The organism is Paraburkholderia sp. FT54, from assembly GCF_031585635.1.
In the GTDB taxonomy this organism is placed as follows: Bacteria; Pseudomonadota; Gammaproteobacteria; order Burkholderiales; family Burkholderiaceae; genus Paraburkholderia.
On sequence record NZ_CP134198.1, the window covers coordinates 346,029 to 402,957 of the forward strand.

Below are 56,929 nucleotides of genomic sequence, written 5' to 3' on the forward strand. Positions count from 1 at the left end.
TGATCGACGGCACCGGTATTGCCTGCAATCATCTTCTCGAGATCGGAGCCTCGGTCGGCCAAAAGGTGTTTGCTCTGCGGAAAGGAACAACACCGCTTTCCTTTGACTGGCAGACAAAAGTGGCCGGCAGATCAGGCGCTGAATTGGCGAGGATGCCGGCATTCCCTATTCGGCGTGGACGCTGCTTTGCGATGCGGCTGGGCTTGGGCGAATATCGCGGATGCGTAACCACATCTGTCGCGAAAGAAAATGGAAGACCGGCTCGGCACCTCAGAGTTGGGTACCTTCCAAGACGGACTTTTTTCTTTATCGAACTACCTCGACCAGCGCTCCCCCGTCGTTTACGCGGAGCACATTGCCTTCGGGCGTCATTATTCGGGGAAGGTCTGCCGCGCGCGGCACCGCAACCTTCTTAAGGCCATTCCCCGCGTGCTTGTTCGCTAAGGATTTCACTACCGGGTCTGCGCCCCGGCGCGGTGTAGCGTTGGATGTGTGACGTGAGAGAACCGCAACCTTGCCTAGTTTAGGCTTGCCGTTTCCGGACGGCTGCATCCGCGCCTCAGGCGGGTTCCAGATTTCAACGTAGTGTTCGCCTGCGACTCCAGTCGATGCAACAGCAAGCAGCATTACACCCGCGCTCAAAAATCGAAACATGTTCTCTCCGTATGTTCTGGTGCCGTTCACGCCCGGCACGATTTCGCGGTGCCCACACATGAACCGTCGCAGCCAGCACAGTAATGACGGTTACGCACCGCCCCGTCAACACTCCAGACGTTGGTTTGCGTCGGCGTAGGGGTGCCAACAGTACGGCCATTTTCGCACGCGTAGAACGTCGGTTCCCCCGACTTGCTGCGGCGGATGGCTTCATCGATTTCCTGCTCGCCGAACACTGCTTTCATGTCTGCAACAAACGCCGCGATTTCCGGCATCGGATGGCTGGCGGCCTTGCGAACGCCTGTATCCATCTAGCCGCTCCCCAAAAAAGTGTCCGTTCGTCGCCACGAATTTCCGTGTAGGATACTGTACATTCATACAGGTATTTGCGCAATTCAATGACTGTCCCGTCCCCCATTCCGGATGCAATCCACCCGTCGCTGTGGACCTATACCCTAACGATGCATAGTTTGTGACTTGCGAGCATGCATGCGTTGCGCGACATGGCTTTCGCGTAACTCCTCATTCGATGTATGACTACATCGAAATACATCGTTTTGAGCGGGCCCCGGTAGCTTCGTGAACGATCCGGTTTTTGGGAAAAGGATGGCTGGGTACGGCCACAGGAACAGACGGTCAACCGCGCTGCCCAGATCGTCAACAATCGCTCACCGCCCCCTCGCCGACACGGACCCGCAATGCTGGTTCGCCTCCTCACCGCATCCGACGCACTGTCGTTCGAGCTTCTGCGGCTATCAAAGACCTGCGCGATCCGATGCTCGATTGTCGCCTAACAGCAAAAACTCTCGAGCATCGGCTTACTCCGCGAGACTAGCCAGCGCGGCAGCACGAATGAGCCGTGTCTCCTGTGCTGTGATCAGATGGCCCGATGCCTTGAGATAGGCCGGGAAATCCCGATGCGTATCGCGTGCGAGGCACCGTCGTTCGTAGTCCGCCAAATCGTCATACCCCCACAGGTGGGTGAATTGGTTCTGCGGTCCGACCAGACTTGTCCAGAAGCCGAGCGGATGTCCAAGCGTCTCGAGCAGGATTGGCATGGCGAGTCTGTCAAACACCTCTAGAAACTCAGGCATCTTGCGCAGCGAGATGGTGTAGACCCGCAAATCTAAGAGGGGCTTTGCCAGAAACATCGGTTGGGTATTCATGCGTACACCTTCTCTTTGCGGGCCATGGCTTTGGTGGCGATGGCGTTACCGGTGACATAGCCGAAAGTCATGTTGGGCCCATGGGTGATACCCGCGCCCGGATAGTTACCGCCCATCACGCTGCGCCGGTCATTGCCCACCGCGTAAAGGCCCTCGATCTGGCTGCCATCGGCCCGCAGCACCTCGCCGGTGACGCTAGTCCTAAGACCGTCAAACGTGCCCAGATCGCCCATCACCACCTTCACTGCATAGAAGGGGCCGGTCGTGATAGGCGCAATGCAAGGATTGGGCTGGTTGTCCGGATCGGCAAGATAACGGTTGAACGACGTGCGTCCGCGCTGGAACGCCGGGTCTTCGCCGCGCACGGCGTCGAGATTGTAGGTAGAGACCGTCGTCTCGAGCGCATCAGGAACAATCCCGCAATTACGCGCCAGTTCGCCGAGCGTCTCGCCCTTGACGAGGTAGCCTTTGCGTAGCAACGGGCCCACCGGCATCGGCGCGGGCTTGGCATAGCCGAGTCCATACTTGCCGAGCGCCACCTTATCGCAGATCAGCCACATCGCCGTCTCCCGTTCACCGTCACAGGCTCGCATCAGCGCCGCGCCAACATCGTGGTAGGAGTTCGATTCGTTGGTGAAGCGCCGACCGTTCCGCAGCACGCCGATCACGCCCGGCTTGTAGCGGTCGAGCAGGTGCGGGAATACGCCTGTGCGGCCCTTGCCGAAGGGCACTTTCGATACCGGCATCCACGCCGACGCATCGGCGAAGCCGAGCGCCACGGCACCCCCTATCTTCTCCGCCATGCTCAGACCGTCACCCGTATTGCCGACGGGAGTGGGCGAGAGATGCTCACCTCCACGCTTCACATGCGGATAGACCTGAGCGATGCGCTTGAGATCGTGCGGGAAACCGCCGCAAGCCAGCACGACGCCGTGCCGCGCGGTAATCCGAAGGTCACCGCCCGCTGCGCTCGCGCGCACACCGACCACCTTGCCGTGCTCGCTCAGCAGTTCCTTCACGGGCGTCGAAGTGAGGATCGGGATGTCGATCGCCAGCGCCGACTTCGCGAGCCTCGCGGCGAGCGCGTTGCCGCTCGTTACGTTGATCCCCCGCCTGTAAAGCACCAGCTCCTTGATGTGCGTAGCCAGACGCCGGGTCACGTAGAGGAACGAAACAATGGACTTGGTCGCGCGGAAGAAGTGCTTGAGGTCCGCATTCGAGGAATTGAACATCATTCCCATGAACGTGATCGTCTCGAGCGGCGGCTTGAGGCGGAGCATGTCCTTGCCCAGCGCGCGAATGTCATAGGGCGCGGCGAGGATCGAACGACCAATGTCGACGCCGCCGGACGCATCCGGGTGATAGTCCGGATAGAGCGTCGGCACGAACTTCATCTCGGTCTCGCGCTCGAAGAACTCGACCATTCTCGGCCCGTTCTCGATAAAGCACTGGACGGCGGCGGCATCGTAGTTGGTGCCCGTCTCGCTCATCATGTATTCGCGCACGCGCTCGACGCTGTCAGCCGGGTTCTGCTGTCGGCCGTATTTGCTCAGCGGAATCCACAAGACCCCGCCCGACAGCGCGGTCGTACCACCGAACACGGGCTCCTTTTCGAGCACGATGACATCGAGGCCGCGCTTGCGTGCAGTGATCGCGGTAGCGAGGCCCGCGGCACCTGATCCGATCACGACCAGATCGCAAGTGATCTCCTTGGCCATATCCACTCTCCTTGTTATGGTGTGATGGTGCTCAAGCGGCCGGCGTGGCGTTGAAGCCGGGGCGCGGGACCATGTCCATCAGCATGCAATCGAGCCCGCCGTCGACGAGTACCTCCGCGCCATTGACGTACGCAGCCAGGTCGGAGGCAAGGAACAGGGCGGGGCCGGCGAGGTCTTCCGGCTCGCCGATGCGACGGCTCGCGGTGGCGGCGGCGCGGCGAGCTTCGAAGCCAGGTTCCTCGTAGAACCTTGCGGACAGCGCCGTGCGAATCATGCCGGGCAGCACGCAGTTGCTGCGCACCCCGCGCGGGCCCCACTCCGCCGCTAACTGCCGTGACAGCAGCAGCACGCCCGCCTTGCTCGGGCTATAGGAACCGCTATTGGTCTGCGGACTGAGCGCCGCAATCGAGGCGACGTGGACGATACTGCCCTTGCCCGCCGCCAGCATGTCGCGGCCGAAAGATCGGGCACACAGAAGATAGCCGGTCAGGTTAACGGCGATGGCCTGATTCCAGTGCTCGATCGATACCGTCTCGAGAGGTCCGGCCCGCAGAAGCCCGGCATTGTTGACGAGCACGCTGACCGGCCCGAGCGTTGAGCGAACCTCGTCAGCAGCTGCGGCAACCGAAGCTTCGTCCGACACGTCGCAGCGGATCGCCTGCGCCACCGCACCGGCGCTCCGAAGTTCGGCGGCGACAGCTTCCGCGCCAGCAAGATTCCAATCCACCAGCGCCACATGTGCTCCGACATTGGCGAACGCGCGCGCGATGCCGGCACCAATGCCACTGCCAGCACCCGTGACCACGCAGACCTTTCCGTCAAGGTTCAGAGCGTAGGGGGGCGACCCAACAGCGCGATTTTCAAGTTCCTGTCTCATGTAGTTATCCTTTCTGAAATCTCAATGCGATTTTGCTTGCTGAAACCCGTACCGCCATTGAACGCCCTAAGCGCCTGTGGAACAATGGACAGAGATCATATACAGCAGGACATAACGTGCATCATGGCCAATGACCAACAGCGCCGCCGGACCGTTCTGCATTTCGCACTCTATGGCGCGGAAACCGACCAATCCTGGGTCGACATGGTTCATTACGAACGCATTCCCTTGCGTGCCGGCCGATTCGACTTCGACATCAAGCCGCACATTCATGACGCGCTGATCCAGGTGCTCTACGTCACCGCCGGGGGCGGCGAGACCTTCATCGACGGCAAGAACTGGGCAGTCCAAGCGCCATGCCTGATCGTCGTGCCAGCGCGCTCGGTTCACGGTTTTCACTTCCGCAGCGACATCGACGGTCACGTCATCACTGCCGCGCAGTCCGCGCTGGAATCGCTGGCGATGACGGCCGCGCCAGAGCTGCTGGAATTCATCCGCACGCCGACGGTGCTGTCGATCGATCCCGACGTCGAGCGCGGCACACCTCTAAACACCCTGTTCGAGTCGATCAGCCGCGAGGCGGAGAGTCACGAGCGTTGGCAGTTCACCGCAGGCGCTGCACTGGCGATCAACTTGTTCGTCAAGATCGGGCGTCTCAGCGAGAGCGCCCGGCTTTCGGTCAGTTCCGAACAGCGGACCATGACCGGACGGATAGAGCGGTTCCGCGCGTTGCTCGACCGCCATTGCCGTGAGCGGTGCCCGGTCGCCAGTTATGCCGACGAGATGGGCGTGAGCACCGGCCAGCTCTCGCGCATCTGCCGCGCCACATTCGGGGTGTCGGCAATCGAGGCAATCGATGCGCGCTCGATCCATGAGGCCAAGCGGTTACTCGGCTATTCGACGCTCAGCGTGAAGCAGATCGCCAGTGAACTGGGCTTTCAGGACGAGGCCTATTTCGGTCGTTTCTTCCGCAAGCAGACGGGGCTGCGGCCAACCGAATACCGCTCCGCGGCCCACGATCGATCCTTGCGGCCTGAAAAGGGGAGCGCGGGCTGACGCGACCGCGCCCCCCGTCATCTGCTTTAGGCCGATCGTCCACGGAACTTGACGAACAGGTGTTCCGGCCCGGAGTTGGTGAGGTTGTTGCCCCGCACATACTGGATCGGCCGTGCCGGATCGAGTGCGATATCGCCAACCTTCCTGGCCAGAGCCTTCGTCGCGATCAGCGTCTCCAGCTTGGCGAGGGGCGCGCCGAGGCATTTGTGCATACCGTTGCCGAAACCCAGGTGGCCGCTGGAATCGCGGTCGATGTCGAACGTCTCACCCTCGGCAAACTTGCGGCTGTCGCGGTTCGCAGCCGACAGCAGCAAGCGCACCACCGCGCCTTTGGGCAGATCAATGCCGGCGACTGTGGTCGCCTCGGTGGTCATGCGGCTCACGCGCTGAACGGTGCCACGATAGCGCGCCACCTCCTCGACGAAACGGTCAGCGTCGGAGGGGGTTTCGCGGATACGTCCCAGCAGGTTCGGCTGTTCGGCGAACATGCGAAAAGTGTTGGCGACAAGGATAGTCGTCGTGTCGTGCCCGGCGATGAAGACGAAGGCGCACAGCTCCTTCGCTTCCTTCTCCGAAAGCAGCCCGTCCTTCCACATGCGCGCGATATGCCCGCCAATCGACTGACTGTCGGTACGAACGAGCCGCTCCATTGCTTCCTTCAGGTAGGCGAAGAAAGCCTGCGCGCTCTGCTCGTCGGTGCCGGTTCCCGGCGCATTGCGTGCGAGGCGCCCGAAGTAACTGAAAGTCTCGTCCGACCAGAACTTCATTTTCTCTTCATCCTCGTTCGGCACGTCGATCATCGCGGAGATGGTCGAGATGCTGAGCGGGATAGCGAAATCGTTGACCACATCGCCGCCGCCTTTCGCAATCATCGCGTCGAGCAGGTCCTCCGCTCTCTGCCCGATCTGCTCGATAAAGGGATCGAGCGCCAGCGGCAGGAAGGACGGTTGGACGACCTTGCGCAAGCGCGAATGGTCGGGCGCATCGAACAGCGTCAGGAACGTCAACGGTGGCGGGCTGACGACCTCGGAGGAAAACAGCTTGGGATTGCGAATCGCCTGGTAGACATCGTCATAGCGCGACAGGAACCACACGTCCGAAGTCGCCGACTGGCAACGCAGCACCGGCGCATGCTCCCGCATCCAGCGGTAGTGCTCGTAAGGGTCGCCTTGCGAGCCGTCATCGACCACCTTGAACGGCTCTAGCCCCTCGGGCCAGTCCAGTTCGTGAGAATAGGCCGGAAGGCTCTTGGCCGTGAATGGGCAAATCTGCGGCGCGCTCTGCGGTGCGGCGGCCGGGGGAGCAGGTGGCGCTGCGACCATGGGTGCCGTCTTGCCTATCGCCATACGCCCTAGCGCCCGGCTCATCGTGGCCTTGGAATGGAGCGCATGCCGCGCAATCATGTCCCGCGCCGCGTTCAGGTCGCCCAGTTCGAAGGCGGCGACAATGTCCCGGTGCTGCTGGACGATATCGCCGACGATCTCGATCTGGTCGGTCAGCGCGCGAGCGATGTAGTCCTGCACGGCCAGTTGCCGGTAGAGCGCGATCAGTTGGTCGTTGCCGGAAGCTTCAATGGTGAACAGGTGGAAGGCATGGTTTGCCTCGATGTAGCGCGCAACGTCGGTAAAGCGCCGCCCGGACACAACCGGTGCCGTTGCCTCGGCGAGCTGGCGGAACGTGATCAATTGCTCGCTCGACAGCCGGCCCATGGTCAGCTGGGCCGCCCCGAGTTCGAGCGCCATGCGCAAATCGAAGGCTTCATCCACATCGACAGGAGCGATGCGCTCCTCGCCGGTCTGAACGACCAGGCCGGTGCCGGCAAACTTCTCGTAATAAAAGTTGCGCGGCGTCAGCCCTTCGGACGAGAGAAAGTTGCGCACCGCATCGACCATCGGCGGCGGCCCGCAGAGGTACACATCCGCATCGCCATCGTTAAGCTGAGAAGCGCTGATGTGGTGGGTCACATAGCCTTTGTTGGGGTGGGCACTGTCGGGGCTGGAGACGGTGCAGGCATAGGTGAAGTTCGGCAGCCGCTGCGCACAGGTTTCGAGCCGGTCGATGCCAACCAGATCCTCGTCGCTGTTCACACCAAGAATCATGTGGATCGGATACGGACTGCCGCCTTCCGCGACGATTTTGTCCAGCATCGACAGGAACGGCGCGAGGCCAGTGCCACCCGCCAGAAACAGCACCGGCCGCTCGATGGGGCGCAGGTAGAAGCTTCCCAGCGGGCCACGAAACTCGATTGAATCTCCTACTTTGGCGGATTCGCAAAGCCAGGTCGACATCGCCCCTTGACGCACATTGCGCACAAGGAAGGACAAACGCGGCTCGGACGGCCCCGAACTGAAGGAGTAGGAGCGGGTCTGATCGGTGCCGGGTACCCGGATGTTGACATACTGCCCCGCAAGGAAGCCGAGATCCGCGCGGTTCTCCAACTCGACCGAGAAGGCGATCGTGGTGTCCGACGCGCGTTGGCAGGCGACGATCCGTCCTTGGTGCGAGGACGGTCCGGTCCCCGAGACATCGGAATTCGTGGCGAGCTGGATCACGCAGTCGGAACGTGGGCTCATCTGGCAGGTGAGAACCTTGCGTGCGCTCGCCTCTTCCGGGCTGAGCGCATCTTCCACGTAGTCGCCCAGAGCGTAGTCGCCGGACTCGCAGACCGCCTTGCAGGTGCCACACACACCATCACGGCAATCGAGTGGAATATTGATCTTTGCGCGAATGGCGGCATCGGTAACACGCTCGCCCTCCTTGCACTCGATGAAGCGGGTCACTCCGTCCTCAAAACGGAGGGTTATCTGATGTGCCATGGCGGTGTCTCCTCTAGAGCCGCCCGACCATTCCGCTGCGCTGGCGGTTTGCTCGGGCGGGGCGGCGCGCGAGATAACCTCTTTCTCGCAAGCGCCCGGTGGGTTCAATGCCGCCAATTTAGAGCCTGAGCCGCGTCCTCCTCAACGGACAGAGTCGACGTTCACCCGGACAAAACGTGCATCGTGATGGAAGCCGGATGACCGGACTAATCCGGACCTCATTTGCCGGCTGAGTCCGGAAAATACCCATTGATCGCATTAATTCCGCCGCGCTTCGGAGCGGGATGATCGCCACTGCTTGTTCGCTGCGTGCGCCTATTGGCCGGGTCGGTCTACGTCACAGCGTGTTGCATTTCGAACGTCCCTTCTGGACCTAACGCGTATAACAATCGGGAGGCACTTCCCGAAGGACTGCCACGCCGGGTTGCACACGAAGAAGGCAGTTTGTCAGCTTATGTCGAGTGCCCTAGCGGTTGAAACAAATGTCAACCATTCGAACCTTCAGTACAACCCATGAATGTCCGGTTTGGGAAAAGGTAGAGGACCGCTCCGGGTCGCATGCTGCCGCTCGTAGCACGCACGGGTCGATCGCACGACGATGTGCAAGGTACGGCCCATCTCCAGCCGTTCGCGTGATACCGTGCGCGTTCCTCGGAAACCCAAGAGGAATCAGTTGCGCACACGGAATCGCGTTGTTCATCCTGTTCGGTACGCAACCGACCACGACCGATGACACCGGAGGTACGACGTAGTCGTGCGGGAAATGCCCCGAGATATGCTTCCTGCATGGAACTCGACCCCCGTGACCTCGATAAAATCAGTGCCGTCACGTTGCAGCACTACGACGCGCATGCGGAAGATTTCCGCGACGGCACGTACGACCACGACGTCACGCAGAACATCGCGGCGCTGCTGCACCATATCGAAGTCGAGCCCCCTCTTACGATCCTGGATTTCGGCTGCGGGCCGGGGCGAGATCTCAAGGCCTTCACCGCACTCGGCCATTGCGCGGTCGGCCTCGATGGCGCCGAGCGCTTCGTTGCAATGGCGCGTGACGCGACTGGCTGCGACGTCTGGCAGCAGGATTTCCTGCATCTCGATTTGCCGGCCGCGCACTTTGACGGCATTTTCGCCAACGCCGCGCTGTTCCACGTCCCGAGTCAGGCGTTGCCGCGCGTGTTGCGGCAATTGCACGCGACACTGAAGCTCGGCGGCGTGCTGTTCAGCTCCAACCCGCGCGGCACGAATCAGGAAGGCTGGAGCGACGGCCGCTACGGCGTCTACCATGATCTCGAAGCATGGCGACGATATATGGCGGGCGCGGGATTCGTCGAAATTGAGCATTATTACCGGCCCGCCGGCTTGCCGCGTGAACGGCAGCCGTGGCTAGCCAGCGTGTGGCGCAAGCCGGTCGCCTGAGACGCCAGGGGCTGTCATCGTATGCCCGCGTTGAGCTTGGCAGATGCTTGCGTTCAAACCGCTTTGATGCAGCGCAAAGCAGCCGATTTGCAGCACTGTCCACCGCGCAGAGCAACGGCCAGTCGTGGATCTCGCACAATCGGCAGAAGCGGGGACGCCTGCCGTCGGCCGCGACAGGCAGCGCGCGGCCGATGCTGTTGAAAAAGTCGCTGCTCGCTGCTTTCGATCCGCCGGCGAAGAATTCGACCTCTGAGATTGGCCTACAAACCGCTCGTGAACATCGGTTAAGGGTAAGAGACCCCTGAAAACCTTGCGGGAAAGACGGCGACCGACTTTTTCAAATGTGAGGGACTTCCCCAACCTGAGGCGACGTTGAAGTCGCACGGCATCGAGTGCCAGGATTGAGGTGTCAGCCATCAATCTGAACAGGAGGGGAAGTCATGGACCAGCTTACTACCGTCGGAATCGACCTGGCAAAGGATGTGTTCGCGATCTGCGTGCTCGACGTCACGGGCGCGGTGCTGCAGCGACGCGTGCTGCGACGCGAGGCGTTCATCCGATGGGCTGAACAGCTATCCCCGTGCCGCGTCGCGATGGAGGCCTGTGGTTCATCCCATCACTGGGGGCGCTGGTTCGCCGCGCGTGGTCACACGGCCCGGCTTATTCCAGCCGAGTTCGTCAAGCCGTTCAGGCCCGGTGGCAAGAATGATGCGGCCGATGCTGAGGCCATCGCCGTTGCGGCGCGGCAGCCGACGATGCGTTTTGTAGCGATCAAATCCGTCGAGCAGCAGGCGATCCTGGCCTGGCATAGCGTGCGTAATGGCTGGCAGGAGGAACGGACAGCATTGCTGAACCGCACGCGCGGGCTGCTGGCAGAATTCGGTGTGGTAATTGCTCGTTCTGCGGACCGTTTTTTCAGCGCGTTGCCGATCCTGATCGAAGACACCAGGCTGCCTGACCCGGTGCGTGCGATGCTGCTGGAGGTGCGCGAACAGCTGGCCGCGCTAAACCTGCGGCTCGCCCGCTGCGACCAGCAGATCGCCGCTCACGCCAGAAGCAGTGACGTTGCAAGACGCGCCAGCGAACTGCTCGGCGTCGGTCCGGTGACCTCAAGCGCGCTGGCCGCCACGGTGCCCGACGCGAAGGTCTTCAGAAATGGCAGACAGTTCGGTGCCTGGCTTGGCCTGACGCCTCGCCAGCACAGCTCGGGCGGCAGGACACGGCTCGGACATATCAGCCTGCGCGGCAATGTCTATCTGCGCACTCTGCTCGTTCAGGGTGCCCGAAGTACGTTGCAGTCGGCGCTGCGTGCCGATCCCACGCACGCAAGCCGCCTGCAACGATGGATCAGGCAACTCCATGAACGCAAGGGCTATCACAAAACGCTGATTGCGATTGCAAACAAGCATGCCCGAATGCTATGGGCGATGCTCGCCAGGGACGAACGCTACGATGCCGATGCCTGGCAACGCCACCCGATGCATCCGCCGTTACCGCCCGCTACCACCTGACCTGATTTCAGCATAACTCAACTACTGCTCGACGCGATAGCAAGACGAGGTCGGACCGAACAGGAGAAGAACCCGAGGATGCTGTTGGCGAGTCGCTACCGCATGAGGCTTACTGCCTCATGCCTGTTCGCCGGTTTTCAAATGGGGTTCTCCTGGGCGGCTCATATCATGGCCGCCCGATACGTTTCGGGCAACAAGGCCGTTTGCAAAGACGCAGTCTGTTCCTGGTATTGCTTCGACGCGACAGCAGCAGCCGATTTGAGGAAAATGAAATGACTACGCCAACCGGCCCACCTGCATGTGCGCGTCAAGTGTCTGCAAGCGTCAAAAAAATCGAACCCCGATCTTGACTCTCGGGCGAAGTCCTTGCAAACAGCATCGGCCATGAAGCGTCATTCGCCCGCATCGGCGCTCGGACATTCAGGCGTCGGATCCACCCATAGAAGCGGCCATTCGATTCACGATTGTAAATGTTGCCTTATCGGTCCCGTCATTCGAATATTGACGTTGGCCAGGCAGCTACGGCTCGCTTTTCTGACATTCGACGGTCGGCGGTCGGCGGTCGCGAATGACAGGTCCCGCAAAAGACGAATTCGTACTTTCGGCGCATAACCGGCATCCGAACCAGTTTCAGCACTGTCCTTGATTGCAGGGTCTGCAGTCATCCGACAGAGGAAATATTCTGATGCACCGCTACGATCTACCCAGGCAAGTCTACGGTCGAAGGGCACGCGACAACGGTGCAATCCCGGCTAGCTTCCATGAGTCTTCACCAACATCGGTCTGCGCCCGAAGAAAAAGGGAGGCATGCTCCATGGGCGCCGATCGCTCAAGAAACTTCCGCCGTTTCACTTGACTTCTATTTAGATGATGACTACCATCTAAATCAATAGATCGTCTTGGAGACGTCGCAGTCATGCGGAAATCGAGGATTGAAACTGCCGAGACCCGTCAGCGAATCATTGACGTCGCGGCACGCAAGTTTCGGCTCAACGGCATCACCGCGACGGGCCTCCACGACGTCATGTCCGACGCCGGGCTCACGCATGGCGGCTTTTATCGGCATTTCGAGTCAAAAGATCAACTGGTTGCCGAGGCGTGCGCAGTCGCGACGAAAAAGCTCGTTGTTACGCTGGAAGATGCCGCCAGCGAGAGCGACGGCGAAGATGGCTTTCGGGCCATCGTCGAACGCTATGTATCAACGATCCATCGCGACGACGTCGCGGATGGGTGTCCCCTTTCGGGAATGGGCAGTGAGTTGGCGCGCTGCGACGAAAACACCCGTGTTGCCGCCTCTCGAGGCTTTAGCAAGCTCATTGATCTGGTAGCAAAGCAGCTGGGTCGGCAGCGGTCGGACTCGACGGAGTCGAGGGCCGTCTTTGCAGTAGCGGCCATGATCGGCGCAGTCACTATGTCCCGAATCCTGACGGATAGCGATGCTTCGACATCGGTTCTGAATCACGTAAGGGAACATCTCGACGCAATTTAGGCGATACGGAGACTTCGCTATCGGTCGAACGCTTATCTTTTAGTGTGCATATGCACTTAAACAGAGGAAATGACACACATATCCTTGCGACGTCGGGCACCGGTATGAGCAGCGCCTTGCACCCGGGAAGAGTGCGCATACCTTCAGAACGGAGTATCAACATCATGCGACAACGCAAATATCTCGTTACGGCCGCCGCTGGCAAGACTGGCGTTCACACAGTTCGTCATCTTATCGAAGGCGGTCACAGTGTGCGGGCCCTTGTTCACAAGGAAGACGAAAGAAGCGAAGCACTTCGAAAGGCCGGCGCGGAGGTCGTGGTGGGCGATCTGCTTGAACATGACGACGTGATACGCGCCACGCAAGGTATATCGGGAGCCTACCTCTGCTATCCCGTGCGTCCAGGGTTCATCCAGGCAACCGCATACTTTGCGGACGCGGCGCGTCGCGCAGAGCTCGAAGTCGTTGTGAACATGTCGCAGATATCCGCCCGCGAAGACGCGAAGAGTCACGCGGCCCGTGATCATTGGATCGCGGAGCGTGTGCTGGATTGGTCAGGTGTGCCGACCGTCCACATCCGTCCGACGTTCTTCTCGGAGTGGCTGACTTTTCCGTGGGTGCGCGACCCCATCGTGAAGGAGGGGAAGATCACGCTTCCCTACGGCAACGGACGCCATGCACCGATCTCCGCCGAAGATCAGGCGCGCGCTATCGCCGCAATTCTCACTCAGCCGTCAACCCATATCGGTAAGACGTATCCGCTGTATGGTCCCGTCGATCTTAGCCAGCAAGAGATTGCCGACGCCGTCAGCCACGTGACGGGTCGCAAAGTCGTCTATAGCCCGACAAGCATTGAGGCGTATCGCAAGCATCTGGAAACATACGATTTGCCCGAATTCTTGATCCAGCACTTTATCGAAGTGGCAATCGATTACCAGAACGGCATCTTTGCAGGCACGAATGACTTAATCGAAAAGATCACGAGACAAGCGCCGCAGACCATCGAGGCGTTCGTTGCCGAAAACCGCTCGGCGTTCGAGGTGTAGTGCTCCCTTTGTTTTGTTCTTCATCGCCACCCGAGCTCACCACGAGGCAGCTTTTCTTGTATTCGATTGAGCTGCAACTACACAAAATAATGCGGTTTAGTGCCCTTCAATCGCCTGACTTGAACTACTGCGACGCAAGGGATGGCGGACTTGATGCTGTTTATCCAACTTGGAGAAGAATTATGTCAGCCAACAATGGTGGTCGTCACCCATTCCTTGACGACCTGACCGCGGATGCCGAATTAACAAGTACTGTCCTGCGCCGAGCCGTGTCGGGGCGTGAAAACATTAAGAAACTGATTGCTGCGGTCGACTCACTATACAAATCGCAAACGCCGACTTTCTTCGGTACCGTTGAGAATCGTAGCCTGCTTCAATACGCCGCGGAGCTTGGAAACGGAAAGACGCTCTGTGGAGTCGCCATTATCGAGCGGAACCCGGACGGCGGCGTTCCCCGCGTAAGCGTCACTTTCAGTCCCATCGACTCTGTCATGTCACTCGCTGCGCGGCTTGGGTCACTGCTTGAACAGGACCTTGGCCCAGACGTCTTCCTTTGATGCGAGCACACGTCTCGCGGGACATTCCCGGCAACGGCAAACAGTATTTGAGGATGTTCGTAACTCGTATCGCTATCCCACCATGACAGGAAAACTACCATGAAGCATTTCAGCAAGACGTCCAGCCTTCGTTTGAGTCTTATCGCGACTGGTTTCGCCGCGGCTTTCTACCTGATGCCCGCGAATGCAGCAAGCGTCAAGACCGCACCGGTGAACGGCATTTCGACCACATTCCAGACAGTACCAACCCAGTTCATCAATCTCGACGGCACGCGACTCGCTTATCGTCGATTCGGAAAACGCGGCGCTGTTCCGCTGGTGTTCTTCCAGCACTTCGTGGGCAACCTGGATAGCTGGGACCCCAAGGTCATCGATGGCTTCGCGCGTGACCGTGACGTAATCCTGTTCGACAACGCCGGAGTCGGCAGTTCAGGCGGTGAAGTGCCCACCACGATCGAAGCGATGGCAAAGGAGGCAATTGCCTTCATTCACGCGCTTGGCATCACAAAGACTGATTTGCTCGGTTTCTCGATGGGAAGTCTCGTCGCTCAGGAAGTAACCGCCGAACAGCCTGATCTGGTTCGCCGTGTCGTGCTGGTGGGGAGTGGGCCGCGAGGCGGCGCAGGCATGGCGACGCTGACTCCAGAGTTCCAGGGATTCCTGGCGAAGAAACGCACGCCGGAGCAGGACTTGTTGCTCGACGTATTCTTCACCCAGTCGGATGCATCGCAAGCTGCCGGACGCGCGTTTCTGACGCGAATCCACGCGCGAAAAGTGGATCGTGATGCTGCCGTCGACGCCAAGGTGGCTCCTGCCCAAGTTGCCGCTTTTGCAGCTTGGGGTGTCCCGAGTGCGGACTCCACCGCTTATCTCAAGGCGATCAAGCAACCGGTCCTTGTGGTCGCCGGCAGCAACGACATCGTCCACTACACGATTAACTCCTACACGCTGCAGCAGAACCTGCCGGATGCCCAGTTGATTATCTACCCGGACTCGAATCACGGAGCGCTCTATCAATACCCCGATCTGTTTCTGAAAGACGTGACTGTTTTCTTGAACCAGCCCGAGTAACAGCCGGCTCGCTCACCATCAGGTCACCAAGCCCGAGCTGTGCTGACGCGCAGTACGGGAACATCCGTCATTGCTCGCACTCCCAGGTAAGCGCCAATCCTGTCGCGGTTGCCAGGAACGAATCGATTCAAGATACGTTTCACACTTGCGCTGTCACCAATTCGCGACACGCATCATCCAAGGCTTCAGCTATTTCATTGCGCCCATAGCTGCTCGGGTTGCTTCCGGCTGAAGCCGTTGTCGGGCGAGGCTTACCCCCGCCGGTAAGCACCACCTTTTCACAGCGCACACTCAAACTCACGATTTCGTCTCCAAGGTAGGCGGGATGCCGCGCGGTGTCAGCCACACGAACACCACTACCATAGTATGGTCGGTGTGCGAAACCTTGGTTCGACTCGACCGTCCTCACGGGGCGTAACGTCGCTCGGCAGTGCCGCGTGCGTACCGGCCACCAGAAACGGGGCCGGATCGCACGCGAGCCTCGGCCATTGCGGCGCAGATTGCCGCGAAATTGAGGCAGTATCCGCGCACTGAGCGCTTTGCCAAAGGTTTGTGGCGGGTGGTGTTTCGCATACCAAAGATGCGAACGCAGTGCGATCACTGAAGCTGGGCGGCTTCGAAAGGGATGGGTTAGAATCACTGTATATTTATACAGTATCTACGTGAGCGATTCCGATGACCCCCGCTGCCGCCCTTTACACGCAGACACGTCCTCCTGACGAGCGCGCACGTTCGATAGACGCTCTACTCGACTCAACTATGTATCCCGCCTTGGGGGGAATAACGCTGTGGCGAGCTTCGCAGCTGGCCGCCGGCTTCGATCGCGTGGTGTCGTGCGGCCATGCCGCGCTGGCCGCCGAACTGCCGGGCGGTGGCTGGCCCGCGGGCGCGCTCACCGAACTGCTCACACCGCAGCCGGGCTGCGGTGAACTGCGTCTGCTGCGGCCCGCACTGGCGACCGTCGGATCCCGCCCCCTGCTCCTGCTGCAGCCGCCGCACCGGCTGCAACCGGCCGGTCTGGCGTGGCTGGGCATTCCCGCAGCGCAGGCCTGCGCGCTGCATACGCCGCGCACGGCTGACGCGCTGTGGGCCGCCGAGCAGATCCTGCGTGCCGGAACCTGCGGCGCCCTGCTCTTCTGGCAGGCCGAAGTCCGGCAGGAAGCGCTGCGGCGCCTGCATCTGGCCGCGCAGGCCTCCGACACCCTGCTGTTCCTGTTTCGCCCGCTCGCGGCCGCCCAAGCGACGTCGCCGGCGCCACTGCGACTTGCGCTGCGAGCCGCCAGGGGCGGTATTGAAGTGACCTTCGTCAAGCGCCGCGGACCGCAGCGCGACGAACCCGTTTTCGTTCCTCTCGTACCTTCACCTGCCCTGTTGAGCCGATATGCAACTCTGGATCGGCGTACATCTGCCGCACCTCGCCCTCGAGTCGTTTCTCCCGCGCTGGTCGATGCCACGCAATGAGGGCGGGTTTGTCGTGCTGGAGAAGGACCGCGTTGTCGCGCTCGACCGCGCGGCGCACTCGGGCGGGATCGTGCCCGGCATGCGCCGCGGTGGCGTGTTGACGCTCGTCCCCGACGCGGTCATCCGGGAACGTGATCTCACCCGTGAAGCGGAGCTTGTTCGTGGCATGGCTTTCGCCCTGCTGCAGTTCACCCCGCACGTGGTGCTGGCGGAGGAATCGGTCGTGCTGGCCGACGTCTCGGCGAGCCTGCGGCTCTTCGGCGGCATTCGACCACTGCGCCGGCGGGCGCGCGAAACGGCGACCGCGTTCGGCGTGACCGCGACACTCGCCGTTGCACCGACGGCGCAGGCCGCGTGGCTCTTCGCCCGAGCGTCGGGTGGCATTGCGCTCACATTGCGATCCGTCGATCGCGCCCTGCGTCGCGTGCCGTTACCTGCCCTGCCGCTTGCGCGCCCCTACGCCGAATGGTTCGACGGACTGGGATGCGAAACGGTCGACGACGTCCGGCGATTACCCCGCGCAGGCCTCAAGAAGCGCTGCGGCACGGCGCTGCTGGATGCGCTCGATCGCGCGACGGGCGCGGCACCGGAACTGTACGAATGGCTGGAGTTGCCCCCCGCCTTCAGCGCGCGGCTCGAGCTGCCCGACCGGATCGAGCATGCGGAAGCCGTGCTGTTCGCGGCGCGGCGGCTGATCCTGCAGATGACCGGTTGGCTGTCGGCGCGACAGCTGGCGATCGCGCGGTTTGTACTTGAGCTCGAGCATGAACGCGGGCGCGCGGCGGTGCCGCCGACGGCAATCGAAATCGCGCTTGGCGAGCCGACGTCACGCGAAGAACACCTCGTGCGCCTGCTGAAAGAACGGCTGGGCCGCGTCGAACTGGCCGCGCCGGTCATCGCCGTTCGCCTCGATGCAAAGGACGTCCGCGAAGCGGACACGCCGAGCGAATCGCTGTTCCCGGAGCCCGGCGGCTCGCCGCAGGATCACGCGCGCCTGATGGAGCTGCTCGTCGCCCGGCTCGGCGTGCAGAACGTGCTCAAGGCGGCTCCGGTTGCCGACCACCGCCCGGAAGTCGCCGCACGCTGGCTTCCCATCGGCGAGACCGCCAGACCCATGTTGCCGCCGCCAAATCTTCCGCGACCCACCTGGCTTCTCGACAACCCGGTGCAGCTCATCATGCGCGGCCACCGCCCGTTCTACGGCACGCCGCTGCGCATGGTCTCGCCGGGCGAACGGATCGAGGTCGGCTGGCAGGATGGGCATCCGGTAACGCGAGACTATTTTGTCGCGGAGTCCGAAGACGCGGTGCACTACTGGGTCTTCCGGGAGCGCGTAAGCGCCGTCGAGGAACGCGAACCGCGCTGGTTCCTGCATGGCCTGTTCGGGTGATCGCCCATGGCGCCGACCTACGGCGCACTGCCCGACTATGCGGAGCTGCAGTGCGCGTCCAACTTTTCCTTTCTGCACGGCGCATCGCACGCCGAGGATCTCGCCGCTCGCGCCGCGCAGCTCGGGTATGCCGCGCTGGCTGTCACGGACGAATGCTCGCTGGCCGGCGTCGTGCGCGCGCACGTCGAGGCGAAGAAGGCCGGGCTGCCTTTCATCGTCGGGTCGCACTTCCACCTGACCAACTCCGACGGCTCACCGGCCCTGTCATTCACCGCACTGGCGATGACGCGCGAAGGCTACGGCAACCTGTCCGAGCTAATCACGCTCGGGCGCATGCGTGCCCACAAGGGCAGCTACCGGCTCGCCCCGATGGATCTGGCGCACCCGGAAAAGCCCTTTGGTCACATGCGGGGACTGCCCGAGTGCGTGGCGATCCTGTCACCGGACTACCCCGCCGATGAAGACAGACTGGATACGCAGGTCGAGTGGTTCGTCCAGACCTTCGGCGATCGCGCATGGGTTGCACTGACATTGCACGCGCGTGCAATGGACGATATTCACCGCGGCACCGTCGAACACGTCGCGGCGCGTCACGGCGTTCCCGTCGTCGCGACCGGCGCGCCCGTCATGCATGTGCGCTCACGCAAGCCGCTGCAGGACGTGCTGACGGCGATCCGGGTCGGCAGACCGGTCGCCGAATGCGGCTATGATCTCGCGCCCAACGCTGAGCAGCACCTGCGATCGCGTCTGCGGCTCGCCAACCTATATTCACAGCGCACGCTCGGGGAGACGCTGCGAATCGCTCGCCTGTGCAAGTTTTCACTCGACGAGCTGCGCTATGAGTATCCCGACGAGCTGGTGCCGGCCGGTCATACGCCGACAAGCTACCTGAGACAGGAGACCTACATCGGCGCACATCGCCGCTGGCCGGCGGGTGCCCCCCATCAGGTGCAACTGCAGATCGAACACGAACTCGCGCTGATCGGGGATCTGCGATATGAACCGTACTTCCTCACGGTCTACGACATTGTCCGGTTCGCGCGCAGCGAGGGCATCCTGTGCCAGGGGCGTGGCTCTGCGGCCAACTCGGCCGTGTGCTTTGCTCTTGGCGTGACCGAGGTGGATCCTGCGCGCTCGTCGATGCTGTTCGAGCGGTTCATCTCGAAAGAGCGAGGTGAGCCGCCTGACATCGACGTCGATTTCGAGCATCAGCGCCGTGAAGAGGTCGTGCAGTACATCTACCGCAAGTACGGGCGCGATCGGGCAGCACTGACGGCCGCCGTGACGACGTACCGTCCACGAAGCGCACTGCGCGAAGCTGGCAAGGCGCTCGGCGTGGATCCGGCGATCGTCGATCGCGTCGCGAAGGCTTACCAGTGGTTCGACTCAAGCCGCGATCTGCTCAACCGCTTCGCCGAGGCCGGTCTCGACCCTGATGCACCGCTGATCGTGCAGTGGGCGAATTTCGCGGCGGTGCTGCTGGGCTTTCCACGACATCTGTCGCAGCACAGTGGTGGTTTCGTGATCAGCCGCGGTAAGCTGTCGAGGCTGGTGCCGATCGAGAACGCTGCGATGGCCGACCGCTCGATCATCCAGTGGGACAAGGACGATATCGAGGCGCTCGGCCTGCTCAAGATCGACGTGCTCGCACTTGGCATGCTGTCGGCCATACGCCGCGCACTCGACATCATTTCAGAAAAGCGTGGCGAGCCGTTCGAACTGCAGGACATTCCTGCCGAAGATCCCGACACCTATGGGATGATCTGTCGCGCCGATACAGTTGGCGTATTCCAGATCGAATCGCGCGCGCAGATGAGCATGCTGCCCCGCCTGCAGCCGCGCTGCTTCTACGATCTCGTGATCGAGGTGGCGATCGTACGCCCGGGCCCGGTGCAGGGCGGCATGGTGCATCCCTACCTGCGCCGGCGGCAGGGACTGGAGCCCGTCACCTATCCGAGTCCGCAGATGGAGCAGGCGCTATCGCGCACGCTCGGCGTGCCGATCTTTCAGGAGCAGGTGATGCAGGTCGCGATGCTCGCGGCAGGATTCACTGCTGGCGAGGCTGATCAGTTGCGTCGCGCGATGGCCGCATGGCGTCGCAAGGGCGGACTCGAAGCCTACTACGATCGCATCGTGAACGGGATGCTCGAGCGCGGTTACGACCGCGAGTTTGCCGAGGCCATCTTTGCGCAGATCCAGGGCTTCGGCGAATATGGCTTTCCGGAGAGTCACGCAGCGAGCTTCGCGCTGCTGGTCTACGCGAGTGCGTGGCTGAAGCATCATGAACCGGTCGCGTTTCTCGTCGCGATGCTCAACAGCCAGCCGATGGGTTTCTATTCACCGTCACAGCTCGTGCAGGACGCCAGGCGCCACGGTGTGAAGGTGCTGCCAGTCGATGTGACGCTCAGCAACTGGGATTCGATTGTCGAGGGCGACTCGACGCGCGCGCCGGTACGCCTCGGCATGTCGCTCGTTCGCGGCCTGAAGGAAGAAGCCGCTGCGCGCATCGAGCTCGCGCGCGCAGTGCGGCCCTTTACCGATGTCTCCGATCTTGCACGACGCGCGCAGCTCGATCGCAAGGACCTGCAGGCGCTCGCGGCGGCCGACGCGTTACGCTCGCTCGCCGGCGACCGGCGCGCAGCTCTGTGGCATGCGGTGGCTGCGGTACCGGATCGGGATCTGCTGCGCGGCGCGACTGATGACGACGCGACGCCGGTCCTCGCGCCGATGACGGAAGGCCAGCAGATCGCCAGCGATTACCGGACCTTCGGTCTGACACTCGGCCGGCACCCGCTGGAACTGCTGCGCCCTCGCCTGCTTGCACAGCGCCTGCTGCCGGCGTCGACGCTGGCCGGATTCCGGAACGGGCAGCTCGCACGTGCCTGCGGCATCGTGACGGTCCGGCAGCGGCCGGGCACGGCCAAGGGTGTGATGTTTGTCACGCTGGAGGATGAGACCGGGCAGGTCAACGTCATCATCTGGCCGTCCCTGCTCGAAAAGCAGCGACGCGAAGCGCTCGGCTCGTCACTACTTGCCGTGTACGGCGTCTGGCAGCGTGAGGGTGAAGTGCGCCACCTCGTCGCGCATCGACTGGTCGACGTGTCCCCGCTGCTCGGCTCGCTCGTCACGTCGACGCGAAACTTCCATTAAGAACCGGCGTACCATATTCGCGCACATTCCTTCAAGGAGAGCCACCATGTGCTATTCAGCCCAGATCCAGGCGGACTACCGCAAGTACGTCAGGATGTTTGGCGCACATATGAGCATCCGGGAATTCGCGCAGCTTTACTGGGAACGCGCCGAGGGCAGCAACGTCAAGATTCCGAAGGCGATGGACGCCGCGTTCTCGGTGCCCCAGACCGACGAGGAACGGCGGATCAAGGAAGCGATTGACCGGTTCGCCCGCGACCAGGTCCCAAAGCTGGAGCAGGAACTGTTCAAACAGCGCGCGCGACTCGCCGACGCGGAACGCACCCTGCAGAGCAAGACGACGAAGGCCGCCACCGAAAGCAAACGGATCGCAACCAGCAAGATCGATTCGACGTTGCGCGGGCTCGACGATCTCCGTCGCACCGAACTGAAAGACCGCGATTCGCGAATTTTCCCCGGCAACTATGCTCCGGTGATGGTCATGGAAGACGGCAAGCGCGTCATCAAGCCGATGCGATATCACTGTCGCCCGGCTGGCAAGCCTGCATTCTACGACAAGAAATATCCCGGGACCTACAATGCCAGGTTTGACAACCTGGAAGGCTTCTGGAAGGGACTTTTTGGATATTCGCACGGTCTTATCGTCGCGAATGCGTTCTATGAAAACGTGAAGCGACATCGACTGGAAGGGCGCGAGCTCGCTGAAGGCGAACTGGAGGAAAACGTGGTCCTGGAGTTCAAGCCACAGCCCGCTCAGGACATGCTCGTCGCCTGCCTGTGGTCGCACTGGCAAAGCCCTGGCGAGCCTGATCTGCTCTCCTTTGCTGCGATCACCGATGAGCCGCCGCCGGAGATTGCCGCTGCGGGTCATGATCGCTGCATCATCCCGATCAAGCCGGAGAATATCGACACCTGGCTTTGCCCCGAGCCCAACAATCTCGCGGCACAGTACGCGATTCTGGACGACCGCCATAGACCGTACTACGAACATCGAATGGCGGCCTGAGCTGGTCGGATCGTGACGACACTGAACTTGCGCATTGCTTGCTGCCAGTCGGGCGTTGCCGGCGCCCCGTCCAGGAGGTCTAACGGTCTACAATTTTGCCCACCCACTTCACACGTGATCGTCACCACGCGAATTCGTCAGGAAAGCCCCCTGCCCTTTCACACACCTCCGAAGGACGCATTTTTCCGGCAGGTCCGCAATCCATTACGCGCCAATTGCATTCGCGGTGCTCGGCGCCCATACTGTCTCGTAATGCAACCAATTTGAGGTGCGTTACGGGATGGCTAAGTCCCCTGTCATTGAACAACATCAGCTTCGTCATGCGGTAAAGGTGGCCTCCGTCACGGGGCAAAACGCGAAACGCGACGTTGCTTTGCTCCTTGTGTTCTATGGAACCGGTCTGACGCCAAACGAGGTAGCAAAACTTCAAGTGTCCGACTACCTCATGCCGGATGGGCGTTGTGTCGTAGAGGCAAGCTTGCGGTCCGAAATTGCGTTCAACGGCAAGCGGCGACCGCTGCTGTGGGCCAGTCAGAAAATCTGTGCTGCCATTGACGACTACCTGCAATCCAGATTGGATGCGCGACACGCCGTGACTACCTCGATAGCTGCATTCCGTGGGCTGGACCCCAATAGCCCGCTGTTCCTGACTGGGGACGGCGAGCCATTCAGCTTTACGCGTCGGACGACGCCCGCGGGCGCGGTTAGCTATTCGTGCGAGTCATTGACCGAAATTGTGCGGCGGCTTCATCAACAGGCCGGCATCGAGCACGGCAACGCCAGCGCCGCGCGCCGCACTTTTGTTGTCAGACTGCACCGTGACGGACGCTCGCTGAAGCTCATACAACAATTGATTGGAGTTTCCAGCCTATCTGCCGTTAAACGTTTGATAGACGGCGATCCGGTTAGGCTGGCGTCGGTGGTAAGTGGAGTGATTTGACCGTCACGATCGAACGGTCCATGTCGACGGCAAAGGAAAAGCGATATGAAATTCATCCCTATTGCGCTATCCCTGATCCTCACTGGCTGCGGCCAGACATCGCATGATGCTTCGCCCACGGCATCAGGCCACTACCAACTGGCTGTGGATAGCGGCGGCAATGCGTGGAGATTGGATACGAACACGGGCGAAATGAAGCGTTGTTGGCAAGGCACCCCACCAGCAAAAACGGCGCCGAGTTGCTATACCGCGACTCAGGAGTGACGCGATCCCCACGCGCCTAACGCTAGGAAACGCGAGGCAGAATCGTCGTCGTAGCAGCACAAGACCCATTATCGACAGGGAAAACATGAATCGATCGATCATCGTGGTCGCGCTGATGCTTGCCGGGTGTGCATCACCGGCGGTTTTTCGTGACCCCAAGACGGGGCAAGTGGCTCAATGCAATGCAACAACGCCGGGAATTTTCCCGATCATCGCGCAACACGAGATTGACGATTGCGCAGCAGCTTATGGGCGCATGGGCTGGCAGAAGCAGTAGAGACGACTGGTGCATGGAAAAGACGGAACTGCGGTATCACATACTAAAAATTGGAGCTTTCGCTATGGCGCGTCGAAGATATCAACGAAGAAGTCACTTAGCTGAAGCGATAAATCGGTCGAGCCCTGGCTGGCAGATATTTTGGGCTGTTGTGGTGGTACTAGCGTTTATGTTCTCTATGGTCATGTATTTCTCTCATTGAGACGATCGGGAAAAGCCATGCACCGCTTTCAATACCGAGCGTACTACGCGTACAACGGCCCCTCGAAAGTCGAGCCGTTCCGCAGCGAACTGTCCGCGGAGGAAGTCGAGGACGCGCTGTCATCGTTTTCTCGCCACCTCGAGCATTACCTCAAGCCGGGGGCGGTCGTTGAAGCTGATGAGTACGAGCCTGGGGCGCGCGACCGCGTGTTCAGCGTTGAGACGGACAGCGATCGCGCAGCGACGAACGAAGCTGTCGCAAGTTGCCTCACCAGCTTCGATTTGTACGCTGACGTCCTCTAGAGGGTGTTAGGCACTTTTGTTAAGGGTTGCAAAGTGAACAAGCATAAGCACGGAGAATACGACGAAGTGCAAACCGGCCAGGGTTTCGGGCAATCGCTCATAGTCTCTGGCCAATCGTCGGAAGCGGTTGAGCCAGCCGAAGCTGCGCTCGACCACCCAGCGGCGCGGCAACAGCACGAAGCCCTTTTTCGCCTCCGACAGCTTGATTACCTGAAGCTCGATTCCTTCATCGAGTGCTGCCTGCGCAGGCTCTTCGCCGGTGTATCCCTGGTCGGCGAACGCCACCTTGACCGTCTGGCCCGTGGCCTGTTGAACCTGACGCGCCAGTTCTCCGACCTGCGCGCGTTCCTGTTCGTTGGCCGGCGTAACATGCACAGCAAGCAATTGCCCCAAGGTATCAACCGCCATGTGGACTTTGCTGCCGCGTTTGCGTTTGTAGCCGTCGTAACCAGCCCGAGGTCCACTCTCGCAGGTCGACTGCAGCGTGCGCCCGTCGAGAATGACCGCGCTGGGCTGGCCCTGACGGCCCTGCGCAACCCGGATGATCGAACGCAGGTCATTCACCATGGCCTCGAAGCAGCCTGCCTGAATCCAGCGCTGCGTCTGCTGGTAGACCAGTTCCCACGGTGGAAAGTCATTGGGCAACAAACGCCACGGCGCACCTGCGCGTACGATCCACCGCAGCGCGTTGAACATCTCGCGCAGTTCGTAACGGCGTTGCGGTGCGTCCTTGTTCATCAAAGTCAGGTACGCAGCGGCGAAGTACCACTCTTCGTCCGACACATCCGTTGGGTAGGGCCTGCGTTTTTTCATCCTGCCAGGATACCAGGTCCGACCAAAAGTGCCTAACACGCTCTAACAAATTGGACCGGAAAAGGGCGCTTACCATGTCACTCGCATCGCTGGACCCTCTGTTCGTGCGTAGAGTTTGTTTGCTGTGCTGCCACTGTGCTCGCAACATTGCGTATTACCGTGTGGGCTTCGCGAACGAGGACGGAACTGGCGACCTAAAGCAGGGAACACAGTTCGGTGCAACGGTGAACGGGAATATGCTAGACATCGCAATCCTCGAATGGTGCAAGCTATTTGCCGATCGTAACGCTCGCCATCACTGGAAGCGTGTTATTCGGGGCGATGCCGAGCAGCGACGCTTCCTTGCCGATCTGCTTCGCGATGCTGGCTTAGATCTTCATGCGTGGACGCGTTACCTAGATGCTGTGCGGGTCTACCGGGACAAATTTGTTGCTCATCTAGACGACCAAAACGTCATGAATATCCCCACGCTGGAGGTCGCGTTGAAATGCGTGCAATTTCTTTATTCGCACATGCAAACAAATTACCCAGCATCGATCTTCACGATACCCCATCGTGCAAACCTGCCACATGATCTCGCGGCCTACTACACCGATTGCCGCGACGAAGCACGTACGGCTTACGCCTAGGAAAAGCCGGTGCGTCCGGCGTAAAGGAGCGATGCGTGATTATCAGGATTGAAGTTTCGGATGCAGAACTCGAAGAAATGGAATGCACCTCGCTCGAAGAGTTTGAGGAACAAATGCGCGACCAGCTCGATAACGGCGTTGTGACCAGCGACGGTGGTGCTGGATCTGACTGGATGGCGGAGTACGAACTCGAAGTCGTCAAAGTCGACTGACCACAGTCTGGAAAAGCTAGACTTTGAGCACGGTAGGTCTGCGCGCCCCGGGGGATTCTAATGAAAGAATCGAAAGAGACGGTTATCTTCAACGAAGGCAACGTGACTGTGACGGACGTTCGGTTCATTACGCCGCATGAAACTTTTGCAATGAGCGGCGTGACGTCGGTGCGCAAGTTGCGCGAGGAACCGAAGCGCGCGGGGATGCTCTGTCTCTGCCTCGTCGGTGTCATCTTCGCTGCCTTCGGGACTAATCTGGCAATGCATGTCATTGGCGCCTTTGTCGCGATCGCCGCGTTCACGGCAGCCGCCACCCGAAAGCCGACGCTCTTCATCGTCATCAAGACCGCATCGGGTGAATCACGCGCGCTCATAAGCACGAGCAACGAATTTATCGACCGCGTAGTTGGAGCGGTCAACGACGCCATCGTCGTCCGCGGCTGATGACGACCGCTGCTCGATTTGACAACCGGGAAAAGCTGGTGTGGCCGTATTCCAAGGGTCGCGCTACGAATGCGAGACAACCAAGTGAACAGACTGGAGAAATGAGTGGCAAGCTACCGTGAACTTCTGAAGCAACGTGAGGCACTGCAAAGGCAAATTGACGCCGCGCAAGAGCAGGAAGTCACTGCTGCGATCGAAAAGGTTCGCGAGATCATCAGCGAGTACTCGCTGACGCCGGAGCAGGTATTTGCTCAACCCAAAGGCAAGCGCGGGCCGAAGTCGGGGATCAAACCGGCGAAGTATCGCGATCCAGTGTCCGGTGCTACATGGAGCGGCATGGGACGTGAGCCGTTGTGGATCAAAGGGCAGTCGCGCGAGCAGTTTTTGATTAACCCCTGAGCCCACGGAAAAGGAGCTAACGCAGATGGCCGACCAAAGAATTATCGATGCAATGCGCGCGTGGATGCAGGTAGACACGTGGCATACCAACCACCCGATGGATGAGAAGCGCTTCCATCAAGCGCTGCATGAAGCATTCACGGCTGTGGGCAGGCCGTTGAGCGCCGACGATATGCTTGATGCTCTGAAAGAGCTTGGTCAGCAGCTAGGTCGGCCCGTCAACGACGCGCAATATTTTATTCCTCGTATTGAGGAGCGCGTCAGAATCGCCGAGCGGATCGGAGAGTATCTGCACGATATCGGTAAGTTATAGGACGGAACGTACCGGCGAGTCCGATGGATCGTGGCGCTATACCGAGGAAAGGCGGCGCTAGGCTGTGACCGTTAAACGCTAACAAATAAACCGTAGAGACCACATGGAAAATTCTTCGAACATCACCACCACTGACGTATCGCCTTCTGGAAGCACGTTGGCAAATGTTAAGAAGGACGGCGATGACCCGTTCGGTCTTGCTCGTGCCGCCGAAAGCATTCGGCATGCGCTTGTCGATAGCACTGACATTCGCGAGCGGGAAAAGACCTTGCGCGACGGGAACGTACACGCGCAGAAGATGAAAGAACTCAATGATGCGGAGTCGGAGCGTAAGCGCACCTTTAAATCCAATTGGGTCGTGGCAGGAGCGTTTTGCTTTTTTCAGGCGCTAATTGCTCTCTACGGCTTCAAGTCAAACAACGTGACATACATCCTCACCGCCGCTAACGGGTTTGGTGGATTTTTCATCAGCCGGAAATTCTAACAGGCAAGAAACACGCGGCACTCTGCCGAAGGGGTATCTGATGAAACTCGGCTCGCGATGGCTTGGATGTGTGATGTTTCTTGTCCTTTCGCACGTCCAAGCACAAGTTAGTGGCGGCTGTTGTTGATTTCGCGAGACGATCTCGCCGCCCGAAAAAGCGCCCAGTGTTTGATTCCGCATCAACGCGTGATCGCGCAGTCCTACGGCAGGTCGTCGTTCGAAACAAGCTGGCGAAAATCATCCCCACGAGAGACATACTAAAGGCAAATTCCATTATGCTGGCGATCGCGCTATCGGCGCATTGCGGCCACTGTCCGACCAAAAAACTAGGGGAACCCGGAAGCATGGAATATCAACATTACTCGATACGAAAGATACTCGACGCAGTCGTAAGCGGTGAAATTCGAATTCCCGCGTTCCAGCGTGGCTTCGTGTGGGAGATGGATCGCGTCGCCTACCTTCTTGATAGTATCTACAAAGGATATCCGTTCGGCTCACTGCTTTTTTGGCGAACCAAGCACCAGTTGACGACAGAAAGGAACTTGGGCACGTTCACCTTGCCCGAACCCCATGTTGATTATCCAATTGACTACGTGATCGACGGACAGCAACGGCTAACGTCGGTTTTCACTGTCTTCCAGACAGAACTGAAAGCCGAACCCAACCCCGATTGGGCCGACGTTTACTTCGACCTTGAGGCTGGGGCGAACCCCCAGGACAGTGCGTTCATCGCAATATCACCAGCCGACGGCTACGATAAAAACCGTTACTTCCCGATGAACGTTCTTTTCGACTCGGTTAAGTACCGTCTGAACACGGAACATCTCGACGCGAAAAAAATTGAACTTGTTGATAGGCTTCAAGAGCGGTTCAAAGAAGCACAACTTCCTGTTCAGGTCTTGAAAAGTGAAGACCGATCAAGTGTTGCGATCGTCTTCGAGCGAATCAACCACTTGGGTGTCGCACTGGATACCTTGCAACTGCTTTCTGCTTGGACATGGAGCGATGACTTCGACCTTCTCGACAAATTCAGGGAGCTAAAGGAAGAGCTTTCGGACTTCGGGTTCGCCGGCGTTGGCGACGATGCCGACCTCGTACTCAGTTGTGTGGCCGGCATCCTCACACATGAGCCGGGACCAGAAAGACTTTTGGAGTTGAACGGAGCGGCGGTACGGGACCAATTTTCGGTAGTTGAGAACGGCATCCGTGGAGCAATCGACTTTCTAAGAACGCAACTGAAGGTTGTTCATTTGAAGCTGCTTCCGTACCCTTCGATGCTCATTCCGTTAGCCGTGTTTTTTGCCGAAGCCGATGGCAAGGAAATCGTCTTCGGTGGTGACAGCTTCCAGACAATCAAGCGGTGGTTTTGGCGGACGTGCTTCTCAGCTCGATACACCAGCCAAACACGCAAAACTACCATCACTGACATTGAGCAAATGGTCAAATTGAAGGCGGGGGAAGCCACTACGCTGGATCATATTGACGTTACGGTTACGCCCGATTTCTTTCACAGCACATTTAGAGTTGGCGCGGCAGCCACAAAGACGTTCGTGTTGCTTTTGGCGAATAACGACCCACGGAGCCTTCTGTCTGGAAAGAACATAGACCTCGATAAGGTTCTGCAACGCTACAACCGTTCCGAGTTCCATCACATCTATCCGCGTGCCTTCCTGCGTGAGCAAGGTTTCGCCGACGGAGAAATTAATGTGCTGGGCAACTTTTGCTTTCTCAGTGCGGCCGAAAACAAGAACATTGGTCGCAAACGGCCGTCGGTATACGTGAACGATTTAGCTGGCGATGCTGCACTTAGCGAACAGACTCTTGCAACGGCTTTTTGCGACGCAAAACAGTTTGATGACAATTACAAGCCGTTCCTAGCTGCAAGATGCGCGCGGCTCGTCGACTTTGCGAATCAGCTAACAACTTAAGGGTCACCGTCCGGCTAAAAGGACGTGGAAGGTTGAGTACAAACAATCTTGGAAACGGGCGCGGGCCGGGTTTCGTTTTGGTCCGTATCTCCTACAGCGATCTTTCAGTTACTGAACGTATTGGCTACGCAGAGGGACTGGTCGACGGGTTGTTGGTGTCGTCCGTACTCACCGGCTCGGACCGCAATCTCGACATGCTGAGTGGATGCATATACGGGATGACCAACGAGCTGGTGGTCGCAATCTTTGACAAGTACCTTCGCGACAATCCGAAGTACTGGCAACGAGCGTCAATTGGACGCGCTTGCGTGTTTCGCTTCGGATATATTTAACGGCCGACCGCGGCCTCGCTGACACAGAGAGCCATGCGTTCGATACGATGAAGTGTCCGGACGGCTTTCGTGAGCTCATAGGAGCCAGGCAAAACGTTCTCCCAAAGCTGGAAGCCTGCTTATCAAGAGCTGAAGGCTGATCCCTAGCTTGCAATGACGGCAGAGCAAGCCGAGAAGACTCTCGGAGAGCGCCGCAAGGTCGGCCTCAGAATGGCACGAAGGGTTGTCTACTTAACTTATTGGCGAGACATATGACGCACGGATCGACCTACTATGAAAGCCGGGGATTTTGCATATATTGCGGTGAGACGAAAAACCTGTCGGACGAGCATATCGTCCCGTTTTCATTGGGCGGTGTGCACGTCCTGCGGAAGGCGAGCTGTGCCCGATGCGCCGATATCACGAAGAAGTTCGAACAGAAGGTTAGCCGGGACCTTTGGGGAGACGCGCGCGCTGCGTTCAACGCTCCGACTCGACGAAGAAAAGAGCGCAAGACGCACATCGAAATTGAAGACCGCAAGAATTTCCGTAAGACCTTGAAGTTCCCAGTGGGTGAATATCCCGCCGGGTTCGTCTTTTACAAGATGACAAAAGCAGGATTTCTCCTAGACTTGCCCGATGATGTAGATCTGACCGTTCACTGGCAAATGTCCGTGATTGACGATTCTGGCCGTCGCGAGAGGTTTCTGGATAAGCACCCTGACAACCTACTCCTAAAATTTCGACATGTACCATATGACTTTGGCCGGATGCTGGCGAAGATCGGGTACGGACAGATTTTGACTTCGCTCGATCCCAGCGATTTCAGACCTATTTGCCTGCCGTACATCCTTGGCACGAAGACGAACGTATCGTTTGTTGTTGGCGGTTCAATGGATGACCAAGCTCCAATGGATGTCGGATATAGCTTGGGGACGGCAGGCTTCGGCAGCCTACAGCGATTCATTCTCGTTGCCACCATACGTCTCTATGCCAACACTGCGTCACCCGTTTATCACGTTGTGGTTGGCGACATCGAAGGAGAGGAAAACGTACGACGCGTTATGCAGAAGCTCGAGCTGGAAGAAGGGGCTGATAACGTGGTCTTAGGCGATCACGGGGATGAACATTGGTCACCGGTCAAACCCTTCTAACTTGGGAAAACTCGTTCGGGCAACGCTGGTCAACGGACCGGGCGATTGGCCGTTCTAACCCGGAAGCGGCCGTCGAGGAGGTGTCAAGGCGAACGGCAGTAGCGGGTCGAGGCTGTGTGAAAACACGTGTTGAATGTGATCGTCAAAAAAATCGACCCGTCAGATCGCGCTGTATTGGCTTGGTAGCAACTCGGGAAGGGTAAAGCGACACCCGAAAACCGAGTACTTTTGCGTTTTCACACAGCCTCGGTCGGCAAGGAGCATTCGATTTTCTCGATAGCGGCCATTCGCGACCGACAGATCTGACCGGTCGCGAATGACGGGATTGGCCGATCAGCGGGCGTATCGGGCAGCGCCGGTGAGGGCAGTAACGCGGGTCGGATGGGTCCGTTTTGACATAACACCCGCCGGCAAACTTGCACATGATGTCGGTATTATCGCAACGTCGCGGCTCGCGGAATTCACCTTCACGTTCTCGGTTCCCCGTTGATAGGCCATCCAGATATAGATGGATCGTGGTTCAGTGTCGCATATGTAGCCGCGACCACCGCGCCCGTGCGGTCAGCGCAGCAGCGTTGGGCACGATGTCATCGGGGCTCGATATGGCCAAGCCGCGTTTAATGTGGTCTACGCTTGGCGTTCGGCTCGTTTGTGTCGCCACCGACGTGCTCGTGTCGCCCCTGTCGGACTTCGATCCAGTCGGGATGCGAGCCCCGTGAAGGGCCTACTGCGTGCAAGGGGAAAATCGTCAGCGTCAGGTGACACTCTTCAGCGTGTGACCGATAATGGCTGGGTTCATACACTCAAGATCATCGCCTGCTATTTTATGCCGGACGCATCAATCCACGTTGATAGCCGCTCAAGTGTCACATAACGAGCTCCGGTCCCACGGTATAGCTGAGCCAGTGATTGATAATTTTGTCGCATCGAATCTGCACCCTCTTCCGCAGCATCTGCGCTTGCAAATTGCAATGCCAACACACAATCCGATAACTGGATTGGCCGTTCCGAGTACCACGCATCAATGCTTTCTTCTTTTGGTATTCCCACTCGCGGCAGCAAAACCATGTGACCACTAGTAACCCCACGACTGAACGGACTAACCTTTATCAGTTTCGAAAGGGGGTAGCCGTGCACCAATCTTCGAATGTCGGTCGAATGCACAAAATGCAGACCCTTGCGCGTTTCAGTGGCCTCAAAGCAAGGCAGCCCACCGCGAATAATCTTTATCTTCGAATGCAACGTTTCAGCGTTGCTGGACAACGATTTTATTCGCGGAGTCTTTAGTCGATCCATTGCCACGAGAACCGAATTCACCCGAGCGCCGCGAAAGGTCGAGTTCTTAAATTGCTCCTCTATCTCAACGTGATAGAGGGCATCGAGGATCGCCCTACCTGGCTTGTCGAGCTCGGAGAACATCACGGATTCCGGTAGGATCGCGACAATTCGGGTGGGATTCGAATGTTGCAGCGTGGCAAGTACGTGCGCCATTGCTAAACTACCTCGAATCGTCTGGCCATGGTAGCTGATCTCAAGGCCTTTCGCCTGACCCATACTGAAAGGTGGATTCAATACCGCAACGTCTACGCTCGCTCCTAACCGAGGGCGAAGCTGTGTCCACGTTGCTTGCGAAAGTGAGTCGCCGCGGACTAGGGTCCAGTGCGGGCGGGATCGTCGTAGATGAGAGATAGCCCTGACATCAAGGTCGATTCCGGCGCAGTGAACACGCGGGAAACACCTTTCCATCGCATCCAGCAACGCGCCACGGCCGCAATGGCTATCCACAACGGAGTTCAGGTGCGACCTGCCGACTGTTTCGGCCACCACCTCTGCGACATGTGCCGGAGAATAGTACGCGTCAGTATCAGATGTCAGCATCGCGAGGCTTCAAACAATATATATGGGTTAGTCCGACACCCGAGGTGCGCTTAACTCTCCTGACCGGATGGTCGTAGATTATCTCGGTGTCTCGTGGATGGTCGAGGGCGTACCACACCGCCCCGAGAGCGTGCGGCTTCGTTCCTGTTGGCGCAATATAAAGGTAGCTTCCCGGGTTGTCTCGATGTATTTCAGAAAGTGCGGAGTACGCATCGAACGGACAACTCGCCCGCGCGTAACGGACATGTCGGTAGGCGCGCGTTTCGTCGAGAAACTCGTTGTTAGTCGCGATCGTAATCTGCGGATAATCGGCCTTAAAACCTGGAAGCCCGACGATCGGTGTGATCATCGGCTGGGGGTCAAAGTCAAATGCAATATGCTTCGGTCTCGCGCTTTCGAAACCAAGAAACGGGACGAGAACGCTTTTTACGTGTCGATCAGGCCCAGACAGGTTCGCCATCCCTGGCAACGGCGCGACGCCGCCGAATGAGGTAGTCAGATCGAAGAGACTCGACGATGAAGGGCTCTCGTGCTCTTTATACGACCCAGGTTCTGTGTAAATAAAGAATATCGAGTCGGCGTGATCCAACGCCGCGCGGAGTAACGCGGCCCATACACTGTGGGTTAAGCCTGTCATATCGACGTAGAGAATCAATCGGGAGCATAGCTGTCGCAGCGCTGTGACGTCAGTCAGCGAGAACGTCGTTTCGACTCCGTTGATGCGACAACGCACCGCCGACTCCTTCTGCTCCACTACCTCAACGCAACCTAGTGGGTCGGTCTTTAGCATCTCAGCCCATACATCGACACGAAGCCTTGCCTCGTCGCTCAGCGCGCTAAAAATGTAAACAGCATCCCTTTTAAGATAGCTCGCGTTGAGCTCACTTAAGGTCTGGGTATGTCCATCGTGAACTATGTATCGGCTCATGCATCAGCCTTGGTAGAAATCGGTGAACATGGCAAGCTGCGCCGGAAGTTCCTCAGTAGGCGTGGGGTCCGCGGACGACATCATTTCCGAAAGCGCCTGCGACGGTCGCGACGATAGCTTGAGCAGGCTGCTTGCCTGGAATGTCACTCGCCTTTTACGTCGGTGGGAGTATTCGAAAAATGCGCAGAAGATGGGGTGCAGGCGATACTCGTCGTCTCGCATCTCAGCTTCCGAAGTCGCCTTGGTCTTCGGTGTCGCCTCGAAAGCGAGATGCGCGACGCCATCCGCGAGAATTTCCGCGACCATGGCGCACGACGACGGGTCTCCGTTGACGATGAATGAGTTCTGTTCGGGCGCGCGCCCGATCGGGTCTCGTGCAAACTCGAAAAAGATTTTACCTACGGCAAGCACTAGTCGTTTGATCTCAACTCCGCGCTCGCTCAACCCCTCTAACTGACCAAGCCGGCGCTTCCCGACAAGGCGTGCAGATTCGGTCTGGGCCTTCGGGCTCAGTTGCAGTTGAGTCTCCCCATCCCAGCCGGTTTCCAGCTGGAACTGCACCGCCTCATCAATGAGCTCCAGAAAGAACCGGATGTTTCCGGAGGCGAGTGAAAGGAAGGTCCCAACCCCCGCATAGTACTTGCGCAGGCGCGCACCTTTCCGGCCCTTTGATAGCCAGAACAGGCTTGCATACCCATGATTGCGCAAACGTACTTCCCATCCGGCCGGATCGCTCATCCAGCCTTTCGCAAGGTTTAACACGGGTTCGCCAGAACTTTCATGCCAGTACTGAAGGAAGTAAGTTTTCGTTACCGGCATGGCCTCGAACCAGGTCCTCACGTCAGCCGCCGCGTCCTCGAGCGCGACCGCGGCGAGATCAGCAACGCGCGAACATCCCAGCGCGAGCGCTTCTTCATCAAACGACATGTCTGGCAAAAATCTCGCCAGTCTGTCTGGAACCGGCAGCCCCTGCTGATGCGCGCTGGCGAGCCTCTGATTCGCCACGTTTTCCGCAAAGGTTTCGAAGCCTTCGTCGGCAATGTCTACCAGCGAATAGTCGTCGGGCGTAGACAGCTGATCGCCCTCGTCGAGGGTGCGATGCGTCTTGAGCCCCTCCCGTCGCATCCCAATTTTGTAGGAAAGCGGCGGCTCAGAATGCTTGATATATGCATTAAGTGTCGATTGCTGTTCCGGTGCAAGGTTCTCGTATTCGTCGATGCAACAGAAGAGCAACTTGCCATCGAGATAACCTGCATCAGAAAGGACTGATGCGAACTTCTTTAGAGGCGCGTCGCTCGCTGACATTACCGGTGGCGCTGTCCGACCACCATTGTTGACGTACAACTCGAGTTCGGTCAGCTGCGAAAGCAGAGCCGCCTGAAGACTGCGTGTATCAGTTACGGCCCGAAGTCCGAATGTGGCCGCAACGGCCGCCACGTCGACTCGCTGAGCGGTTGGGTCTTGGAGCTCCAGCCAGCTTGACAGCTGACATAGCTCAATGCACGTCAAGATATTGAAATAATGTGCAAACGCGCGCTGCCGTGTGTTTGCATCTAACTCGGTAATCGTGAAAGCCCTTACGCGATTCTTGTTGACCCGCACGTAAATACCAAAATACGGTAAGGCGACCGCCCCGGACTCTCCTGTACGCGAGCGGATAGAAGCCGCGTCAAACCTCAACGAACGCAGCGTCGTAGTCTTACCCGTGCCGCGTCCGCCAACCAGGAAACACGGTCGATTGTTTTCGAGTTTGACCAGATACGGCGGAGGTGTGAACAGCGATGCGAACTCGGGCTGCGACCACTCGGCTCTATAGTCGCCGAACAGTCGGGAGACGGCTTCTCGGTTAGTGCTCATACGCGGCGTACCAGGGGTGTCCAATTGTCGGGACCAACAGCCCAAAATATGGGAATGGTGCAATCGGGCGTGGAATGCTCGAAAGCCATGAGCAACCCGAGTTCGCCATGCCCGTACATCCTCGTTCGCTCCGCCTCGAGGTAAGGAGGCACCCGAAGACGGGGAGAATACTTCGCGAGCAAAGTGTTTAATGCGGCCGGAATATCGTCAATATCTGGGCGAAGCGCGCTACGTGGTATCCCGATGACCGTCTCTGCCGGTTCGATGACGTGCGCTGCAACGATCCTCAGCGCTGAAACGTCTGCCCGAAGTCGCTCCAGGCCCTTGCGTGTTGCAACGAGTGTGGCGTAGACGACATCGGCGGCAGATTCCGCCTCGAGATCCGCAAACGAATAGGGAAGACTGTTCAGATATCCGCGCTTCCACGTAGCATCGATCTGACTGCCCGATCCTAGAAAGTCGTCAAGAAAGACGACCAGCTTGCCCGCCTTGGCGTGTTCGAGCGCCCGCTTTGGGTCCACGAAGCGTTCGTCAGGGATTGCTGCTGTTTGCCGCAATTTTCGGCAGAACAGGTTCCCGGAATCCGTAATGTTCGGATCCTCGCCTTCGACGCTGGTGAAAACCGCGGTCTCAAGCGACGCCAATGCTCGCTCCCTGCCCATGCGCGCAATCAGGCCATCTCGCATTTGTCGATAAAGCGACAGTAGCATGTGGTCGACTGCTTTACCCCCGAAATAGGTGAAGTGATCGAGCAGGACGGCAGCCGCCGGCTGATCGGGCTTGTCGAAGTTCTGAAGCCACGCGCGCGGACGAACAGCTGGTTCCCGGCGCCATAGCTCGGAATCCATCAATGCGGTGCACTTGGCTAGCACTGTCTCTATATAAAGATCTGGTCGCAACTTGAAGGTCTGTTCGGATAGTGAACCGGACTGGTTCCCTGCGTGCGTAGTTTAGCGTTGGCGTTCGCTGAAAGCGAACGGCTCATAGGTGTTTCCGTCGTGAGAGCGATTATCCGTTGACTTATCAACAATGTCCGCAAACGAAGGGTACAATAGCCGCAATCGACCCCTTCATTTGGGTCGGCTTTCTGCCTGAACGGGCAGATGTGAAAATGCGTCACCCTTTCCACAGGACGATGCGATACCGGGTCGCGGCCTCGTCTTAAGATGACCGGGATTAGTCGGGCATCGGGACCCAACCTTACGAAGCCGCGGTACGCCGCTCCAGTTCCGCTGTCGTGCGCTCCAGCTCCTGCACGATCGTCGCCTCATCGGGTAACACCGTTTGGTATTCCGCCGCAAGAATCTTGTTCGGCAGGTTGTCCAGCGCGTAGTGTGCTTCGGCCGCACCTTTTTCGGCGCAAAGGATCAGGCCGACAGGTGGATTCTCCCCAGGCTTCATCCAGTGCTCGCGCGCGTAGTTCAGATAGAGATGCATCTGCCCGGCGTCGGCATAGCTGAAGCGACCGACCTTGAGATCGATGATGACCAGGCATCTCAATCGTCGATGGAAAAACACCAGATCGACCCTGAACCACGTGTCGTCGATTCTCAGGCGGCGCTGCCGGCCGACGAAAGCGAAGTCGTCGCCGAGCTCCAGCAGGAAATCCGCCAGATGCTGGATCAGCGCCTCCTCAAGATCCGATTCCGAATACTCGTCCTTGATGTCGAGAAACTCGAGGACGAACGGGTCGCGAATCGCCTCCTCTGGCGTGAGCAGATCACCCGGCTGGACATCAGCGGCTTTCCTGAGCAGGGCCGCCTTGTTGCGCGACAGCGCCAGCCGCTCGTAAAGCTGGCTACTGATCTGGCGGTCGAGCTGGCGCACCGACCAGCCTTCGCGCAACGCCTCGGTTTCATAGAAAGCGCGCGCGGCGGCCGTCTTCACTGAAAGCAGGCGCACATAGGCGGACCACGGCAACGTAAAACGGGTGGCCAGCGCCGTGTAATCGGGCGCCGTTGCCGTGGCGTCGACAACGTCTTTCGCCGGCAGCGATTTTCCAGACGGCGTCTGGACATTTTCGGGGGCTGCCGATTTTCCAGACACTGTCTGGAAAATCTCTGCCGCCGGCCAGGCGGAATAAAAGGCGCGCATGCTGGCCAGATTCGCCCGGCCGAAGCCGCGGCCGAAACGGCGCGTCAGGTCGTCCGCGAGCCGGGCGATCAGTGCCTGTCCGTAGCCGGCGCGCGCCTGCCCGCCCTGCTCGCTGGCGACGATCCGCCGCCCGATCTCCCAGTAGGCGGCGGTCATCACCGCATTGACGTTGCGTGCCGCCGTGCGTCGCGCCGACTCAACGACATTGACCACTTCCTTGTGCAGCCCGGCGTAGTCGCCGGGCGCGATCGTCACCTTCGTCATGACGCGTTGACGGCATCCTTGAATGCCTTGCCGGCCGTAAACTTGACCGTCCGTGCGGCGGCAATCTGCATTTCGGCGCCGGTCGACGGATTGCGTCCGGTGCGTGCGGCGCGCTGCCCCGTCGAGAACGATCCGAAACCGATCAGTTGCACGGAGTCGCCGGCGATCAGCGCGCGCATGATGGCCGCGAGCACCGCATCGATGGCGTCGCCGGTGCGCCCGGCGACCGCGTCGATGAGTTCCTGTTTGTTCATGGACAGCCCTGTTCGGTGAGTGAAACCCGCACCCTACCGCATCGCGCTGTTCTCAGGCAAACCTGACGCTGGCCGACGTCAGCGCGTCGCCGGCGCCGTGCCCTGCCTTCGCCCCAGGATTCCGGGTCGCCGGCGACGACCGGAAAACGCCACGCAGCAAAATCGCCACATCTGATAACTGGAGTTATCACGAGTGAGGGTTTTCCTTGGCAGATTTGACGCGCTCCGCCATACTTCGCCGGAAGGCCCGCCCGGCAACGGTTTCGGGCAACCCGCCCAGACGCCTTCGCGCACGGAGCTACGACCATGTCAACGCCCAAGATCGACACGACCAATCCCGAAGCGCTGATGCGTGAACTGTTCGACAACGACGCGTGGGTCAAGGACCAGTTCGCCACCTATCTGGGGGATCCGCTCCTCGAACTGTGCGAGGCGCTCGCCGGCTGCTTTCGGCTGATGGGCGAACTCAATGCGGCCGCGAATGGAGCCGAATCGATGCGCACCGCGCTTGTCGGGGCATTCGTGTTCGGCGTGCTGGATGACCTCGTGGTATCGACGAAGCTGCTGCTGACCGGCAAGTACCCTGCTTCGGGCAACCTCATGCGTCAGGTCATCGAAGGCATCGCTATCTCGATCCTCTGTTCGGCGGAGAAACCTCTGGTCGTCAAGGAGAAAACGAAGACCAAGCCTACGGTCAGGGTGCTCTACTGGGAGCGGATGAACGACGGTGACCCGATCACCAGGGGACACCTCGCGATCGGACAGCTGGCACGGAACGCGCCGGCACTCGGACTGGCAGCCGAAGCCGTCAGGTGCCTGCAGGACGCAAAGGATTACTACAACACCTTCAGCCACTGCGGCACCGCGACCCTCACCAACCGGGTCTCCCTGGAGGGCGTCGGCATGTTCCATCTCGGCGGGCACTTCGACGAGGCCAAACTCGTCTCCTATCGGGCTGACCTGGATGGGCGGATCAATCTCTGTCGCGTTCTGCCCCCATTCATGCGGCACATGCTTGCGACCATGAAACCGCCGCTCGCCCGCCGGGCCGCGGCGGCGCAACCCGCAGAGCCGGCATGAAGCCCGTCGCGCGCCGGTTCACGCGAGCGCACTTTGCCCTATACCGCGGCTGGCTGGAAGGCGCCGCGATCGCGGGGCTGCACGCGGCTTACGGCGAGCCCGGCACGGACGTCCGCGTCACACGGCGCCTCATTACCACCATGCGCGACACGCTGGCCGTCGCGGCGCGGCGCGCGCGCGACATCGAGGCCGCGCACCTGCTGCGCCTGAAACCCGGCAGCATCCCGCTCGCGGAACTGCACGGCCGTGACGACCCGCCTCCTCTCGACGACTACCGCGCACAGGTCGATCCGGACGGCTTCTACAGTGAGGCCGAGCTGCTCGAACTCTATCGGGCCGATTTCCCGCCCCGTGAGCGCCGCGTCGACCGGAAAGTCGCCCGCAATGCGCGGCTGCGCGCCCGCCAGGCCGCGGCGCTCGGGCGCATGGAACGCGCGCTGGTTCAGGACCCCGCGCCCGGGCAGCCGCTCGACGGCTGGTTCGAACCGGCCGTCGCGGCACGCCTCGCCGCGGCGGGGCTGACCACCCTCGCCGACCTGCTCGCGCTGATCCAGCGCCGCCGGCAGCGCTGGTACACCGCCGTGCCCAGGCTCGGTCCGAAAGGTGCGCAGCGCATCGCCGACTGGCTGGATCTGCACGCGCGCTCGCTGCACTGCATCCTCTCGCCGCTGGCGACCACGCCGCGCCGACAGCTCGCCGTGGGCCATCCGGTGCTCACCCGGCCGCCTGTCAGCGCCGACGTGGCGCCACTGGAATCGCTGCGCGTGCCGCCCGAACTGGATGGATCGCAGGGCCTGAACCGGGCGCCCGTGCCCGCCCACCAGGCGGAACTCGCCACCGACCTGGACGCCGTCAACGCGTGGATCGCGATCCGCGGCGAGCGCAGCGCGCACACCGCCCGCGCCTACCGGCGCGAAGCCGAGCGGCTGCTGCTGTGGGCGATCATCGTGCGGCGCAAACCACTGTCGTCGCTCAATACGCTGGACTGCCGCGAGTACATCAACGGCTTTCTGGCCGACCCGCAGCCGGCCGGGCGGTGGATTGGCAACGGCAAGGCCGAGCGGTTCGACCCGGCGTGGCGGCCGTTCGCCAAGCAGCTGCCGCCCGCGAGCCGGGAGACCGCCCGAAAAATCCTGTCGGCCATGTGCAGCTGGCTGGTGGAGGAGCACTATTTGCTGGTCAACCCGTTTCACGGGCTGCAGAAGGTCGACAGTGCGAAGCCGCTGGTCGACGTGACCGGGCGCACGCTCACGCACGCCCAATGGCGGTTTGTGCTGCAGACCGTCAGCCGGCCGCTGAACCTGCCCGGCGGCTCGCCTGCCGACCAGCGCGACTGTTTCGCGCTGCTGCTGGCCTATGCGACGGGCCTGCGCCGCACCGAACTGGCCACCGCCACCACTGGCGCGCTGTCGCGCAAGGCACTGGATGCGGCCCTCGAGGACGCCTGGACCCTGCGTGTCATGGGCAAGGGTAAGCGGGAGCGGCAGGTGCCGATGCCACACCGGCTGATGGAGGCGCTCGCGGCGTCGCTGCAGCGGCGGCCGACGCCCTGCACGCTCGAGACCGCGCCCGGCGACACGCCGTTGATCGCCCACCTGAAAACCGGCAAGCCCCTATCGCCCGATGCGCTCGCCCGGCTTTACAAATCCATCTTCAGGCGCGCCGCGGACGCGCTCGCGCCCACCTACCCCGGCGCCGCAGCGGATCTGAAACGGGCCAGCACACACTGGCTGCGCCACACGCATGCGAATCACGCGCTCGACGCCGGCGGCGACCTGCGGGACGTGCAGACGGGCCTCGGCCACGCCAGTCTCGGCACGACGACCCTTTACACCAAGGGCGACGCGGCCCGGCAGTACCGCGCGGTGGAGCGGTTTTTTGATGCGGCGCTGGAGGATGCTGCCGCCGCGTCGCCAGTCTGATCCGGCCGAATTCTGGCCAGCAGGCTCGAACTTTGAGAAATCTACATGACTGGCCGCGTGCGCTGTCGTAAGGTCCGAAGCGGGGCGTAGCTGACCAGCGGGTCGACGTGGACACTTCTGGGGCAGTTGTCGGCACATCTCGGCCCCAAATGCGGCCCCAAGTGGCCTGTGCTGCCGCGTCCAATCGGCACTCGCGGTAGCAGCCATAGTTCGTTCCGAAAAGCGTTCGGATCGCGACACTCCACCCATGGCATGCGGCCGCGGAGCATTTTCGCCGAGGTACATGACTCGGAGCCCCTCTCAAGCAGGGCCTCCTCCGGCGAGTGTGCCTAGTAGCACACTCTTCCTGCGCCCCGCCGCTAAGGGGGCGCCGTCGGGGGTGGGCAAACTCCAGCCGCACGGCCCCAAGGATTTCACGGCTATTTATTCGACTCGGGTGAGTCGCCTCGGAAGCGGGGCTCGTCCAAAAAGTGTGCCTAATAGCACACTGCCGTTCGTCGCCCTGCGCCTCCGGTGGACGGCGAACCGCGCTTGCCACCGAGGAGCACGCGGGTGAGCGCACATCGGCATCGCGGGCGCCGGCTGTTATATAAGCACACTGAATCTTGCAGCCGAAAAAAAGCCCGCACCGAGGCGGGCTCCAGACCTAATGGCAATGCCTCCACTCAAGAGGGGTCGCCGTTAAACAACTCGCTTATGACCTGGCGGATCCGGGTCTCCTGTGCATCTGACAGGACACCCGTTTTGATTTTTACGGTGAAGCTGTTCACGTCCTTGGTAATGCTGCCTGCGTGATTTTTCCCCGCAAAAAATTTTTCAATTGAGCGCTCGCGAGCCGTCTTGCTAGATGCGCGACGACCGACTAGGGCAGCAATCGCCGGCGCGTACTTACCTTGGTCTAGGTTTCCCGATACGACGTCCGGCCAAAGTTCGAGGGCAGCGGCCACCGCTTTCTCACCATGCTTCTTGATCACGTTCGCAATCGCATCGGCGGCATTGCCACCAATAAGCGTCGGATTGATATCGAGGTCGCTGGTGATGAACGCGGGTAGGCTGTCGAATGCAAGGTATCTGTACAGCCCGCGCCGACTCATGCCGACAGCTTCGGCCAAACGCGTGCGATTTGGAAATTCCTTTTCGGTACGGCGAATGGAGATGGAAATCTCATAGTCGGCCAGGTCATCCCGGCCGATGTTTTCCACCAGCGCCAGCACCGCCATATCCTGGTCCGTACAATCAACGACGAGGACTTTGATCTCCTCAGATCCGACCAGTTTGTGTGCGCGCCAACGCCGCTCGCCAGCAACGATCTGATAGGCAGACTCCGCTCGACGAACGACGATCGGTTGTAATAGCCCAACCTCGCGAATCGACTCGGCGAGTTCAGCTAACTTCGCCTCGTTGAAGACCCTCCGGGGCTGCCAAGGGTTCGGCACTATCTCTGACACGGGCAGCACTGATTGCGCGCCGCGCGTTTCCAGTTCCTGAATTTTGATATTGGCCGCGGCCAGGGCAGCAGCCATCCCCGGCCCGGTCTTCGGCTTATCGTTCGTTTGTCTAGAGGCTGTAACTTCGTCTTTCGGGATATCTGAAGCAGCGCGCAGATTGGCAGTCTGCTCGGCCATTCGAGCACGGATATTCATTTGCCGAGTCTCCACTGTTCGACATACATGTCGTCAATCCACTTGCAGTATTCCCTGAGCGGCTGACGAACCCGCTCGACAGTTTTCGAACTCGCGTCCTTCTTGCTCAGGTCAAACACCGTCGACAATGCAAGCGCGCCGCTACTCATTGCCGAGCTTGCCGGAATTTCGGTTGTCGTAAGCCAGTCGCCATAGGCCCGTTGAGTCCAAGGACGAACCACAGAAGCCGACGAAGTAGGGCTGTTATCGACCTTTGAAAGGATGATCGAAATGAAGTCGTACGCCTTGTTGGCCTCCCTCTCCATGAAGTTACTCGCGATGTCGGAGAACAGCCCCCAGAACGACACAGAACTGATGAAGTCGAGACTTTCCGGAACCAGCGGCATGACCATCGAATCCGCAGCCATCAACGCATTGAGCGTCAGGTAGGACAATGAAGGCGCCGTATCGAGGATGATGTAGTCGTACTGGCTGCGTAGCGACGCGAGACCTTCCCGGAGGATTGCCCAGAATTGAAAACTGGGCTTAGCCTTGAGCATCGACGGGATGTAGAACTCCGCGCTGAACAAGGAGGGGTGGGCTGCGATGACGTCCAGACCGTCCCAGTAGGTCTGCTTGATGAATGATGACAGTCCGCCTTCGATCGTCTGGTCATAGATGAACGGCAAAACAGTTGAATCTTCATCAACCTCCTTCTCCGCATACAGGCCGCAAAGCTCGGAAAGTGATGCCTGCGGGTCCAAGTCGATGGCGAGCACTCGCCGACCGCGGAGCGACAATCCTTGCGCGAGACACATTGATGTCGTCGTTTTGGTCGAACCGCCTTTGAAGTTGGCGACGAGGATGACCTTCCCGTCCGCACCGCGCGACCCGGTTACAAGCGGCGACTGATATATTTCGGATAGCTGCTGCACATACGTCCGCGCCTCGGCCAGTGTGAAATGGCGGCTACGACCAGTACCCGATGCCTCACCCGCAGGCAGCGTGCTTCCTTCCCTTGTGGCCTGGTAATGAATCTTCGTGCGGTCCATTCCGCAAAGTTCGGCGACTTCCGCCGTAGTAAATGACGGAGCCGATTTTCGCGGTTTCGGCGTGAGGATACTATTACGCAAGTCTTCCGTGAGCGTGTTGAGCGTCTCCGCGAAACCCGCAAGTTCACCCAAGGTCACTCTTCGCGTAATTGCCGGGAATTCTGCTTTGGACATGGTTTTTAAGGTTTAGCCCGAAATCGATACGAAGCGTAGAATACTAGAAAAATACAAAAATGTGCCCGTGACTTAACCCCGTTTCCTAGAAACCGACGTTAAGTGGCTATTCCGCAACCAAAAACGCGTGCTAATTTCATAATATGGAAGAACACCGGCCCCGTGAGGCGTTCTACACATGTTTTTCCGAATGAATTTTGAAAGGTCATGGTGAGGGAAATTGTTGGATTAGTGACGGCTCGGCCAGAAGGTGGGTGAGAAGTTTTGTTGAATACATACCGAGAAGAGGCGAGCGGGTTCAATTTGAAACGGGCACGATCCGTCTTGCAGAGAATCACTGCGCAAAACGGGGCGCCCCACAATATTCCTCACCATCATCGCTCGCTTTGTCGGTCCGCCCTCCCAAGCCCGCTCACCATGAGTGAGCAGCATCGACAGCGATTCAACAAAACTTCTCACCATGCGATCACGGGAGCGCAACTCGGCACCCGCCACAATTCTCCTCACCATCGCGTCGGCACCGTCGGGTATCTGCCTGGATACTCCCTAACTAGCGAGGCCATAACGCTTTTCTCCTTCTCCTCGTTTCGCCGTAGATAGCGCTGGCCAATACAAATTTGTTCACCGTCGCCAACAAAAACCCTCACCACCGTCGCGGGTTAGGTCGCAGGAACCCCCGTAATATCAGGCTTTGTCGGCAGATCAGACGGTTTTCAACAATTCATCTCACCATCGTCCCGCCCGCAGGAGAAGATCTCACCCTGAACGGGTAAACACTTCACTTTCATAGAGGAATTTCATCCACCTTTGCCCACAAAAGGCCTCACCTTCTAAACAAAATCACTCACCTTTGTAGGGCTAATTCGTTGTTTTTGTTCAAGTTTGATAGGCCCTGTAAGTTGGTAAGTTTGTTTTTTCTAAGACTTTTAAAAACACAAAACAAACAACTCGAGCATCCCAGACAGAGCAACTTATCGACGCCATGGAGGTTCTGTTCTTGAGCAATCAAGTTGCGAGGGTGGGTGAGCCGATTTGTTGAAACAGTATTTTCATGGTGAGCTTTTTTGTTTTGACATCTCACCTACGCGTGCTAGAGTTTCCGCGGCGAACAACTAAGAAGAGAGGGCCACGATGTCAACCGCCGTATCGACAAGCGCAACATCGCGGCAGATGTCGCTCGAACTGTTTGAGGAGATGCTGGCGTCCGACACGCCGATCCATAAATCAACCAAGGAAATCGGCTATCAGCGGAACAACGTTTTCGTTGATGTCACGGACGTCGGAGTCACGGCGCGTCGCCTGCTCGATGCAGCGCACTTCATTGTGGCGCAGGAGCCGACCACTCCGAAATATTACGACGTCGAGCTGAGCTACTTCAGGTGGCTCATGCGTTACGACAGCTACAACTATAAGCATCTGAGAACAGTCGTATCCGAAGCACAGAAGGCACTCATCCAGGTTTCCGCGGCCCCGCACGGTAGCACCTCACCTGAAAACGAAAAATGGGTATCCGTGCAACTGCTCGGCATTGTCGGCATTGACAAGGGGCGCATAACGTTTGAAGTCCCGCAACCGCTCATCCGCCACATCAAGGACCCAGAAAAGTCTCACTGGTTGAGCCTTCGCATCACGTCGGCCTTCACCCTCACTTACGCACGTGCAATCTATGACCACGTCATTGCGTACGTGACGGACGGCATCACGGATTGGTTTGAACTCGATGTGATCCGAAACTGGCCCGGCAAAGCGGGCTCCAGCGCAACAGTTTTCAAGTATTTCAAGCGGGACAGTCTCGAGCCTGCGGTAAAGCAGATCAACGAAGTCTCTGACATCGAGCTCAGCTACGAGACGCGCACCGAAAGCCCGAAGTCCAAGAAGATTGACCGGATACGTTTCAGGCTTTCCAGGAAAGAAGGGGCCGACACCGTCCGCGCGAGCTTGATTGGGTTGAAGGAAACCTACACCACGTTGAAAAACGAATTCGCCTTCACCGAAAAGCAGTTCAGTATCATCTCGCAGAACCGCGCCATCTGGTCCGATGAACGCATCCTTGATGCAATCGAATACACCCGCGCAAAGATTGATGACGCGAAGGTGACAAAGAGTCCTGCGGGCTATCTGATGAAGGCCATCACTGAGGGCTACAAGCTTTCAGAGGCTGAGCGCCGGATGAAAACGGTACTGGCCCAGAAAGCCACGGAAGAGCAGGGTGAGGTGACTGCCAGAGCCGCCACGAGAATCGCGGTTGAGGCGAACAGCGCCGCTCGTGAGGAAGAAGCCAAGCTGCGATTGGCCGACGAGGTTCGCGCTGGTCGCGAAGCTTTCGACCACGCCGACGCGCGGGCAAAGAAAGACTTCATGCGCGCGTACATTGCGTCTCCTTCTGGCAAGCTGGCCATCAAACGTCTCAAGTTCGACATAGCCACCATCGGCGAAGCAGATGTGCTCAACCACGCGGACCTTTCCTTTGCCTTCTACCATTTCGTGTACCTGCGCAACAAACCCAAGGCAGCCCGAGCGCGCGCCTGACCGGCAGAAAACTACCGGGAACGTTGCCTACCTGAGGAACAACGCGCACACGTTGGTCAATTACAGCGCCCGGCATCGCAAGGGCCTGCCGATCAGCAGCATCGCCGAGTCCGCGGTGAATCAGGTCATCAGCCACCGCATGGCCAAGAAGCGACAGATGCGCTGGACTGACGAAGGGGCGCACTGCATGGCGCAGGTCAAGGTCGCGGTTTTGAACGGGAAATTCTCGCTCCGCCGCATCTCGGCGCTCGAGATAGCCGCCCCGCGTCACGGCAAATGCATTGGCGCAGCATCGCGTGGCCGCCACCGACCAACGAACAGAACAGACCGTGCAACCATGCCCCACGCCAAGGCTGCCTGACGAAATCGGCCTCCCCAACTTTTGCACACTCCCGCTTGCGCGGGTCGTCGATCTCCCCCCAAAGGGGGTTTGGGGGCGATCATTCGCTGAAAATAGCCGGCCGTCCGGCCCGGACCGGCAATGCCCCGGCAGCAACCACCGTCTCTGCCATTTTGGTATAAAATGGATGCCAAATGGCAGGAGGTGAAACCGTGAACGTCATCGAGAAGGTATCGGCCGATTCATTACTGGGAGGCCGGTCGGTATTTCCGCGTTCCCCCCGATCCGGCCTTGAATGGGTGGAGGTCGTCCGCCACGGCATTTCGTCGCGAGCGCTGGACGCGATGCTCAAATCCATCGGACTTTCACAAGCAGAACTGGCTCAGGCGCTCGATATCCCGGAGCGGACCTTGGCGCGTCGCAAGCGGGAAGGGGTGTTGAGCCGTGAGGAGTCAGCCAAGCTGCTGCGACTCGCGCGTGTCGCCGCGCGCGCTGCCGAGGTGTTTGACGATCTCGACCTGGCACTCGCCTGGCTTAAGATGCCGGTTGCTGCCCTGGAAGACGCCACGCCACTGAGTCTTGTCGATACCGACATTGGCACCGATAGTGTGATGGATACGCTGGGACGCATCGAGCATGGCGTGTTTGCGTGATGTTCACGGCATGGCGGGTGGTGACTGAACGATATGCGGATACCGCTTTTTCTGGGGAAGGAGCGCGATTGTACGGTGGCCGGTGGAACCCCAAAGGCGTCGCGATGGTGTATACGGCGCAGACGCAATCGCTCGCGCTGCTCGAGATGCTGGTCCAGGATTCACCGCTGCGCGCCCGCTATGTGATGATCCCGGCCAGTATCCCGGAGAAAATCGTCGAACGTATCGATCCCGCCAGTTTGCCTCGCGACTGGCGGGACATTTCAGCGCGGGCCGAACTGCAGCAACTTGGATTGGCGTGGGAGCGGAAGCGAACCAGCGCAGTGCTGGCTGTTCCCAGTGCAGTCGTTCCTGCGGAATCCAATTATTTGCTCAATCCCAATCATCCGGACTTCGCGCTCGTCCTGGTTGGAACGCGTGATGAGTGGTTGACCGACCCTCGGTTATTGCGGCGCTCGGCTGCAAAGGGATCGTGACGGGCATCTCGTGTGGCGGTGGCAAGCGGACGACGGCGTGTGATCAACCGACCCGCCGGCCATGCTTCGCTGGGTGCCGCCATTCAAGGTGCCTGTGTGTTGTCAAGACCGATGACATCATGCGTTCAGGGACGTAGCCAGTCACGGACCACCACTGACGGAACCGGTCCTGCAGGTTCCTGAACTGGCTCGTGCCGATCCAGTCAGTGGGGGGGGTTATTTTTCGTTACGGTTACGGTCGATGTAACGGTTAAATGCGGCTTCGTCGTCGTAAAGTGACCTCGAAAACGTGTCGTCGGCCCAGTCGATCAGGCGCTCGATCACCGCGCGCCGGGACAGGCCGGAGTGCGCGACCAGCCGCTCCAGCGCGAAAAACTGGGTGCCAGTCATCGTCAGGTGCAGACGCCGCTCGCCAGAATCGGCGTCTTCCTGACGCGGAAGCCGTCCGAGGACTGTCGCCACGTCAGAAGGAGCTTGGGTAGACGGCTTCGCCCGTGACGCAGTCTTAAGCTCGCGCCGCGCCTGTACCAGTTCACCGCGCAGCTGCTCGCACTCCCGCACCAGGACGTCATGGGCGTCGGCAGGCGGAGGGGTATTTTTCGTTACAGTAACGGATTTTTTGCGCGCGCCATGTCGGGCCCGCCATGCGGCCTGGCGCTCGGCGTTTGACATCGCATCCGGCTTCCGTGGCCGGCCACGGCCACGCTTTTCCGTGGTGCCGGTTACCTTGTCGTTTGCTGCTGAAGGCATGATCCATCCCGGTGCGGTTGACTTCAGCTATTTTACGTTATTCATAACGATAAATGTGGTATTTCGTTACGCGTAACGTAAATGTGCACAAGCTGCCTTGCACGGCATGTATTCATCCGGGCAGATGGTTGCAGGTGTCCGGTCCCAGCCCGGGCGTCGTTCCCCGGAGAGGATCGCTCACGGCGCAAAGCCGATTGCAATCCGACATGGCATCGCTTTATCTTTTTTCGTTTTGTTACGTGACACACTCGGAGAGGCCGTCAGGGAAGAGGGCATCTGAAGATTCGGAAATACTGAGATGGCCCCAGCGTCGCGTACGCAAACGTCCGAATCTTGAGGGACACCCCGATCAGTCGCGACCCCGGCGTGATACAGGAACCGCAGGATTGCGAATCATCAGCGTATCGAGGCTATTCTTCTGTTTCCCAGATGTGGCCAAATCCGGCGGCATGACAGAGTAGCGCCCATGCGGAATAGGGGATTTCATTTTCGCCGCTGATCCAACGACGTATCTGCCGCCCGCTCTTGTCAGCGAGGTCCAGAAATTCCGCTGCACTACGTCCGGTAAAACCGGCCAGCCGGACTACCTCCTGGATTTCAGCCCCGGTCGGCTTGGCCCAATAGATCGCGGGCTGCAAGCATTCGCGTCGGATCGTCGTGGTTGTATCAACTGCCATATGCTTTTCCCCTGGTACTCTTACGTTCGTCTCAACTACTGGCCCATAAGGCGTGCGCCCGGAATCGAAAACCACTGCGGCCGCAGCTCGCCCGCCTTCATGTCGAGTGGCTCTTCGTGCCACTCACGCGGTCGCCCCACCCCGCGATGCAGGTCGATAAGATCACGGCTATACGACTCCGAGTCGCCAGCTGAAAAGTGTAGTTCGATCGGCAACTGGCGTGCAGGGTCCCCGTCAATCGCCACCACCAGCGTCATCTCGCGATAGCCTGGTGCTTCCTGATTCGTCACATAGCGAGCCTGATAGCGTTCGCCATGAACCGGCGCCGGCGTGGGACGTTTGTCCAGATTCCAGCGCGTGATTATCTGCTGCCAGCGCTGCTCACCGCCAGCAAAATAGCCGTGCACTTCACCAGTCGGGCGGCGGTCGAGTCGCAGTGCGGCGAGACAGTGCTCAAACAACTCGTTGTCCAGCGCCCGCAGCGCCGTCAGGTCGAAACGGTAGTGGGTGCCGTTGTACAGGCCCGCGAGAAATTCGGCGACGGTCTCCGCCTGTTCGGTGTCGCCTTCGGCCACGTCAACGGGCTGCAGGAGCGAATCGAGGCCGCGGTCACGATCGCCAACGCGGATCTCCGCTGCGCGCTGCGCTGGCGTCTGGCCGCCGCCCGCGTTCGGAAAGGACTCCGTGATGGTGTGCCGGAACGCCTCGAGGAGGTGCTCGGGCACGTCGCTGGTAACCCGGTGCGTTTTGGGCTGGGGCGGAATGATCATGGTGTTACCTTGATTGTCCGGAGTAGGAGGCTTCGGCCTCGTATCCGCGTTCGGTGATAAAAGCGGCGATGCTGAACGGCACTGTTGCATCGACGGCATCGGCCAGCGCAAGCCCGACAACCATGCCGCGGAAACATTCGCGACTGTACCCAACGCCAGTTCCTCGCGTCCGTTCGCGCCAGGCCACAACCGTGTGCACCTCGAGACGTGCCAGTCCGTCTGCACCCGCGTAAATCGCTCTCTCTTCCACCTCTGGTCCTGTTAATTGAGTCCGTGTACGGGATCGTACGACAGCGCTGGCCTCGACGGTCCGCAAGCCGATCCAGGATCCAGCCCCCACGGCTTCGCCGCGGAGGAAACACGCAGCCTCCGGCTGCTTGACGACCCCGGCTGCGGTTCGCTTGCGCTGTACCGGATCGTCGCGGCGCTACTGCGCCGCGACGGCGCTCTCCCCACGCCTACTGGCGCGGGTCCCCGTGCGCCTCGATCCGGGCGCGCCGGCGCGCGCGTGACGCCTGCGGTTATCCGGGCTCAAGGTTTGGCAGGAAGGGGGTGCCCTTTCCGGACGGCTGGGACGCCCGTGCCGCTGAGGCTATTTCGAGCAGGCATGAGCCGGAAGGAACCACCGCAGCCCAGGGCCTTAGCGTCAACTCCTGTACTGGTCAACAGCCCCGGCATGAACCGGGGCCGACATACATCATTCCTGACGCCGCGCGAGTTGCGCCCGCTTGAGTTCGCCCGGCGCGCCGAAGTCGAAGTTATCGACCGTGAAGTTGTATCCGTAACGCTCGATGCCTTCACCGTCCGTGAAATCGTTGTTCGACAGCTTCGCCTCAACGATCAGTTGATCGCCCTTCAGAACGTTTCTGGCGATGGCCTCACCACGCGAACCAAAGGCGGTGAACAGGATTCTCACCAGACGCTCTTTCGCTTCACCGCTGCCTTCGGCGCGACCGGCGTACTCGTTGGAAATCAGGGTGAATTTCGTCACCTTCGAATCACCGTGATTCGCAAGCACTGGGGCGGCGGCAACACGGCCGGTAAAGAAAAGCTTGTTCATGATTTGTACTCCTGATAGTTTTAATCAAACAGAGGGGAAACGTTCGTTCAAAATCCCGACTCGGGTAGGGCAGGCTGCGGGGCACGGGGTGGCACGCGATGAAACGCGGAGAGAGCGTTGCGGGCTATCGCGCGCAACTCTTCCCGGGGCATGTCGATTGGGTGCCCGTCGCGGTCCAGCATGTTGGCAATCCGGTCGAGTGCTTCGGCGGAGCGCGCTGCGGCATCGGCGGACAAGGCCATGCGGAACAGTTCCGCACGGACCAGAGAACGATCGCCGTATTGATAGACGGCCAGCAGCGGAAGGAGGGCGGTCAGCCACGTTGGGCGGATGTGAGCGGTATCCATGTCGGTTTCCATAGTTGAGGTCATGCCCGGCCCGAAGGCCGGGCGCACCTGTCAGCCACGCAGGCGGCACAGTTCGTCGGCAAGCACCCAGAGGGCGCGGTTGAGCCTGATGTTCTGGTCAATGCCGGTCACGGCGCGGGTCGTGGTTGCCCGCCCATTCGCATTACGACCGCGCAGGCCGCCGTTGATCATGTTTTCCTGCACGCGATTGAATGTCGTCCACAGGTCCGCTCCGCGATCCTCCATGCGGTGCGGTGTTAAAAGTTGCTGGTCAGTGATGGGCGCGGGCTTCTCGTCGTCGTACCGCAGCGCAAGCGCGGCCCGCGCGAAAGCGGTCTGTTCGCCGTTGGTCAATGCCAGACCGGTCATCCCCTCGCGCTGATGGGTCGCTGCCTCAAAGCTGTCGAGCACCTTGAACGCTCCCTCGATTACCTGGCCGACCACGTCGCCCTTATGAGGCACGCGGATATCACCAATGGTGTCTCCGCAGACCATACCGTTCTGGCACACAAACCGGAACATCCCGGCGAGCATCTGGTAGCTGCTGCTGCCATCATGGCTGTTCAGAAGGATGATTTCGTTGGCTTCGCGGCCCGTGATCTGGTCGGCGTGGCGCAGGCGGACCATATGTTTCGTGTGTGCGCGCTTGTCGTCGGCGCGTACCCGGGTCTGACAGGCCATGAAGGGCTGAAAACCTTCCTTGCGCAGGCCGTCCAGCACGTCGCTGGTTGGAATGTAGGTGTACCGTTCCGAGCGACTTTCGTGCGCGGACAGCGCGAAGATCGACGGGGCAACCTCTGCAATCTCGTCATTCGTCAACGGGCGATCCGAACGTGTGCCAACTGCGTTGCGTCCGAAGCGGCTTGTCAGGTAAGTGGTATCCATGCTGTTCCCCAATATCAGGATCAGCCCCAGCCCACAGGCTAGGGCCGTGAGTGGTCACCGCGTCAGTCGATGGCGCGCAGAATGTTGGCGGCCTCTACGTGCTGCGCCGCGTAGGCTCGCAGCGCGTGGTAGTGGTCAACGATCCTGTCATCGCCGCACTTTTCCGCCAGATGGCACAGGGCAAACAGCGTGACGACGATGCCGAACGCTTCAGCGCCCATCGTGTCGCTGTAGCCGTTCATGTGCCACCGCACATGCACCCGTCCGCAGTTCGCTGGAGCCATATAGAAGCCGCCGTTCGACAACTGGAAGAAGTCCCACGATCCGCCCTTGTAGGCACTCGAAAGGCGGGCAGCCCAGTCGTACACCAATGCCTCGCCCCGAAGGTATTGCGCGCCCAGGTAGTGAGGAAGGAAATTCAGACGCAACTCATCGACAACGACTGCCGACGAGATTCTGGTTTCATTGTCAATCACGGTTATCTCCGGAAACGGGCCGCAGCGGAATGCCGGGCCACGCTTTTATATTAGGTCATATTGACCTTTATATCAAGATTTCAGCAATCCTGATTTTCAATTAAAAACATATGTCTATTTAAAATATAAATCGTATAATTCCATCATATAAGGTCAATTAGACCTATCATGTTCATGTGGCCCGGCACTTCGCTGCGGCCCATTTACGGAGGCATCCATAATGGAAGTCGTTGAAATCCGTGTCACTGAATCCGTTCTCGAAGCCAGCTTCGGCAACGGAGCGCAGATCGAATACGTCCCTTACGGACGGCTGTGCCGCTCACCGCTGAACGTCCGCAAAAAGGCACCCACCGGCATCGAGGCGCTGGCCGGGACGATTGTGGGAAATGGACTGGTTCAGAATCTCGTCGTGCACCCTGTCAAAGAGTCGCGCGCGAAGCAGCCGAAGCTGGGGGTCTGCGCCGGTCAGCGGCGTCTCGCCGCGCTCGATCTGCTGCTCTCGCAGGGCAAAATCACCAAGGACTTCAAGGTGCCGGTGCTGATCGTCAGCGAGGGCGAAGCCGTCGCCGCGTCGCTGATTGAAAACCGCGAACGCGAGACCATGCATATCGCGGACGAATGTGGCGCGTTCCGGCTGCTGACCGAGGAAGGCAAGAGCATTGCGCACGTTTCGGCACTGTTCAAGGTGTCGGAAATGGTCGTGCGCCGTGCGCTCAAGATCGCAAACCTGTCGCCGGTGCTGCTGGATCTTCTGCGCGATGACAAGCTGGACTACGAGCAGGCAAAAGTGCTTGCGCTGGCCGACGATCACCCGACGCAGGAGCGCGTGTGGAATGACGCCCAGACGTCCTGGCTGCGTCGTCCCGCGGAACTGCGCGTAGCGCTGACGAAAGCGGAGCTCGACGGCAGCGAGAATCCGCTCGCGAAGTTTGTCGGGCTGGACGCTTACCAGGCGGCAGGCGGCTACGTCCGTCGCGATCTGTTTTCCGACGACCAGAACGCCGGATACATCGCGGACGCGGACCTGCTGCATCGCCTGGCAACTGACCGCCTGATCGAGCTATCCCAGGCCGTGGCCACTGAGGGCTGGTGTTTCGTGGAAACGCGGACCCGCTGTGACCAGGCCGAACTGTTCCAGTACGACCGGATCGCATCGACCACGCGCAAGCCGACCAAAGCGGAAAAGGCCGAGCTTGCGAAGCTTGTTGCCACGCGCGACGAGGCCAAGGCCGCGCTTGATGCGTATTACGCCGATCAGGACGGCGAGGAAGACGAGGCGCTTTGGGAAAAGCTGGACAACGCGCTCGACGATGCTTCGGCTGCTGTTGACGCCTATGCCGAGCGCTTCGAAACGTTCGCCGCCGACGACATGAAGCAGGCCGGTGCGTTCGTCGCCATTGACGAGGACGGGAAGGTGCAGATCACGCGCGGCCTGCGGTGCCGGGAAATCAACGACGCAGACGCGGGCAGTATCGCTCACTTCACGCATGTGCAGCGAAATCGCGACCTGCCCGCGAAGGCCCGGCCCCTGCACGGCGAAAAGCTGTGCAAACGGCTTACCGCGCACCGCACGGCTGCGGTACAGATCGAGCTTGCGCAGCAGCCGACCGTTGCGCTGGCCGTGCTGATGTACCGGATGATTCCGGCTGTGTTCAATGACGTGTACGGACAGTCATACATCGACCATGCGGTGCGGATCGACGTGCATACATCGCGCGATGCGCTGGTGTCGAACGCCGACGACATGGCCGACAGCGCTGCATGGAAGGCGTTTGAAGGCGAGCGGGCGAAGTGGAGCCGGATGCTGCCGAAGCGCACCGATGAACTGCTCGCGTGGCTGCTGCAACAGGACGTGGACGTGATGTCAAACCTGTTTGCATTCTGCGTGGCCGCGACGGTAGACAGCATGAGTCCCGTTGACCGGGCGCACCCGGTCAACGAAGTGGCGAACACGCTGGAACTCGACCTCACGCGCTACTGGAAGCCAACGCGTGCAGGGTATTTCGAGCACGTCCCGAAAGATCGTATCGTGACCGTTGTCGGCGAGACGGTTTCGCCGCAGGCCGCAGGCGAACTGCGCGGGATGAAAAAGGGCGATGCCGCTGCTGGTGCCGAGCTTCGCATGACGGACTCGGGCTGGTTGCCGGAAGTACTGCGCAACCGTGAGGTGCCGGAACACGTCACGTACGGCCATTGGGAGGATGACGGGGAAAGCGATGCCGATAGCACGCAGGATGAGTGCAACGACGGGGATGCGGAGGAAGCCGAAGTCGCCTGAGCCGTGATGCACTTCGCGTAAGTGCGGGTTGTCACATGCCGCCGTCCGGGTGAAAGCCCGGGCGGCTTTTTGCTTTACGAGTACTGCATAGGAAAAAAGAAGCCGGGACGAAGACCGGCTTTCCGAGGCTCCTGCCGCGCTCTTTTTGGGGCGAAGCAGCGGCAGGGCGATTGTGCCAGGGAGCACGCCTGAAGGCGCCGTGTTTTGCGAAACAGAATGTAACTGCGTGTGCAGCCCAGGGTGGTATCGCGCGCGCCGCGCGCCCGTATCGAGGGCCACGGGGACCCATGCAGGATGCATGGGGAGCGGCCCGACCCGGCGCAGTGCGGCGGGGCGATGCGGCTCAGGGTTTCGCGTGCCGAGGATATTTTTTCTTGAGCTCGTCAATATCGGCATTGCTCACGCGAGGTTCGCCGTACTGTTCGGCGTAGAGGCGGTTCAACTGCATGGTTGAGAGGTGCGGATTCTCAGACTGCAATTGCTCGAAGGTTTTGATGCGAGTCTGGGCCGGTGCTGGTGCATCGGTTGTGCGAGGCGCAGGCTGGTCGGCTTCGAGAGGGGCTGTTGCCCGGGAGGCTGTCACCGGGGCCGGGGCGCTGGGGTGGGCTGCCGCAGCGCCGGATGTGCGTTCTGAACCGGGCGTAGAGGCGGTCTTTCGAAGCCTGTACAGGGTTCCGTGAAACGTCCGAAGGGAGATGTCGAGTCCCTGTTCGCGCAAGGTATTGAGGATATCAGCGGCGGGAACGCGAGCAGCGAGCGCCGCCTCGATGTCCGGAAGGAGGGCCTTGAGATGGGAAGCCTTGCTGCGTTTCGGGCTTGTGCTAGCAAGGCGGCGCAGCGCGGAAGCAAGTTGTTCGTGATCCATTGGGAAAAAGGCGAATAAATGTAGTATGGGTGTAGTATGAATGACGACCGCGTGTAGGGGCAAGGTTGTATTGGGGAGTAGTCCCATGCAATGCGTGATGTACTGGTGTAGCAGGGTCGTAGAATATGCGTAGGAAATAATATGTGGCGAGAGCGGGGCGAGGCACGTCGAATATGTTTACGTCACGCTACGCGTTCCGTAAAATATTTCGTGCCAAAGGGGCGGGCCCCTTTGAAACCCCGCCGCGGTCTATTGCCGCGTCCGCGTGTCGGCAACTCCGTTACTGACACTAAGCACTGCATGGTATGCGTAATGAATACGGAGGTCTGGCAATGATTCCGAGCAGCGAATGGGTGATCCAGCTTGTAGTGGGGCCGCGTGCCGACGAGCGCGGCAGCGAGCCGCGTTATCTGCCGTGGGCAGGCTATACGTGGCCAATGACAGGTGACCAGGCGATGCGCGCGCTGCGCGAGTGCGAGTTGCGGTGGCCGGAATACGAGTTTCGCGCGCATCCGATCGAGGACGACGGCAGGCCGTTCGCGATGGTCGGCGCCGAGATCGACCGTAGTCGTTCGATGGGGCTCTGGTAATGCCACGGCAGAAGAGCAATGACGGGGCAGGGCTGGGCAAGCCGATCGC

General features: G+C 59.8%; 54 protein-coding genes and 2 pseudogenes (1 of these 56 running past the window's edge). 33 read left to right on the forward strand and 23 right to left on the reverse strand.

Annotated features, from left to right (window positions below):
- Positions 1–680: 680 nt before the first annotated feature.
- The 4 genes from RI103_RS38625 to RI103_RS38640 all read right to left on the reverse strand — a co-directional run bounded on the left by RI103_RS38625 (position 681) and on the right by RI103_RS38640 (position 4,415).
- The gene (locus RI103_RS38625; protein ID WP_201108915.1) at positions 681–965 is read right to left on the reverse strand and encodes a hypothetical protein; all 285 of its coding nucleotides are present in this window, start codon (positions 963–965) and stop codon (positions 681–683) included.
- 507 nt (positions 966–1,472) lie between these two features.
- Positions 1,473–1,820: an NIPSNAP family protein gene (locus RI103_RS38630; protein WP_310819460.1), complete on the reverse strand. Its 348-nt coding sequence runs from the start codon at positions 1,818–1,820 to the stop codon at positions 1,473–1,475.
- Positions 1,817–3,538, reverse strand: coding sequence for an FAD-dependent oxidoreductase (locus RI103_RS38635; RefSeq protein ID WP_310819461.1), 1,722 nt, complete (start codon positions 3,536–3,538; stop codon positions 1,817–1,819). The genes RI103_RS38630 and RI103_RS38635 overlap by 4 nt, the downstream gene beginning before the upstream one ends.
- Before the next feature lie 31 nt (positions 3,539–3,569).
- Positions 3,570–4,415 carry an SDR family oxidoreductase gene (locus RI103_RS38640; RefSeq protein WP_310819462.1) on the reverse strand — a complete coding sequence of 282 codons (846 nt, stop codon included), beginning with the start codon at positions 4,413–4,415 and terminating at the stop codon, positions 3,570–3,572.
- A 123-nt stretch (positions 4,416–4,538) separates the two neighbouring features.
- On the opposite strand from RI103_RS38640, the gene RI103_RS38645 reads away from it, so the two are divergent.
- A complete protein-coding gene (locus tag RI103_RS38645) occupies positions 4,539–5,471 on the forward strand; it encodes a helix-turn-helix domain-containing protein (RefSeq protein ID WP_310819463.1) in 933 nt (310 codons plus the stop codon).
- Positions 5,472–5,497: 26 nt separating this feature from the next.
- On the opposite strand, the gene benC is transcribed toward RI103_RS38645, so the two are convergent.
- Complete coding sequence (benC, locus tag RI103_RS38650) at positions 5,498–8,287, reverse strand: benzoate 1,2-dioxygenase electron transfer component BenC (protein WP_310819464.1); 2,790 nt, start codon at positions 8,285–8,287, stop codon at positions 5,498–5,500.
- Positions 8,288–9,073: 786 nt separating this feature from the next.
- Between benC and RI103_RS38655 the strand changes: the two genes are divergently transcribed.
- The 14 genes from RI103_RS38655 (at position 9,074) to RI103_RS38720 (ending at position 24,372) form a co-directional block, all read left to right on the forward strand.
- Complete coding sequence (locus RI103_RS38655) at positions 9,074–9,706, forward strand: class I SAM-dependent methyltransferase (protein ID WP_310819465.1); 633 nt, start codon at positions 9,074–9,076, stop codon at positions 9,704–9,706.
- 440 nt (positions 9,707–10,146) lie between these two features.
- Positions 10,147–11,217, forward strand: a complete 1,071-nt coding sequence (locus tag RI103_RS38660) for an IS110 family transposase (protein ID WP_310819466.1) — start codon at positions 10,147–10,149, stop codon at positions 11,215–11,217.
- Positions 11,218–12,133: 916 nt separating this feature from the next.
- The gene (locus RI103_RS38665) at positions 12,134–12,706 is read left to right on the forward strand and encodes a TetR/AcrR family transcriptional regulator (RefSeq protein WP_310819467.1); all 573 of its coding nucleotides are present in this window, start codon (positions 12,134–12,136) and stop codon (positions 12,704–12,706) included.
- Positions 12,707–12,870: 164 nt separating this feature from the next.
- Positions 12,871–13,752 (forward strand): NmrA family NAD(P)-binding protein, encoded by an 882-nt coding sequence (locus RI103_RS38670; RefSeq protein WP_310819468.1) that lies wholly within the window; start codon positions 12,871–12,873, stop codon positions 13,750–13,752.
- A 182-nt stretch (positions 13,753–13,934) separates the two neighbouring features.
- Positions 13,935–14,309: a hypothetical protein gene (locus tag RI103_RS38675; RefSeq protein WP_310819469.1), complete on the forward strand. Its 375-nt coding sequence runs from the start codon at positions 13,935–13,937 to the stop codon at positions 14,307–14,309.
- 99 nt (positions 14,310–14,408) lie between these two features.
- Positions 14,409–15,380, forward strand: a complete 972-nt coding sequence (locus tag RI103_RS38680) for an alpha/beta hydrolase (RefSeq protein WP_310819470.1) — start codon at positions 14,409–14,411, stop codon at positions 15,378–15,380.
- 759 nt (positions 15,381–16,139) lie between these two features.
- Entirely contained in the window at positions 16,140–16,841 is a 702-nt protein-coding gene (gene imuA, locus RI103_RS38685) for a translesion DNA synthesis-associated protein ImuA (RefSeq protein WP_310819471.1), read from the forward strand.
- Entirely contained in the window at positions 16,762–18,231 is a 1,470-nt protein-coding gene (locus RI103_RS38690) for a DNA polymerase Y family protein (RefSeq protein ID WP_310819472.1), read from the forward strand. The genes imuA and RI103_RS38690 overlap by 80 nt, the downstream gene beginning before the upstream one ends.
- Positions 18,232–18,237: 6 nt before the next feature.
- Entirely contained in the window at positions 18,238–21,381 is a 3,144-nt protein-coding gene (locus RI103_RS38695; RefSeq protein ID WP_310819473.1) for an error-prone DNA polymerase, read from the forward strand.
- Between the two features lie 46 nt (positions 21,382–21,427).
- On the forward strand, positions 21,428–22,387 hold the full coding sequence (locus tag RI103_RS38700; protein WP_310819785.1) for an SOS response-associated peptidase family protein: 960 nt from the start codon (positions 21,428–21,430) through the stop codon (positions 22,385–22,387).
- A 280-nt stretch (positions 22,388–22,667) separates the two neighbouring features.
- Positions 22,668–23,327 carry a site-specific integrase gene (locus RI103_RS38705; protein ID WP_310819474.1) on the forward strand — a complete coding sequence of 220 codons (660 nt, stop codon included), beginning with the start codon at positions 22,668–22,670 and terminating at the stop codon, positions 23,325–23,327.
- Positions 23,328–23,372: 45 nt separating this feature from the next.
- Positions 23,373–23,591 (forward strand): hypothetical protein, encoded by a 219-nt coding sequence (locus RI103_RS38710; protein WP_310819475.1) that lies wholly within the window; start codon positions 23,373–23,375, stop codon positions 23,589–23,591.
- A gap of 85 nt (positions 23,592–23,676) precedes the next feature.
- The gene (locus RI103_RS38715; protein ID WP_097393057.1) at positions 23,677–23,868 is read left to right on the forward strand and encodes a hypothetical protein; all 192 of its coding nucleotides are present in this window, start codon (positions 23,677–23,679) and stop codon (positions 23,866–23,868) included.
- Positions 23,869–24,087: 219 nt separating this feature from the next.
- On the forward strand, positions 24,088–24,372 hold the full coding sequence (locus tag RI103_RS38720; RefSeq protein WP_310819476.1) for a hypothetical protein: 285 nt from the start codon (positions 24,088–24,090) through the stop codon (positions 24,370–24,372).
- A gap of 6 nt (positions 24,373–24,378) precedes the next feature.
- On the opposite strand, the gene RI103_RS38725 is transcribed toward RI103_RS38720, so the two are convergent.
- Positions 24,379–25,185, reverse strand: a complete 807-nt coding sequence (locus RI103_RS38725; RefSeq protein WP_310815545.1) for an IS5 family transposase — start codon at positions 25,183–25,185, stop codon at positions 24,379–24,381.
- A gap of 74 nt (positions 25,186–25,259) precedes the next feature.
- On the opposite strand from RI103_RS38725, the gene RI103_RS38730 reads away from it, so the two are divergent.
- The 9 genes from RI103_RS38730 (at position 25,260) to RI103_RS38770 (ending at position 31,059) form a co-directional block, all read left to right on the forward strand.
- Positions 25,260–25,814, forward strand: coding sequence for a hypothetical protein (locus RI103_RS38730; RefSeq protein WP_310819477.1), 555 nt, complete (start codon positions 25,260–25,262; stop codon positions 25,812–25,814).
- A gap of 35 nt (positions 25,815–25,849) precedes the next feature.
- Positions 25,850–26,026 (forward strand): hypothetical protein, encoded by a 177-nt coding sequence (locus RI103_RS38735; RefSeq protein ID WP_310819478.1) that lies wholly within the window; start codon positions 25,850–25,852, stop codon positions 26,024–26,026.
- Between the two features lie 150 nt (positions 26,027–26,176).
- Positions 26,177–26,470 carry a DUF6232 family protein gene (locus RI103_RS38740; RefSeq protein WP_310819479.1) on the forward strand — a complete coding sequence of 98 codons (294 nt, stop codon included), beginning with the start codon at positions 26,177–26,179 and terminating at the stop codon, positions 26,468–26,470.
- Positions 26,471–26,575: 105 nt separating this feature from the next.
- Positions 26,576–26,869, forward strand: a complete 294-nt coding sequence (locus RI103_RS38745) for an H-NS histone family protein (RefSeq protein WP_310819480.1) — start codon at positions 26,576–26,578, stop codon at positions 26,867–26,869.
- Positions 26,870–26,894: 25 nt separating this feature from the next.
- The gene (locus tag RI103_RS38750) at positions 26,895–27,182 is read left to right on the forward strand and encodes a hypothetical protein (RefSeq protein WP_310819481.1); all 288 of its coding nucleotides are present in this window, start codon (positions 26,895–26,897) and stop codon (positions 27,180–27,182) included.
- Positions 27,183–27,285: 103 nt separating this feature from the next.
- The gene (locus tag RI103_RS38755; RefSeq protein ID WP_310819482.1) at positions 27,286–27,666 is read left to right on the forward strand and encodes a hypothetical protein; all 381 of its coding nucleotides are present in this window, start codon (positions 27,286–27,288) and stop codon (positions 27,664–27,666) included.
- 344 nt (positions 27,667–28,010) lie between these two features.
- A complete protein-coding gene (locus RI103_RS38760) occupies positions 28,011–29,594 on the forward strand; it encodes a DUF262 domain-containing protein (protein ID WP_310819483.1) in 1,584 nt (527 codons plus the stop codon).
- A gap of 32 nt (positions 29,595–29,626) precedes the next feature.
- Positions 29,627–29,926: a hypothetical protein gene (locus RI103_RS38765; protein ID WP_310819484.1), complete on the forward strand. Its 300-nt coding sequence runs from the start codon at positions 29,627–29,629 to the stop codon at positions 29,924–29,926.
- Positions 29,927–30,177: 251 nt separating this feature from the next.
- A complete protein-coding gene (locus RI103_RS38770) occupies positions 30,178–31,059 on the forward strand; it encodes an HNH endonuclease (protein WP_310819485.1) in 882 nt (293 codons plus the stop codon).
- Between the two features lie 819 nt (positions 31,060–31,878).
- Here the strand turns inward: RI103_RS38770 and RI103_RS38775 are convergent.
- The 7 genes and pseudogenes from RI103_RS38775 to RI103_RS38800 all read right to left on the reverse strand — a co-directional run bounded on the left by RI103_RS38775 (position 31,879) and on the right by RI103_RS38800 (position 38,334).
- Complete coding sequence (locus RI103_RS38775) at positions 31,879–32,613, reverse strand: hypothetical protein (RefSeq protein WP_310819486.1); 735 nt, start codon at positions 32,611–32,613, stop codon at positions 31,879–31,881.
- A gap of 36 nt (positions 32,614–32,649) precedes the next feature.
- A pseudogene (locus RI103_RS39900) lies at positions 32,650–32,937 on the reverse strand (hypothetical protein); the annotation flags it as partial.
- A complete protein-coding gene (locus tag RI103_RS38780; protein WP_310819487.1) occupies positions 32,924–33,865 on the reverse strand; it encodes a hypothetical protein in 942 nt (313 codons plus the stop codon). The pseudogene RI103_RS39900 and the gene RI103_RS38780, both read right to left, overlap by 14 nt.
- A gap of 3 nt (positions 33,866–33,868) precedes the next feature.
- Entirely contained in the window at positions 33,869–35,722 is a 1,854-nt protein-coding gene (locus tag RI103_RS38785) for a hypothetical protein (RefSeq protein ID WP_310819488.1), read from the reverse strand.
- Positions 35,719–36,570 carry a hypothetical protein gene (locus RI103_RS38790; RefSeq protein ID WP_310819489.1) on the reverse strand — a complete coding sequence of 284 codons (852 nt, stop codon included), beginning with the start codon at positions 36,568–36,570 and terminating at the stop codon, positions 35,719–35,721. The genes RI103_RS38785 and RI103_RS38790 overlap by 4 nt, the downstream gene beginning before the upstream one ends.
- 352 nt (positions 36,571–36,922) lie before the next feature.
- Positions 36,923–38,080: a PDDEXK nuclease domain-containing protein gene (locus RI103_RS38795; RefSeq protein ID WP_310819490.1), complete on the reverse strand. Its 1,158-nt coding sequence runs from the start codon at positions 38,078–38,080 to the stop codon at positions 36,923–36,925.
- Entirely contained in the window at positions 38,077–38,334 is a 258-nt protein-coding gene (locus RI103_RS38800) for an HU family DNA-binding protein (protein WP_310819491.1), read from the reverse strand. The genes RI103_RS38795 and RI103_RS38800 overlap by 4 nt, the downstream gene beginning before the upstream one ends.
- Positions 38,335–38,640: 306 nt before the next feature.
- Between RI103_RS38800 and RI103_RS38805 the strand changes: the two genes are divergently transcribed.
- Both RI103_RS38805 and RI103_RS38810 read left to right on the forward strand, forming a co-directional pair.
- Positions 38,641–39,414 carry a hypothetical protein gene (locus tag RI103_RS38805; RefSeq protein WP_310819492.1) on the forward strand — a complete coding sequence of 258 codons (774 nt, stop codon included), beginning with the start codon at positions 38,641–38,643 and terminating at the stop codon, positions 39,412–39,414.
- Positions 39,411–41,336: a phage integrase family protein gene (locus RI103_RS38810; protein ID WP_310819493.1), complete on the forward strand. Its 1,926-nt coding sequence runs from the start codon at positions 39,411–39,413 to the stop codon at positions 41,334–41,336. The genes RI103_RS38805 and RI103_RS38810 overlap by 4 nt, the downstream gene beginning before the upstream one ends.
- A gap of 665 nt (positions 41,337–42,001) precedes the next feature.
- Here the strand turns inward: RI103_RS38810 and RI103_RS38815 are convergent.
- Together RI103_RS38815 and RI103_RS38820 are read right to left on the reverse strand one after the other, a co-directional pair.
- Positions 42,002–42,979 carry a ParB/RepB/Spo0J family partition protein gene (locus RI103_RS38815; protein WP_233465000.1) on the reverse strand — a complete coding sequence of 326 codons (978 nt, stop codon included), beginning with the start codon at positions 42,977–42,979 and terminating at the stop codon, positions 42,002–42,004.
- Positions 42,976–44,184: a ParA family protein gene (locus tag RI103_RS38820; RefSeq protein WP_154564496.1), complete on the reverse strand. Its 1,209-nt coding sequence runs from the start codon at positions 44,182–44,184 to the stop codon at positions 42,976–42,978. The genes RI103_RS38815 and RI103_RS38820 overlap by 4 nt, the downstream gene beginning before the upstream one ends.
- Before the next feature lie 1,131 nt (positions 44,185–45,315).
- On the opposite strand from RI103_RS38820, the gene RI103_RS38825 reads away from it, so the two are divergent.
- The 4 genes and pseudogenes from RI103_RS38825 (at position 45,316) to RI103_RS38840 (ending at position 48,182) form a co-directional block, all read left to right on the forward strand.
- Positions 45,316–46,713, forward strand: coding sequence for a replication initiation protein (locus tag RI103_RS38825; RefSeq protein WP_310819494.1), 1,398 nt, complete (start codon positions 45,316–45,318; stop codon positions 46,711–46,713).
- A gap of 58 nt (positions 46,714–46,771) precedes the next feature.
- Positions 46,772–46,933: pseudogene (locus RI103_RS39905) on the forward strand (ISKra4 family transposase); the annotation flags it as partial.
- Between the two features lie 314 nt (positions 46,934–47,247).
- Positions 47,248–47,706: an antitoxin Xre-like helix-turn-helix domain-containing protein gene (locus RI103_RS38835; RefSeq protein ID WP_051495252.1), complete on the forward strand. Its 459-nt coding sequence runs from the start codon at positions 47,248–47,250 to the stop codon at positions 47,704–47,706.
- Positions 47,706–48,182 (forward strand): RES family NAD+ phosphorylase, encoded by a 477-nt coding sequence (locus RI103_RS38840; protein ID WP_310819786.1) that lies wholly within the window; start codon positions 47,706–47,708, stop codon positions 48,180–48,182. Before RI103_RS38835 ends, RI103_RS38840 begins: the two co-directional genes overlap by 1 nt.
- Before the next feature lie 216 nt (positions 48,183–48,398).
- Here RI103_RS38840 and RI103_RS38845 read toward each other — a convergent pair whose 3' ends face one another.
- From RI103_RS38845 to RI103_RS38875, 7 genes are all read right to left on the reverse strand, one after another.
- A complete protein-coding gene (locus tag RI103_RS38845; protein ID WP_310819496.1) occupies positions 48,399–48,932 on the reverse strand; it encodes a hypothetical protein in 534 nt (177 codons plus the stop codon).
- Between the two features lie 410 nt (positions 48,933–49,342).
- Entirely contained in the window at positions 49,343–49,609 is a 267-nt protein-coding gene (locus tag RI103_RS38850) for a hypothetical protein (RefSeq protein WP_007731376.1), read from the reverse strand.
- Between the two features lie 35 nt (positions 49,610–49,644).
- Positions 49,645–50,379 (reverse strand): hypothetical protein, encoded by a 735-nt coding sequence (locus RI103_RS38855; RefSeq protein ID WP_310819497.1) that lies wholly within the window; start codon positions 50,377–50,379, stop codon positions 49,645–49,647.
- Positions 50,380–51,076: 697 nt separating this feature from the next.
- Positions 51,077–51,439: a single-stranded DNA-binding protein gene (locus RI103_RS38860; RefSeq protein WP_310819498.1), complete on the reverse strand. Its 363-nt coding sequence runs from the start codon at positions 51,437–51,439 to the stop codon at positions 51,077–51,079.
- Between the two features lie 47 nt (positions 51,440–51,486).
- Positions 51,487–51,786 carry a hypothetical protein gene (locus tag RI103_RS38865; RefSeq protein WP_310819499.1) on the reverse strand — a complete coding sequence of 100 codons (300 nt, stop codon included), beginning with the start codon at positions 51,784–51,786 and terminating at the stop codon, positions 51,487–51,489.
- A 51-nt stretch (positions 51,787–51,837) separates the two neighbouring features.
- Complete coding sequence (locus RI103_RS38870) at positions 51,838–52,671, reverse strand: DUF932 domain-containing protein (RefSeq protein WP_310819500.1); 834 nt, start codon at positions 52,669–52,671, stop codon at positions 51,838–51,840.
- A 62-nt stretch (positions 52,672–52,733) separates the two neighbouring features.
- Positions 52,734–53,147 carry an antirestriction protein gene (locus RI103_RS38875; protein WP_310819501.1) on the reverse strand — a complete coding sequence of 138 codons (414 nt, stop codon included), beginning with the start codon at positions 53,145–53,147 and terminating at the stop codon, positions 52,734–52,736.
- Between the two features lie 220 nt (positions 53,148–53,367).
- Between RI103_RS38875 and RI103_RS38880 the strand changes: the two genes are divergently transcribed.
- The gene (locus tag RI103_RS38880; protein ID WP_310819502.1) at positions 53,368–55,425 is read left to right on the forward strand and encodes a ParB/Srx family N-terminal domain-containing protein; all 2,058 of its coding nucleotides are present in this window, start codon (positions 53,368–53,370) and stop codon (positions 55,423–55,425) included.
- A gap of 343 nt (positions 55,426–55,768) precedes the next feature.
- On the opposite strand, the gene RI103_RS38885 is transcribed toward RI103_RS38880, so the two are convergent.
- The gene (locus tag RI103_RS38885; RefSeq protein WP_310819503.1) at positions 55,769–56,290 is read right to left on the reverse strand and encodes a hypothetical protein; all 522 of its coding nucleotides are present in this window, start codon (positions 56,288–56,290) and stop codon (positions 55,769–55,771) included.
- Positions 56,291–56,622: 332 nt separating this feature from the next.
- On the opposite strand from RI103_RS38885, the gene RI103_RS38890 reads away from it, so the two are divergent.
- Both RI103_RS38890 and RI103_RS38895 read left to right on the forward strand, forming a co-directional pair.
- On the forward strand, positions 56,623–56,880 hold the full coding sequence (locus RI103_RS38890) for a hypothetical protein (RefSeq protein ID WP_310819504.1): 258 nt from the start codon (positions 56,623–56,625) through the stop codon (positions 56,878–56,880).
- A protein-coding gene (locus RI103_RS38895; RefSeq protein ID WP_097389471.1) for a plasmid mobilization protein crosses the window boundary here: on the forward strand, positions 56,880–56,929 show its 5' end (the start). 316 nt of this gene lie beyond the right edge of the window; the window shows 50 of its 366 coding nt (coding positions 1–50); its start codon is at positions 56,880–56,882; its stop codon lies beyond the right edge, outside the window. The genes RI103_RS38890 and RI103_RS38895 overlap by 1 nt, the downstream gene beginning before the upstream one ends.

Excerpts from the sequence above, each read along its gene's own strand:
- RI103_RS38655 (WP_310819465.1), top strand. The coding sequence starts at position 9,074 with ATGGAACTCGACCCCCGTGACCTCGATAAAATCAGTGCCGTCACGTTG.
- RI103_RS38630 (WP_310819460.1), bottom strand. The coding sequence starts at position 1,820 with ATGAATACCCAACCGATGTTTCTGGCAAAGCCCCTCTTAGATTTGCGG.
- RI103_RS38780 (WP_310819487.1), bottom strand. The coding sequence starts at position 33,865 with ATGAGCCGATACATAGTTCACGATGGACATACCCAGACCTTAAGTGAG.
- RI103_RS38645 (WP_310819463.1), top strand. The coding sequence starts at position 4,539 with ATGGCCAATGACCAACAGCGCCGCCGGACCGTTCTGCATTTCGCACTC.
- RI103_RS38885 (WP_310819503.1), bottom strand. The coding sequence starts at position 56,290 with ATGGATCACGAACAACTTGCTTCCGCGCTGCGCCGCCTTGCTAGCACA.
- RI103_RS38720 (WP_310819476.1), top strand. The coding sequence starts at position 24,088 with ATGCACCGCTTTCAATACCGAGCGTACTACGCGTACAACGGCCCCTCG.
- RI103_RS38760 (WP_310819483.1), top strand. The coding sequence starts at position 28,011 with ATGGAATATCAACATTACTCGATACGAAAGATACTCGACGCAGTCGTA.
- RI103_RS38840 (WP_310819786.1), top strand. The coding sequence starts at position 47,706 with ATGTTCACGGCATGGCGGGTGGTGACTGAACGATATGCGGATACCGCT.
- RI103_RS38705 (WP_310819474.1), top strand. The coding sequence starts at position 22,668 with ATGGCTAAGTCCCCTGTCATTGAACAACATCAGCTTCGTCATGCGGTA.
- imuA (WP_310819471.1), top strand. The coding sequence starts at position 16,140 with ATGTATCCCGCCTTGGGGGGAATAACGCTGTGGCGAGCTTCGCAGCTG.
- RI103_RS38670 (WP_310819468.1), top strand. The coding sequence starts at position 12,871 with ATGCGACAACGCAAATATCTCGTTACGGCCGCCGCTGGCAAGACTGGC.
- RI103_RS38860 (WP_310819498.1), bottom strand. The coding sequence starts at position 51,439 with ATGAACAAGCTTTTCTTTACCGGCCGTGTTGCCGCCGCCCCAGTGCTT.
- RI103_RS38775 (WP_310819486.1), bottom strand. The coding sequence starts at position 32,613 with ATGGGTCAGGCGAAAGGCCTTGAGATCAGCTACCATGGCCAGACGATT.
- RI103_RS38850 (WP_007731376.1), bottom strand. The coding sequence starts at position 49,609 with ATGGCAGTTGATACAACCACGACGATCCGACGCGAATGCTTGCAGCCC.
- RI103_RS38710 (WP_310819475.1), top strand. The coding sequence starts at position 23,373 with ATGAAATTCATCCCTATTGCGCTATCCCTGATCCTCACTGGCTGCGGC.
- RI103_RS38795 (WP_310819490.1), bottom strand. The coding sequence starts at position 38,080 with ATGACGAAGGTGACGATCGCGCCCGGCGACTACGCCGGGCTGCACAAG.
- RI103_RS38725 (WP_310815545.1), bottom strand. The coding sequence starts at position 25,185 with ATGAAAAAACGCAGGCCCTACCCAACGGATGTGTCGGACGAAGAGTGG.
- RI103_RS38880 (WP_310819502.1), top strand. The coding sequence starts at position 53,368 with ATGGAAGTCGTTGAAATCCGTGTCACTGAATCCGTTCTCGAAGCCAGC.
- RI103_RS38845 (WP_310819496.1), bottom strand. The coding sequence starts at position 48,932 with ATGCCTTCAGCAGCAAACGACAAGGTAACCGGCACCACGGAAAAGCGT.
- RI103_RS38640 (WP_310819462.1), bottom strand. The coding sequence starts at position 4,415 with ATGAGACAGGAACTTGAAAATCGCGCTGTTGGGTCGCCCCCCTACGCT.
- RI103_RS38680 (WP_310819470.1), top strand. The coding sequence starts at position 14,409 with ATGAAGCATTTCAGCAAGACGTCCAGCCTTCGTTTGAGTCTTATCGCG.
- RI103_RS38635 (WP_310819461.1), bottom strand. The coding sequence starts at position 3,538 with ATGGCCAAGGAGATCACTTGCGATCTGGTCGTGATCGGATCAGGTGCC.
- RI103_RS38890 (WP_310819504.1), top strand. The coding sequence starts at position 56,623 with ATGATTCCGAGCAGCGAATGGGTGATCCAGCTTGTAGTGGGGCCGCGT.
- RI103_RS38810 (WP_310819493.1), top strand. The coding sequence starts at position 39,411 with ATGAAGCCCGTCGCGCGCCGGTTCACGCGAGCGCACTTTGCCCTATAC.
- RI103_RS38740 (WP_310819479.1), top strand. The coding sequence starts at position 26,177 with ATGAGCGGCGTGACGTCGGTGCGCAAGTTGCGCGAGGAACCGAAGCGC.
- RI103_RS38800 (WP_310819491.1), bottom strand. The coding sequence starts at position 38,334 with ATGAACAAACAGGAACTCATCGACGCGGTCGCCGGGCGCACCGGCGAC.
- benC (WP_310819464.1), bottom strand. The coding sequence starts at position 8,287 with ATGGCACATCAGATAACCCTCCGTTTTGAGGACGGAGTGACCCGCTTC.
- RI103_RS38695 (WP_310819473.1), top strand. The coding sequence starts at position 18,238 with ATGGCGCCGACCTACGGCGCACTGCCCGACTATGCGGAGCTGCAGTGC.
- RI103_RS38690 (WP_310819472.1), top strand. The coding sequence starts at position 16,762 with ATGCAACTCTGGATCGGCGTACATCTGCCGCACCTCGCCCTCGAGTCG.
- RI103_RS38820 (WP_154564496.1), bottom strand. The coding sequence starts at position 44,184 with ATGTCCAAAGCAGAATTCCCGGCAATTACGCGAAGAGTGACCTTGGGT.
- RI103_RS38715 (WP_097393057.1), top strand. The coding sequence starts at position 23,677 with ATGAATCGATCGATCATCGTGGTCGCGCTGATGCTTGCCGGGTGTGCA.
- RI103_RS38870 (WP_310819500.1), bottom strand. The coding sequence starts at position 52,671 with ATGGATACCACTTACCTGACAAGCCGCTTCGGACGCAACGCAGTTGGC.
- RI103_RS38660 (WP_310819466.1), top strand. The coding sequence starts at position 10,147 with ATGGACCAGCTTACTACCGTCGGAATCGACCTGGCAAAGGATGTGTTC.
- RI103_RS38825 (WP_310819494.1), top strand. The coding sequence starts at position 45,316 with ATGTCAACCGCCGTATCGACAAGCGCAACATCGCGGCAGATGTCGCTC.
- RI103_RS38730 (WP_310819477.1), top strand. The coding sequence starts at position 25,260 with ATGTCACTCGCATCGCTGGACCCTCTGTTCGTGCGTAGAGTTTGTTTG.
- RI103_RS38665 (WP_310819467.1), top strand. The coding sequence starts at position 12,134 with ATGCGGAAATCGAGGATTGAAACTGCCGAGACCCGTCAGCGAATCATT.
- RI103_RS38750 (WP_310819481.1), top strand. The coding sequence starts at position 26,895 with ATGGCCGACCAAAGAATTATCGATGCAATGCGCGCGTGGATGCAGGTA.
- RI103_RS38865 (WP_310819499.1), bottom strand. The coding sequence starts at position 51,786 with ATGGATACCGCTCACATCCGCCCAACGTGGCTGACCGCCCTCCTTCCG.
- RI103_RS38675 (WP_310819469.1), top strand. The coding sequence starts at position 13,935 with ATGTCAGCCAACAATGGTGGTCGTCACCCATTCCTTGACGACCTGACC.
- RI103_RS38815 (WP_233465000.1), bottom strand. The coding sequence starts at position 42,979 with ATGAATATCCGTGCTCGAATGGCCGAGCAGACTGCCAATCTGCGCGCT.
- RI103_RS38700 (WP_310819785.1), top strand. The coding sequence starts at position 21,428 with ATGTGCTATTCAGCCCAGATCCAGGCGGACTACCGCAAGTACGTCAGG.
- RI103_RS38770 (WP_310819485.1), top strand. The coding sequence starts at position 30,178 with ATGACGCACGGATCGACCTACTATGAAAGCCGGGGATTTTGCATATAT.
- RI103_RS38855 (WP_310819497.1), bottom strand. The coding sequence starts at position 50,379 with ATGATCATTCCGCCCCAGCCCAAAACGCACCGGGTTACCAGCGACGTG.
- RI103_RS38805 (WP_310819492.1), top strand. The coding sequence starts at position 38,641 with ATGTCAACGCCCAAGATCGACACGACCAATCCCGAAGCGCTGATGCGT.
- RI103_RS38785 (WP_310819488.1), bottom strand. The coding sequence starts at position 35,722 with ATGAGCACTAACCGAGAAGCCGTCTCCCGACTGTTCGGCGACTATAGA.
- RI103_RS38835 (WP_051495252.1), top strand. The coding sequence starts at position 47,248 with ATGGCAGGAGGTGAAACCGTGAACGTCATCGAGAAGGTATCGGCCGAT.
- RI103_RS38790 (WP_310819489.1), bottom strand. The coding sequence starts at position 36,570 with ATGGATTCCGAGCTATGGCGCCGGGAACCAGCTGTTCGTCCGCGCGCG.
- RI103_RS38755 (WP_310819482.1), top strand. The coding sequence starts at position 27,286 with ATGGAAAATTCTTCGAACATCACCACCACTGACGTATCGCCTTCTGGA.
- RI103_RS38625 (WP_201108915.1), bottom strand. The coding sequence starts at position 965 with ATGGATACAGGCGTTCGCAAGGCCGCCAGCCATCCGATGCCGGAAATC.